This window comes from Blastopirellula retiformator, assembly GCF_007859755.1.
Lineage (GTDB): Bacteria > Planctomycetota > Planctomycetia > Pirellulales > Pirellulaceae > Blastopirellula > Blastopirellula retiformator.
Genome location: NZ_SJPF01000004.1, coordinates 966,569 through 1,024,239, shown reverse-complemented (window position 1 = coordinate 1,024,239; position 57,671 = coordinate 966,569). Strand labels below are relative to the sequence as shown.

Here is a 57,671-nt window from a genome sequence, read left to right as displayed (position 1 = left end):
CCGAAAACACCAGATTCGCCTCCAGCTAGCCAGCCGCGGCGCGGCAATCCTGGGAGACCGTAAATATGGGGCGACCGACCGTTTCGCCCCCGGGATTGCGCTGCACGCGCGACGTCTCGTTTTTACGCATCCTACGCTGAAAAAACGACTTACGATTGAGGCGCCGTTGCCCGATTCTTGGCAAGATTATTTGTAAGAAAGTCCTTAACCAACCCTCAAAAAGGACCAATTTCGCCCGTCCGCCTCTTGAAGATCGGTGGAACCGAGTAAAATCAACTCAACTACTTTTCTTTCTGGCTAGACCGCCGTGCCTACTGAGTCCGCGAAATCATTTCGAGAAACCGCATTGGTCAGCGGGCTCGTCTCCTCCGAGCAGATCGAAGAGACGATCCAAAAGCTGCAGGCGGCGTCGATCCGTCGCAACGTCAGCGACGAAGATCTAGCTGCCGCTCTGGTCGATCGGAAGATGCTAACCCAGTATCAAGCCGACCAGTTGCGTAAAGGCCTGACCAAGTTAACCCTGGGCCCCTATGTCATCACCGACTGGATCGGGCAGGGGGGCATGGGGCAGGTCTTCAAAGCCGAACACAACTTCATGGGTCGTCAGGTGGCGATTAAAGTGCTGCCGCTGCAGCGGAGCACGCCTGAGGCGATCAACCGGTTCATGCGCGAAATTCGCATGCAGGCCCAGTTGGATCATCCTTGCCTGGTGCGAGCGTACGACGCCGGCCAAGACGGCAACGTCCATTACCTGGTGACCGAGTATGTGCCGGGAACCGACTTGCGGCGGCTGATCCGAGCCAAGCGTCATCTGACGCAGTATCACGCGGCGACGATCGTCTCGCATGCGGCCCGCGGTTTGGAATACGCCCATCAACAAGACTTGTGCCATCGCGACGTAAAGCCGGGCAACATTCTGGTGACGCCCGACGGCAAGGCGAAGGTCTCGGACCTGGGGCTGGCCGACTTCATGAACGAGGCGAATAGCAGCGGCGCCTCGGGCAAGATCGTCGGCACGATCGACTACCTGGCGCCAGAGCAGATTCGCGATCCGCTGGATGTGTCGCCGCTGTGGGATATCTACTCGCTCGGCTGCACCTTTTATTACGCGCTGACCGGCAAAGTGCCGTTCCCCGGCGGATCGGTTCAAGACAAAGCCCGCCGCCATCGCGACGAACCGCCGCTGCACCCGCATCGGTTCAATCCCGATATCGATCGCGACCTGGTCGACGTCATCGCCGAGATGATGGAGAAGAACCCAGAGAAGCGGATTCAATCGGCGGCCGAAATCGCCGCTCGGCTCGAGCCGTGGGTTTCGGACACGCGGCAGTTTGAATTGAATCAAACGATTCAGCCTGCCTGGCAACCTCCGCCGCCGGTTTACGCCAGCGGGGGTCACATGAACGACACCGAAGCAGGCTCGAACGCTTACGAAGTGAGCCCGGACGATAGCGAAAGTCATAGCCAGACGTCGCAGTCGACCGAGCAGTCGTTGTTCGCGTCGCAAGATACGGCGGCGATTCAGCCCAGCTCTTCGCGGCTCATCTTTCAGCCGCGTCAAACCCGCCGCGAACGCCAGCTAACGATCGCGTTGTTGGTCGGCTTGCCATTGTCGGCGATCATGGGCGCACTGGTCACCTACTTGGCGCTCGCGGCGCGATAGCCGCTACTTGCCGAAATCGTCCGAAGAGGTCGGCGCCGCGGCGTCTCCCCCAAAGCTGTCAGACGCCTTCCGCATCTTTTGCACTTCGTCGGCGAGATCGCGCTCGAGATTGCGGTTGTAGCTCTTGCTGGCCAATTGCTGCGCCTTGTCAAACAACTGCGTGATCTGGGCGCTGGTCCGTTGGTCCGACGCGTCGCCCCCTTCCAAGAAGTCGTTCTTCGCCTGGCGGAATTGATAGAGCAGGTCATTGATCTTCGTCATCTCTTGCATCTCGACAAGCCACTTCTCGGCGCCTTCGACGTCTCCTTCTTCAATCCGGCGACGAATCCGGTCGGCGATCAGCTCGCGACGAGCGATCACGTCGAGCATCTTCCGCCGCCAGCCGAGGACGAATCCTTCCGCTTCGACCTGCCGCGCGTTGTCGGTGACGGTCGCGGTCAGCTCTGACTCAAGTCCCGGCACCAGGGGCAATCGGGCGAGCAAGCTGCCGCCGCTGCGCACGTACAACAGGCGGAATGGATGCTGCGGATCTTGGGGCAAGCCGACCACGCCATGATCGTCGGTCGCGGCCAGCCGTTCGCTTTCGCCCGACTGCGTGTCTTTGGCGTAGATTTCGTAACCAGGCAGTGGGCTTCCCTCGCGACTCCTCACGTGCAGTTCGGTTTGCTGGTAGGCGGGCTTCACGGCGACCGCCAAACGTTCGACGCGAATGCTCTTGCGCCCCGACAGCGGACGCCGAAAGCCCGAGAGGATTTCGCACTTTTTGAAGTTGAATTGATCCGCCAGCACTTCCAGCACGGTCCAATCAATCATCTGCACGCCGTTCTTTTCGAGCTGACCGGTCCGGTTCAGCCGACGCATCGCAACCGTCAGGGCCGAACCGTTGGGAACGATCGCCGGCGAATCGGGCGTATCGGCCAGACCTTGGGCTTTCATCACGACCAGCGCTTCCGACTCATCGATGCGTTCGATCTTGCCGATCGGCTCAAAGCAGCGCCGCAGTAGATCAACCGCCGTGATGCTGACCAGCCGCAAGCTGCCAATTTGCTCGCGATGAACGCCACTCCACCGCTGCGTGCGAACGTCGAACTGCCGCGCCGCCATTTGTAGCTGCGGCGATTGCGATTGAATCGTGACCAAGATGATCTTGTCGACTGGGGCATCGGCCGTTTGCGGATTGACCGGCTGCGTCATTTCGCCCAGCTTGTGAAACGCGTCCCAACGCAGCGGTGCAGGGCAGGGGAGCACATCGACCTGCCAGACCGCTTTGGCGGCAATCCAGCTTCGCTGCTCGATCTTCTCACGCACTTGTTGTTGCGCCGAGTCGCTCAGCAATCGCGGATCGTCAGCGGCAATCCAAACTTCGACGCGATACGGATCAAATTCCCACGGTGCGGCCAGCGCTGTTTGCGATAGCGACAAGCAGAAACCGACGATCAACCAGGTCCAAGCGGTACGCATTATTTATTCCCCTTTCCGGAAGTCAGGGAAATGGCGGACCAACGTTCGACGTCTTGGAACAGCGTCATCGGCTGCCGCGAAACGCCGCCGAACTCGGCCGAGCGAACGAAATAGTCGCGCATCTGCCAGAGTGGAAGTACGATCGTTTCGTCATAGGCGACGCGATGCAAAGTCCAGAACCGCTCGCGAACCTGCGTCCAGTTGGTCGCTTCGTTCAACCGACGAACGGCGGCTTGCAGGTAGCGGCTTTGATGTTCGGCGGGAATCATCTGCGAGACCAACAGCGGGATGTCGACCAGCGACTCTTGCACGCAGGCTTCGACGTACAACAGGTCAACGCCGACGTCGGCAGCGCGAATCGCCTCGGGAGGCGTGACGACCAGTTCGACTTCAAAGCCAACTCGCTTCAGGTACCTGGCGATGGCGGTGGTCGCCTCGCGCGAGATTTCGCTATCGGGATGACCGATCTTCAGCTGTTTGATCATCTGCGGCGCGTCGGTCTCGGCCGCTTCGGCTTGTTGCTCTAGTTCGAGCAACGCCAGGCGGAACAAAGTAACGCTCATCTCCGGTTCGTAGGGGCGGGGATCGATCGAGTTGTCGTACCCATAGCCGGCCGAATCGTCCGCTTCGAGTCCCGCCGGAATTGGGGCGCTAATCAGGTGGCTGCCGCGAATCTCGGCGCCTGCCAAGAGGCGGCCATCCAGGATCGAGCTGCGATTGATCGCGTACAGCAGCCCGCGACGGAACGTGGGGGACTGCATCAGCGGATGATCGTAGTTCGGCGCCAGAAAGTGAATCGAGGGGGTCCGATAGTAGTCGACCACCAGCGAGCTGTCGGCCTTCGCTTCGTCAACTTGCGTCGGGAACAGACGATCGATGATGTCGATTTGCCCCGAGCGAAGCGCCAGCAGGGCGCGACTCGAATATCCGAAATTTTCCATCTCGATCGCTTGCGGCTGCTGCGGGCTGCGCATCGCGTAGTCGGGATTGACCACAAACCGCCGCATATCGCCGCTCGTCTTTTCCTGATACGGAACCGCTTCGGGAAGCTGCTGCATGACGTCCAAGCGAGCGAGCGCCTCGGGACGCACATGCGGCGTCTTCAGCTGCACGCGAAGTTCGCGGCCGTTTTCCAGATCGACATAGGCGAGCGACTCTTGCAGCAGCGCCAGTCGCGGCGAAGAGGGGGGCTGGCTAAGCAGTTGAGCTGAGCACGGATAGGCTTCGGCCGGATTGCGAAACAAAAGACTGAACTCGACGCCGCCGACCGCGCGTCCCAAGGTACCGAACGGCGACGCATACTGGCTGCCGTCGGCGCCAAAGCCGATCAATTCGGTCAGGTTCCGCTGCAGCAGCCGCCGATCGCGGGTTGCGGCGAAGGTCATGCTGGCCGAATTGGCCACGACGGTCGGCACGGTGACGCCGACGCGGATAAACGGAAAGCGGCGGGCGATTTCTTCCGACAGCTCGGGGCCGCCGCTTACTTTGCCATCGATAAAACGCATCTGTTTGGCGGCGACGAAAGCGGCGTTCAAGTCGCCGGCGGCCAGATAGCGTTTCGCTTCGTCCCGCTTTTTGCCCGCTTCGGTTTGCAGGTACTGTTTCCACTTGGTGACCGACGCGACGTCGCGAATGCGGAGCTTCGACAACCGCGCGATCAGTTCTCGGGCCGACGCGTACTGCTGCTGCGCCACGTAGTCGCCAATCAGCTTATCGGCCGCGGCGTTGATCGCCGTGTCGAGATTGTCGACCGGCGGGCGGTACGAGTTCGCCTCTTCCAGGAACCCGAGCGCTTCTCCATATTGATTGTTGCGAAACGCTCCTTTGGCGTTCTCGTACAAGTAGGCGGAAAGCGCCGTCGACAGGCCCTCATGCTGCGGATAGTCGAGCAACAGCCGATCATAGAACTTGAAGGCGGCGTCCAGCTGACCCGCCCGGGTCAGGCGATTCGCTTCGTTGAGCAGCAACTGCGGAAACTTGATGTACGAGGTCACGTACTTCCGTTTCGTTTCGAGCGTCCGGCCATCTTCCGACACGAAGCGGACCGTATCATTCCCCTTTATGTTCTCCCAAAACGTGCCGCGCGGCAGCGTCAGGGGGCGGATATTGATCTCGAACGTATCGGCCTTGTCCTTCATCGTGATCCGCTCGAACGGCACGTCGTCCGAACGCACGGCGCGGGCTGGCGGCGGCTCGTCTTGCGCAAGTAGCGGCGCCGCCGTCAGGCAAAAGCCGCACAGCAGGATCACTCGAATTGTCCAGAAATTTCGATTCACGTTGCTTCGCTACTGCCAGTTCAAAAGGTGCACGACGCCGCCATATCCATTGATCCACAGCTGACCTCCTGCGAGCGTCAGCCCGCCGGTCAGCGGCTCGTCGAGTTGAATCTCGCGCGCGATCTCGCCCGTGGCGGCGTTGATCTGCAAGATTCGTCCATCGTCGCAGGCGACGACAATCTGTTCGCCTTCGACCAGCGGCTCGCCCACGACCACCGAAGTGTCGGTCGGAACTCGCCACTGCTCTTGTTGATCGGCGCCGTAAGCGACCAGCGCGCCGAGCGACGTCTGGACGATGGCTCGATCTCCCGCAGAGAACGGTCCGGCGATCACGCGGCCGTCGATAGGCTGCTCTTGCGTCGATTGCAAATCGGGAAGCGAAACGAAGACCAACGTGTCGGCGGTCTCGCCAATCTGTTTGGCGACCAAGGTCGGCCCCATCACCGCCATTAGCGGTCCCAACTTGCCGTCGATCACGCATTCGGCGACCGCCGTCAGTTGCGGCGCCGCGGGATCTAGCACTTGCAGCCGGTACAACGTTCTCCGCCCGTCAAACACGATCGCCGCATCGCCATCGGCGACCGGTTGGGTCCAGTCAAGCCGTTCGCCCAGCGCTAACCGAGGTTGGAACGGCAGAGCGGCCGCAGCGCCGGCGCCAGGATCGAGGAAGAAGACTTGCCCCTCGGAACTGGGGACGACCACGCCGGTTCCCGCGACGACCGCGCCCGAAGTGACGCTTTCGCTGGGGATCTCCAGGGTGACTTGCTTCAACACGCTGCCGGTCCGGGCAGGATTAAAAGAGACCGCTCGATTCTCGGGCGACTGGGCCATAAACAAGAGCTGCGATGGGGGAACGTCGACCTGGCTATTCAGTAGCGGCGGCGCGACATAGTTGGCCGAATCGGAGGGAGCGTCGGTAACGCCGTTTTGCACCACGGCGCCGGTCAGCTCAAACAAGTCGCCGCGCGAAGTCATCACCAGCGGCGGGTTCTGCGCCGACATCGCAAACGCTGGTCCGGTCAGCGGAGCGGCCAACGTGGTCGACCACCGCGGCTTCGCGCCGTTGTCATTCAGGTCGGCGGCCGAGACGATCACGCCGCCTCCTTGCGCCGGGCGGCGAACATGCAGTAGCAGGTCCCCTTCGATCCGCAACGAGACGAAGTTGTCGCGATCGTATTCGACCACCCGCGGCACAATCGACTGTTGCGACAGTTGCAATGCGTAGCGTGAAAGTCGGTTGTCGCCGACCCACAGATAGCCGTTCTCCAGGGCAATCAGCGAGTAGAGCCGTTCGCCCCGTTCGGCCTTCGTTTGGGCGAGCAGGCGAACCGGGTTCTCTTTCGACATGCCCCCTTCAAAGACGAAGATGGCGCCCCGATCATTGGCCGCCGCTACCCGCGACTGGAACGTCAGCGCCGGCGCCAAGACCAAGCCTGGCAACCGCGTCGGCGACTGCAACTGCGTCAGTTTCTCCTCTTCTTCGCCCAGCACGTGCAGCAGCGAATAGTCGGGGCCGGCGTTCTCGAACAGGCAGAGATGCCCCAGCGCCGTCATGACCGGCGGTGAGACGATGGCGCCTGCCTCGTGACCGAGAAAAATCGCTTGATCGCAGTTCAGCGTCTTGGCGTCCAGCACATACAGCGTCGAATGCAATCCGACCACCAACAGCCGACCTTGCGACTTGCCGATCGTCGACGCGACTGAGACCTGTTGCGGCAGTTGCACGCTTTGCGTCTGTTCGCCCGAGGTTTGATTCAGCCGCAGCAGTTTCCCTTCGCGGGTCACCACCAGCAGGTCGCCTCCCTGGCCGAGCAACTGCACCACTTCTTCGGTTAGCGGAAAACGCCAGGCCAGTTCGCCGGTGAGCGAGTTGAGGCGAATCAGCTCTTGGCGAAGCGGGCTATAGGCGATGACGGCCGAGTGATCACCGGTGAGCACCGGTTCGACCGTATCCGGGAAACCGACAAAGCGGCGCCACAGCGGCGTGCCCGCGCGACGGTCGAGCCCAAACAGGGCGCCGTCGAGCATCACCGTAACGGCGTCTTTGGCCGCTTGCGACGCGACCGAGCCGTTACGAGCGGCGATCACTACCGTACGGGCCGGGCCCAGCGGATGATCTTGTCGCTCGGCCGCCACCTTTTCGTCCGACACGGCGACCTTCGCTTCCAGGGCGGCGACCACTTCCCAGACCGCGCCTTGCAAGTCGGCGTTGGCGCTGAGGCTCGGATAAACTCGGAGCAGGTCGAGCCGTCGCTTATAAACCGCTTCGAAGTCGCCGGCTTGGGCGGCGGCTTGAATGTCGGCGACCGCGGCGGCCAGCTCTTCGTCGCGTGAGATTCCTCGTTCGACCCGCTGAATGTCGGCGACGATGCCGTCGATGCGCGTTTGCTGTCCGCTCCGCAGCGACGTCGGCAGATAGTTGCTGTCGTCGACCAGCGTCATCGCCTGCTTCGCCTTGGCGACCAGGTCGCGGCGCCGGTCGATCGTCTGCTCGCCAACCGCCGTTTGCGCCAAACCATTGGCCAAATCGGGCAGCAGCGAGGCGAGCTCGGGCCGGGCGATGGCGAACTCTTCTTCGTCTTTGATCTCGCCCAGAATCTCTTCGGTCCGCACGAGCGAGGTTTCGTAGTTGTTCGTCCCTTCGATCACCAGGCGAAGATTCGCCAAGCCTCGCCGAACCCTAGCAGTCGGCGCTTGCGAGTGCGTTGGGAATGAGCCGAGGAACTTGTCGTACTTCGAGACCGCCTGAGCGTACTTGCGTCCTTCGTAATCGGCCTCGGCCAACTGGAAGACCGAATCGCCGCTGTCCCACGACAGCCAGGCGAACAGCAAACCGCCCGCCAACAGCAACATCACCAGTCCGGCGCCGCCGAAGATCAACAGCGGCGAGTCCCAGCGATTCTTCCGCTGCTCTTTCTTGACGTATTGGCCTTTCCCTTTCTCTTTGCCCGGCTTCGTCTCTTCGAGCGGAGCGAAGGAGTCGTCTTCGACCAGGGCGTCTTCGCCCAGCACGTCGTCAAACGCCGAGCCGACGTCTTCGTCGAGCGGCACTAAATCGCCGTCGCCAAGATCAACGATTTCTTCTTCGACCGGCGTCGAGCTAAGCCATTTTTCCTGGGCCCGGCGTCGTCCGTTGCTGACGCTTTGCTTGCGGCGGGACGTGCCGGTCATCGACTCGGCGATCAGGCGTTTGGCCTGGTACTTGGTCAGATGTCCGCGCTGCAGCAAGCCGTTGACGATTTGCTCGGGCGTCGGTTCCTCTTCCATCTGCGTCAGTTGACGGCGCAAGGCCGCAATCTGGTTTTCGGCCAGATACTCGTACGTATCAAGCAGATCGAGAAACTCGGCGACGTTCATCATAGCGGACAGCGTTTCGTTCAGCGGATTGGCGGATGGCTTCTAGGGGACGATCCGAAAAGACTATTCTTCCTCGGTCGTCAACAACTTCACTTGGTTCATGCCGACGGTATTGCCGGCGTCCAGCGCTGCGACCACCTTGTCATGCATCGCGTTGACATGGGCGTTGACCAGCAACGTGCCCGGCGGCGCGGCGGGGTTGGAGTCGCGGGCCTCTTGAATCTGGATCAGCAACTCTTGGCGACTAGGCGCCTCGCGTTCGTCGCCCCACGCGGCGCAGGTGACGAAAAACGTGTTGTACGAGTCGATCCGCACCACGACGTAATCGGGATCGTCCAGCAGCTCTTCCATTGTGCGGGAAGAGGAACTGGCCGAGTCGTCGCGGGGGGCCGGGGTTTCGAGCGTTTTCTGCAGGGCAAACGAAGCGGTCACCATGAAGAAAATCAGCAGCAAGAACGTGACGTCGACCATCGGCGTCAGGTCCAACTCGTCTTCTTCCAGCGGGCCCTTGTTGCCGAACGTAACGGGAGTTTCGTCGGCGATCGTATCGTCGATGCGGCGGCCGCCGGTTGCGTCGTCGTCTTCGCCAATCGGCGCTGTGCGAGCCTTGGCGGGGGCCGGCACTTCGAGCCGGGTCGCACAGTTGGCGCATTTGATCTCGGCGCCGATCATATCCATGCTCGCCGACAGCACATCTCCGCAAGCGGAGCAGCGGAATCGAAAGAGTTGTTCGCTCATGCTCCTTCCTTGACTCCGATATAGGCCTTCGAGACTTCGGCGCCTTCGATGTTGGCCGCGGCCCGCATCACGCGGACGACGTCGCCGGCGCGCACCGTTTTCTCCGCTTTCACCAGTACCGAGCGGGCAGGGCGGGTCGCCATTTCTCGTTCGACGTAGTCCATGATCTCCGCCTCTTGGGCGTCGAGGCCGTCGGACGTACGGGTGTCGTCCAGCGGACCATCCCCCAGGTAGACGACCGCAGCGCCATCGGCGCCGCCGGCGGTCACCGTCAGGACAACCGTATTGGAGGCCGAGATGCTGACTCCCTGCTTGGCGTTGGGCAGATTTTTGACCGAGTCGGAATCGAGCCGCGACGCCACCAGAAAGAAGATCAGCAGCAGGAAGGTGATGTCGATCATCGGCGTGATGTCGAGATCGGCCTCATCCTTCTTGGCTTGCGGACGACGAAACGTGATCGCTTCCGGTTCGACCTGCAGCGCCCCATCTTTCGTCTTGTGCTGACTTCCGTCGGACATGATTACGCTTCCCGGCTTAGACGTTCACGCAGGGCGCCCAGAAATCGCGTAACGCCGACGCCGACCAGGTCTTCCATCTTGCGGATGCGGACGTTGATGCTGGCCGTGCAAAAGACGAGCGGAATCGCGATCGCCAAACCGCTGGCCGTCGTGATCAGCGCCAAGCTGATGTCTTCGGCCATTTGCGTGGCGATATCGGTGCCGCCGCTTTCGCCAGCGGCCAGCTTGCCAAACGCCCCCATCATGCCGACCACCGTACCGAGAAGCCCAACCATCGGGGCGCCTTTGATGACCGTATAAACCCAGCTCAGGCGATACTCCAGGTCGGACAACACGTCGCGCTGAAACCGATCGAGCATCATCTGCTTGATCTGGGCGTAGCTGTTGTCTCGCATGTGCAAGGCCAGCAGAGCCAACTGCGGCACTGCCCGCGGGTCGTCTTCGCACAGCTCTTCCGCCGCGTCGTAGTTGCCGCGGGCGAGCGGCTCTTCGACCGCGTCGAGAAATTCATCCTGTTCCGCTTCGTTGCGAAAACGCTTTTCGGCGACGCGCATCCAAACCACGATGACGCAGAAAGCGCCCCACAGCGCGATCAGACCGAGCACGCCGTAGATGATGTAACCGAAAATTTCCGTGAGACCGCTGATATCCATCGAGTTGCTGAAACCTTGTTGAAGGGATAGCGAGCGACGCCGGCGGCGTCGGCTCCGTTAGCGAACGCTGCGATATTCCTGACGGAGAACGTAAAACTCAAACTCGTTTCCCTTCTTGCGAACGCCGAAGTAGGTGCGACGAATTTGACCAATCGTATGATCCTTGGCGTATGTTTTTTCGAGATACGCCAGGAGGTTTTCTGTTTCGGGATCGTAGAACTGCATCACGACCGGACCTGGGGTTACGCCCGCCTTGGACAAGAGTTCGCTGTCGGCTTCTTTGAACGAACCGTCGCGCCACGTCATGTACAGTCGCTCTTCTTTGGCGGTCGAGCCTTCATGGCGCTCGGGCGCGCCTGACAGGTTTTTGGCGTAGGCGACCTTGTCGCCGCCGGCCAAGGTGCCAAGTTCGATCTTGAAGAAGTCGAGCTGCCGGGCGTAGGTCTTCAGGTCGGACGACTCAAACTGAATTTCCCACCGCTCGTAGCGGGGGATCGTATCTTCGCCATCGCCGGGCGGTCCGACCGGCCGACTGTCGCCCAAGCCGCCGCCGCCGCTGGAGACGCTCATCGCCCCTTCCAGATTGGCCAGCGCCGTCGATTGCGAAGAGATCGCTTCGCTGATCGTGTCGGGCGACATGTTCAATTCCGGCTCGATCTCTTCGTTCAGTTCGTCCAGGCCGGGGGCTTCGAGATCGCGGGCGACGCCGGCGGCATGGTCGCCGCGGCCCGAGACTTCTTCCAGGATGACCGGCACCGCCGTTTGCGTCGGATAGGTGCGCGTCGTCAGGAAGATCAAAAACAAAATCAACACCGCTAGGCCGACCAGCACCAGCAGCGCCACCAAAATGCTGGCGACGCGGTCGTACGACGAGACCTTCATCGGCCGCGTCAAGCGAGACGGTCGGGATCCAGCGGAAGAAGTTGACGTCGCAGACGAGGCCATCTAGTCCAAAAACTCAGCATCGGGACGAACGGAGCGATACCACTGTTTCCATTGGTTCGCGTAAAGAGACCGCTGCGTGACGTCGGCGCCGCGCGGCATCCCGAAGCCGTTGAACTTGCGGGTGATAAAGCGGAGGGCGTCGCGGGCTTCGATCGCCACGCGGCCGTCCGGGTCGGTCAATGCATAAATCAAAACCGGAATGCTGTCGAAGTCTTTCGACTGCCGAATGGCGCGGATCGCCAACAGGCGAGCGCCGTACGAACCGTCGCGGATCTTCCTTCGCAACTGGATGATCTGTTCCGAGCGTCCCCGTTCGTCTTCGCTGAGCTCGAACGGAACGTCCTGGTTGAGGTAGCGTTCTAGTTCCGCGTCGTCCGCTTCCATCATCGACAGAAACTTTTCCGACTCCAGCAGTTCAGCCTTGTTGACGACCTGGCCGTTTTTCACGGTGACGTCCTCCGCCACTTTCGGCAGTCCCCGTCCGCCGACCAAACGTCCTTCGTCAAAGACGCGGCTCCGCTTTTTGATCGACTGCGCGGTACTGCGGCGGAGGAAGAGGATGGCGAAAGCCGTGGCGACCGACGCTTCTTCGTTGCTTCCGCCCCATTGACCGGCGGCGCCTTGCGTCGACTTCAATCGCTCGAAGCCTGCCTGGTACCAATTCGGGTTCTTGTCTTTGCGTCCGACGTCCAGTTCGCGAAAACTCTCATACCGCTCTAGGGCGTAAAGATAGTAATAGTCCCACTGGCCGGCGGTAATCGAGAAATGGGCCGCCAGATAGTTGCGGCCGGCGTTTTTCGAGGCGGTCACACGTCCGGCGTCGACCGCTTTGGTTAACGCCTTTTTCCGCTCGATCGCCTCCGGCGTCTGCACTTCGCGCAGAAAGCCCGGCAGGTTGCTCTCGTTCTCTTCTGCGGCACGGCGGCGATCGTTGATGTTCAGCAGGTCGGTCCCCATGTAGAGACTCCCCAGCGCCGCGCAAACCATGGTCAAGCGAATGTTCGATTGCGGTAAACGCTGAAAATTGCCGGGGCCTGGGTCATTCCCCTGGTAACCCCAAGCTCCCGACGGGTCTTGGCAGCGAAGCACCCAATTGCAGAGCTTTTCGACAACCGGCAGGGGAACGTTAAACCCGCTTCGCTGGGCGAGCCACAGCCCGAGCGCGCCATACTGCGTCATCGAGTTGTCGCCGGTATCTCTTCCTTTGTAACCCCAGCCGCCGCCCGCTTTTTGCGTCTCGACGAAGTACTGGACCATGTTCTGGATCGGCGCTTCGTTCCCTTCGGGATCGAGTTCGCAGAGCAAGATCAGGCAGAGCCCCACGTCGTACGCGTTGTCATGCACGTGCGAGGGAACCCCGGCGCCCATTTTTCTGGCGGCGCTAATGCCGCTTTGCACCCGCGGATGATCGACCGGTTTGCCTGCCTTGAGCAAGGCCAAGGCAATCAGCGACGCCCCGCCGGCACGCGTATGCGGGGACGCACCTTCCAGGTAAGTCACCCCTTTATTTACCAGGGCGACTACCTCAGGACTATCGGGTCCCAAGGCGCACGCCACCGTGGGGAACAGCGTCCATAGACAGACGCTCCACGCCAGGTGGCTCCATAAATATCGACGGCAAGTAGTGCGCATGGCCTAGCGGAAAACCAATAGGATACGCGAACCCTGATACGAATCGACGGGTCGATACGTACGGCGTCAGGCGTTTCGCGATGTGTAGCAAATGTTCCGTGGGAAGAGGTTCTGGTCAAACTAGAAGTTTCGCCGCAAACTGTCAAGCAAACTGCGGCGATCTCGATGACGTAAGTCACGACTGGTTCTTTATCTCGGACAACGGCGCCCCCAATTGACAACCGGCGGCGGCTGACCTAGATTTGGTCTTTCTCCCACTGGTCAGATAGCTCAGTTGGTAGAGCATTGGACTGAAAATCCAAGTGTCGCCGGTTCGATTCCGGCTCTGACCACTTTCAAAAAACGCCGCAAGTCTTGCTTAGTTAAGACCTTCGGCGTTTCTTTTTTCGCTGATTGCAGCGCCCTGACGCGAATCTGCCGTTTGCCCCTAATAGGAATTCGCCGGAAAAGGGCAATTTCAGCCTCTCCTATCCAATGGGTGGAGAGCAACCAAGCGCGGCGTCATCGAATCTTCCCAGTTCGCACAGCGGAGATTGTCGAAAATATCTTTCGCTTTTTCGCGGGGCCAATATGCTAGGCGACGTCTACTAGTTTTCTAGAGCGTTTTTCTGATAGCTGTAACGTTTCTGGCGTTGGCAGTCCGTTGATTTTCTCGATGGACTGCGTGATCGCAGGGATGCGATCCCAAAATAGCGACGTAAGTCGTTATTTTGGGAGCCGCGAAGAGCTATGCTCTGAGCCTGGCGAGGTTGAAAAATGCCACGAGGGCATTTTTCAACAGGCAGTTAGTGAGGCAAGCTGGTCAAGGCGACCGAAGCAGGCGAATCCTCAAGATTCGTCGATGCAGGTCAACGCCGACCAGCGCGGCCGCAACCAGCCACAACGCTAAAGATTGAAGAAAACCGCTCTAGCAAGCCCGCCTATCCCTCACGGTAACCGAACGACATGCAAGTCCTTGAATTCATCGCCCGCAAATTTTCCGAGCTAGGAGACCAGACTTATGGCGAGCAGGTCACCCAGCGGCAGCACGCGCTGCAGTCGGCGTACTTTGCCGAACAGGCGGGCGCCGGCGACGCAATGATCGCGGCCTGCTTTCTGCATGACTTCGGCCATCTCATCACCGGCAAAGAGGAGTCGATCGCCGAGCAAGGGATCGACGCGCAGCACGAAGAGCTGGGCGCCCGCTTTCTGGCGCGGCACTTTCCGCCCGAGATTGTCGAGCCCGGTCGGTTACATGTCGCGGCCAAGCGCTACCTGTGCGCCACCGACGCGGCGTATTACGAAGATCTATCGCCGGCGTCGCTGCAGAGCCTGCAGCTGCAAGGAGGCGCCATGTCGACCGCCGAGATCGCCGACTTCGAAAGCGGCCCTTTTTTCCAAGCGGCGATCGAGCTGCGACGCTTTGACGATCTCGGCAAAGAACCCGATCTAGAGACCCCGCCGGTCGAATACTACCTGGCCAAATTACCGCCGTTTCTGCGGGAAAAAGCTTAGGTTGCCGGCTTCTTCGTCTGGTCCTTGGCGCCAACAATGCGTTGCCCACGCAGAAGGTGGGATTGCGCAAGCGAGCGATGACGATTTACGTGGGAGACGTTTTGGCGCTTGCTCCACCCACCCTACGAATCTTCTCTACCACCAAGAACGGCGTAAGGCCGCATGATGGAAGGGCGCGGGTGGTGCGCCCTTCGGATCTTGCAGCCTTACGCTCGTGACGTGCGTCTTTAACGCGGCAAGCGAAAATTCGCCTGGCGACTAGACCATGTCTTTCAGGTTCTTCAACGGGCGAACCTTGACTTTGACCGACGCCGGCTTGGCCGGAACGTCCATCAATTCGCCCGGCTTGAACGGGTTCGGAACGCCCTTCTTGGCAGGACGAGCCGGAACCTTCTTCTTTTCGATCTTGATCAGGCCCGGAATCGAGATGGCGCCGGCGCCCGAGCGACCCAGCGACTTCTTGACTTCGTTCGAGAGCGAGTCGAGGACCAGCGCCACGTCCTTCTTGGCGATGCCCGTTTCTTCGGCGATGTTGTTCAACAGTTCGGTCTTCGTCAGCGGCTTCTTGACGGTAGCGGCCGCAGCGGCTTTTTTCGCCATTTTTTCCCTCCTTGCGAGGCTGTGCAGTGTGGAATGGATTGTCCGTCCGTTGAGCGGAACGCGTTGATTAAAAGATTTCAGTCGAGTTTTTCAAGCCTGACATCGCGGCTAAAGGCCTAAAAAGGCCGAAAAACCGGGAAATACCGCCTTTTCGGAACTTTTCGACCCGTTTTTTTAGGCTTCCTAACGCCTACACTTGCGCCAAACGATCGCTTCGGTGCTGAACCAATCGCTTGCCGAAACGACTAACCTGTGACGATTCAATTGGTCATTTTCGTCCGGTTGTCGTAAATTGAGGAAGTAAGTTCCTATTCAAAACCGCTGGAGCCTCCGCGCGTGAAACATCGCATCCTCCCCTCTCTCCCTGCCAGTGGATCGCCGCTTCGTCGCTCCCCCCTGACGGCCTTTTTGTTGATCGCCGCCTGCGCGGCCGCCGCTTCCGCCCAGGTAGACGCCAACGAAGACGCCGTCTTTCTGGCGCCCCCGCGTGAGATCCGGCTGCAGACCGAGCGAGCCCGCGAAGCGATCGCCGACAAGCGGTGGACCGCCGCCGCCGAGGAGCTTGGCCTGCTGCTCAACGATCCGGAGCTGGAAGACTTCTTCCTGCCGGGCCAAGTGGCCGGGCCGGTCGACCTTAGCGTCAAGAAAGAGGCCCGCGAGCTGCTCAACTCGTTGCCAAAAGAGGGGCAAGAGGCGTTCGAGCTGCTTTATGGCGCCGACGCCAAGGCGATGCTGAAGCAGGCCATCACCTCGCGCGACCTCAGCATGCTGGCCGAAATCTCGCGGCGCTACGCCCATACCGACGGCGGCTATCAGGCGACCATCTTGCTGGCTCGCTCGCAGCTAGACCAAGGTTTGCCGATGTCGGCGGTCCTGGCCTTGCAGCCGCTGCTGAACAGCCGCTTGGCGATGGAGAAGTACGAACCGGAAGTCTCGCTGCTGATGGCGATCGGCTATTACGCCGCCGGCGAAGAAGACCTGGCGATCGAAACGTTGGAGAATCTCCGCTCCGTTCAGAAGAACTTGAACTTCAAAGTTCCCCCGTCCCTGGCCCCGCTGTTTGAAGAATCGGCCCAACCGGGCGAGTGGCTTGCGCAGCAGTTCCAAGACCTGTCGTCCCCCAGCTCCAAGATTCCGCAATCGTGGGTCGTCTTTGGGGGCGACGCATCACGGAATGCGCCGACCAAGGGAAGCGCGCCGCTGCGCAACCTCAACTGGCATGTCCGGATGGCCCGCAGCAGCAATGACGAAGAACAGACCGAGGACGCCGCCCAAGGCTTTACCGAAAATGGCGTCGCGGCGCTTCCCGCCGCTCAGCCGCTCGTCGTGCGAGACCAAGTGCTGGTCCGCACTCCGTGGCACTTACTGGGGGTCGATCTGACGACCGGCAAGGTGAAATGGAACTATCCCTGGGACGCCTCCGACGTTAGCCGCATCGACTCGCGGTTTAGCGCCATGTCGAACGATCCCGGCTCCAGCTATCTCGATCAAATCAAACGCCGCACTTGGCTCGACGGCTGTTATGGGCAGATTTCGTCCGATGGCGAGCGGGTCTACATCATCGAGGAATCGACCCCGACTGAGCCCGAACAACGTCGTCCCGGCATCGCCCTGTTTAACGTGGCCCGCGCGCCGACTCCCAATCGCCTCCGCTGCTTCGGCTTGCGGGGAGAAGGGGAGACGCTGTGGATCGCCGGCAGCGAAATGAGCGACGAGCCGGCCTTGGCCGAAGCGCAGTTCCTGGGCGTTCCGCTCCCCGTGGAAGATTCGCTCTACACGATCGCCGAGGTCAACGGCGAAATCCGCCTGCTCGTCTTCCATTCGGCCGACGGCAAGCTGCTGTGGTCGCAACAGTTGGCGCAGCTGGACGGCCTGTGGATGTCGGTCGATCAGCCGGCCCATCGCCAGTTTGGCGCCTCACCGTCGTTCTCGGACGGCGTGTTGATCTGCCCGACCAATATCGGCGTCGTGGCGGCGATCGACGTTCGCCAACGTTCGCTGCTGTGGGGTTACCAATACCAAACGGTCGAACGCCAGCCGCGGCAAGGTTTTATCCGGCGCCGCCGGGCCGAAACGCGTCCTGGTTATGGTGATCGCTGGTCGGATGGCCGCGTCGTGATCTCCGGCAACCGCGTCTTTCTGACGCCGCCCGAAACGGACGAAATCTACTGTCTCGATCGAATGACCGGCCAGCTGCTGTGGGAACGTCCACGAGAAGATGGCGTCTACCTGGCGACCGTTGCCGACGACATCGCGTTGATCATTGGCGCCAACACCATCTACGGCTTGAAGGTCGATACCGGCGACGCCGCGTGGGAAAACCAGGCCATCCCCGATGGCGGTCTGCCGAGCGGTCGCGGCTTCTTAAGCGGCGACTACTACTACCTGCCGACCACCCAAGACGAGATCGTGCGGATCAACATTCGCAACGGAAAACTCGACAAGTCGATCCCGACCGAAGGGACGCTCGGCAACCTGGTTTGCCATGGCCGCTACGTGATCTCCCAAGGAGTCAACTTCGTCGCTTCGTTCAAGCAAATTGACGCCCTCCGCGACGAAGTCCGCGTTCGTTTGGCGAAAAACCCAAACGACGCCGAGGCGCTTCGCAACCAGGGCGAACTGCTGGTCCACGACGGCAAAGTCCAAGAAGCGCTGGCGACCCTGCATCGCTCGCTGGAGCTGGTCGACTCGCCCGAAACGCAACAGGCGTACGTCTCCACGGCGCTTGAAGCGCTACGGGAAGACTTCGCCGCCAACCGCAAAACGGCCGACATCCTGCAATCGATCGTCGAAAGCAACGATGATCGGCTCGAGCTGGTCCGCGTGACCGCGATCGGCTTGCATCAGGCCGGCGAACACCAGGCGGCCTTCGACGACTACATCCGTTACGTCGATCTACTCGACGAAATCCTCGACCAGGGGAAGACCGAACGCCCGCTGCAAAACATCGGCCCAAACCTGCGGGTGCAGCGAGATCGCTGGATCGGCGGGCAACTGGCTCAGCTGCGCGATGCGGCTGACGAAACGGTGATCGCCGCCATGAACGAAGCGATCGCCGAGCGTTGGCAGACGACGCAAGAGTCGTCCGATACCGACGCCTACGCCAATAAGCTGTTACATTTCGCTCGTCGCTTTGGCGCTTTCCCACTGGCCCGTCAGGCCGAGTTGGAACTGGCCAGCGTCGCCAAGCGGGAAGGAAACGAACTGACCGCCGAAACGATCTGGCAACAACTCGCCTTCTGCGAAGATGCGCAGGTCGCCGCCCAAGCGACCGCCGAATTGGCGGGACTGCTGGAAGCTCGCGGGCACACCGCCGACGCGTCGATCGTCTATCGCCGCCTGGCCGAGCGTTTCCGTAACGAGAAATTGGCCGATGGCCAGACCGCTCGCCAGTTGGCGATGAAGCAGGCGATCAACGTCGCCAATCCGTATTGGAACTACGGCGCGGTGAATCTCGACCGCCGCCGCGAAGATCTGGCTGCGGCCGTGCGTCTTCTGCATCCGATTCGGGTCGACGAACGATTTGGCTTCGACATTCCTCGCGAAGCGCTCAAGCTCGACAACGAAGAACGCCATGTCGTGGCGATCGACGAGTATGGCAACCAGCGGCTGCACTTGCCGTTTACCATGCTGAACGAAACGCAGATCTACAACTCGCAGACCGCCCAAATCCATGCCGATCGCCTGGGGCATTTGGTGGTCGTGTCGTTCGGCAACGAGGTCCACGCGTTCGACACGCTGGAGCGCGGGGGAGACGATGAGCTGCGAGAGCGGGCGCTGTGGCAAGAGAATCTTTCCCCAGAAGGAAGCAACAGCCGCACCCGGCCGAAGGTGAACGTCGTCGAGGTCAATGACAATCCGTTTGGCGACTATGCCTACGACGGTCATGACTCACTGAACGAACGACCGATCGGCTACATGAGCCCGCTGCGGTATGACTCGCTCTGCTTGCAGCGCGGCAACAAGCTGATCTGCATCGATCCGCTGACTGGTGCGTCGAACTGGGAACGGGACAACGTTCCGCCTGGCTGCTACTTGCTGTCGAGCGATTCGGTCTTGGCGGCAATTCCGCCTCGCAAGGACGACACCCAAACCGAGACCGAGGCGCTGCTATTCGACTTGCGGAGCGGCGCGCAGCTTGGTCAAGTCAAGTCGCCGGTCCGCGAGCAGATCTGGGCGACCAACGGCACGAATTATCTGACCTGGGAAAAAGGGACCGAGCAAACGGCGATCATGGTCGACCTGCTGACCGGCGAAGAGCTGTGGCGGTATGCCGCGGAACTTGGCTCACGCGGCAAGATCATGGGTTCGCAGGTGGCGATCATGGAGCCCAATGGCAAGTTCCACTTGTTTGACCTGGCGGACGGCAAGACCGTGATCGATGCCCAACTGCAAGCCGAGCCCGAGCTGGACCAGCGCGATTCGCAACTCAAGATTGTCGAAGGCGCCGACGACTTCCAAGTGATCGTCACCACCAGCCGCAAAGAGAGCCGCTTTACCTCCAAGAGCATCCCGTACAACTCCAAAGAGCCGGTCGGTCCGGTTTCGCGGGTCTACAGTTTCTCGCGCAGCGACGGCCAGCTGCAGTGGCAAACGCCGGAACCGATTCGCGACTTCCACCTGATCGAAGCCGAGCAATCGCCGCGGCTGCCGGTGTTGGCGTTCGCCTCGCGGCAGAACCGGATCGACAAAAAGGTGCACGAAGCGATCGTACTGCTGGTCGACCGCCGCGACGGCCGGGTACTGCTGCGTGACGGACAATCGGAGCACACCGCCACCTTCCAGTTGTTTGGGGATCCCGAGACCCAGACGCTCCGCGTGCTGCTGACCAAGTCGGCCTTCGCGCTCAACTTTACGGCGGCGCCTGCTCCGCCGGCGCCCAGCGGCTCGGCCCTTCCCCGCACGACCTACCCCCCGAAGGAAGAGAAGTGACCGACCGCAGCGACCAAAGCTGGCGGTCCTCTTCCAGAAAGCCTTTTCGCACAAACACTTAGCGCAATTCCTACAATCGTCACAATCCCGCCGACAGGGCTGCGGGACCGCCAATTGTTAATTTGCGAGCTACCTTTTGAGGTCGAAATTCGACTTCGATGAACTAATTGTGAACATTGCGACACGAAGTCTACGAAACGCCGTTTTAATGGCTGGCAGGTTCGCCCTACGAACCGCCGCCCGCCAACCTATTCTGCCGCTCGATTGAAGGAACCGCTCATGTCCGACTCTCCCCTTCAGGCAGACGCCGCTGCGGTCGAGAGAATTGCCGCCGCTCGTCGTCAGATTCATGAGCAGCTTTCGCAAATCATCGTCGGGCAGACCGACGTGATCGAAGAATTGCTGATCTCGCTGATCAGCCGAGGTCACTGCCTGTTGGAAGGGGTGCCGGGGCTGGCCAAGACGTTGATGATCAGCTCGCTGGCCAAGACGCTGAATCTCAGCTTCAGCCGCATCCAATTTACGCCTGACTTGATGCCGGCCGACATCACCGGCACCGAGATCATCGAAGAGAACCGTTCGACCGGCCATCGCGAATTCCGCTTCCTGGAAGGCCCGCTCTTCTCGAACATTATTCTCGCCGACGAAATCAACCGTACGCCTCCCAAGACGCAAGCGGCGCTACTCGAAGCGATGCAGGAGCGTCAGGTCACCGTCGGCCGCGTTCGCCACGAACTGTCCGACCCGTTCTTCGTGTTGGCGACGCAAAACCCGATCGAACAGGAAGGTACTTACCCGCTGCCGGAAGCGCAGCAAGACCGCTTCATGTTCAAGGTCTTTGTGAAGTACCCGAACTTTGACGATGAGTTTGAAATCGCCCGCCGCACCACCGGCGGCGCCAAAGGCGAAATCGCCCCGGTGCTGACCGGCGAAGAGCTGATCGAACTGCAAAAAATCGTCCGCGAAGTTCCGATTACCGACCATGTGATCCGGTTCGCCTTGTCGCTGGTCCGTCAGACCCGCATCGGCGGCGCCGGCACGCCTGACTTTGTGCAAGACCTGGTCAGCTGGGGCGCTGGTCCCCGCGCCGTTCAGTTTTTGATTCTCGGCGGCAAGGCTCGCGCGTTGCTGCATGGTCGCACCCACGTCTCGACCGAAGATATTCAGGCCCTGGCCAAACCGGTGTTGCGTCATCGCATCTCGGTGAACTTCGCCGCCGAAAGCGACGGAATCAGCCCGGACGACATTATCGATCGAATTCTGGAGTCGACCCCCACCAAGGAAGATGAGCTAACGAGCGATGCCCGATTCCAAAAGATTTTTGCATCCTGAGGCGATCAAGACGATCGCTCGGCTGGAGTTACGGGCACGGCATATCGTCGAAGGTTTTCTTTCGGGAATGCATCGCAGCCCTTACTTTGGTCAATCGATCGAGTTCTTGCAGCATCGCGAATACGCGACTGGGGACGATCTACGTCATATCGACTGGAAAGTCTGGGCCAAGCAGGACCGCTTCTACATCAAGCAGTTTGAAGAAGAGACCAACTTGCGTTGTACGCTGTTGGTCGACGCTTCCAAAAGCATGCAGTATGGCGCCGGTCCGCTCAACAAGTACGAGTACGCCTGCACGGCGGCGGCCAGCCTGGCGTATCTGGTGCTCAAGCAGCAAGACGCCATCGGCTGTGCGATCTATGACGAGAAGATCCGGGCTCGCGTTCCGATGATGAGCAAGCGCAACCACTTGCTCTCAGTCATCAAAGCCTTTGACGAAAACCAACCCCGCGAGAAGACCAGCTTCTTGCGGATCTGCCGCGAAGCGGCCGAAGCGTATCCGCGCCGCGGCATGATGGTGGTCGTCTCCGATTTGTTTGGCGACGTCGAAGAAACGATCAAAGGGCTGAAGCTGCTGCGGCAGCGGGGCCACGACGTCCTGGTATTGCACCTCCTGGATGACGACGAACTCGATTTTCCCTTCGCCGGCCCGACCCGTTTTGAAGGCATGGAGACCGACGACCAGTTGGACTGTAATCCGCGAGCGCTGCGCGAAGGCTATTTGAAATCGCTACAAGCGTTCCTCGACGACGTGCGTCGCGGCTGCGCCAAGAACACGGTCGACTACGAGCTGGTCCGCACCAGCGATTCGCTCGGCGCCGTGCTATCGACCTTTTTAAGCAGCCGCTTGGGCATGCATCACCGCAACTAACCCCCAATTTGTTTCCGCTATGCAGTTTGTCCATCCAGCGTTGACCTGGGGCTTTTTGCTCCTGCTCGTCCCCGTGTTGATCCATCTGATCAACATGATGCGACGTCGGCGCGTCCAATGGGCTGCGATGCAGTTTCTGCTGGAAAGCCAAAAGCGGAATCAACGCTCGGTCTGGTTCAAGCAACTGCTGCTGCTCTTGGCTCGGATGGCCGCGGTCGCCTTATTGGTGGCGTTGCTGGCCGGTCTGACCACGTCCGATCAATGGTCCAATCTGTTTGGCGGCGGGGGAACGCACCATTACGTGATCCTGGACGACAGCCTCTCGATGTCGGACCGCACCGGCGGCGTCGAGGTAATGGATCGCGGCCGCGAAGTAATCAAACAAATCGCCGCAGCCGCCGCCGAAAAGCGGACCCCGCAGCGGCTGACCTTGCTGCGAACCTCCAGAGCCGCCGCCGGCGATGGCGGAGTCGCCCGCGTCGATATCAGCGGCGACGACGTCGACTCGACCTTCCGCGATTCGCTCGAAGAGGCGCTCCGCAGCGTCGACTCCAGCGAACTGGCGATCGGCCCCGGCGAAGCGATCGCCGCCGTCAATCGCTTTATCACCGACAACGTCGAAAGCGAAAACTCCCTCGTTTACCTGGTCGGCGATTTCCGCCGCCGCGACTGGTCCAATTCGCAAGATGTAAAGCAGCGGCTGCAAGAGCTTTCCAATCGCGCGGCCGAAATCCACGTCGTCAACTGCTCGCGCCGTAACCCAATTAACCTCGGCATTTCCCGCTTGGCGCCCGAGTCGGCGACTTTGGCCGCCGGGGTGCCGACCTTCCTGGAAGTGACGGTTCGCAACTACAGCGAATCGCCCGCGACCGGCGTGCAGGTCAAACTGTCGACCTACCACGACGACGAAGTCGATCGCAAGTTCACTAGCGCCGGCGAAGCGTTTGGCGCCCCGCATGGCGAGCCGACCGTCTACTTTGAAGAGATCCCGCCGGGCGAAGAAGTGACCCGCCGGGCGCAAGTTTACTTCCCGACCGCCGGTCAACATGTCGCCGTCGCCGAACTGCCGGAAGACGCCGTCGCCGCCGACAATCGCCGCTTCCAGATCTTGAACGCTCCGCCCGCCATTCCGGTCTTGCTGGTCGATGGCGACGTCCAGCAGCGCAACGCTTACTTCATGAACGCCGTCTTCCAACCGGGCGAAGCGGTCAACACCGGCATCCAGCCGATGGTCGTCGGTCCGCAGTACCTGCGTGACGCGTCGCTCGAAACGCTGAAGGGCTTCGACGCGATCTACCTGATGGACGTCCCCCGCTTTGACGGCGACGCGGTCAAGAAGCTCAAAGAGTATGCCTCCGCCGGTCATGGCGTGGCGGTCTTCGCCGGACCTGGTTCGACGACCGACGCGCTGAACGCACTGCACGAAGAAGGTCTGTTGCCGGCCAAGGTGATCGGCACGAAGGAACTGGCCCCGCCGCTCGACGGCGAGGAAACGGTCGACTTCGTCCCGTCAGATCACGCGATCTTTTCGGTCTTCCGCGGCGAAAAGAACCGCTTTCGCAACGACCTGAAATTCTATCGGTACTACGATCTTGACGCGACGTGGAAGCCAGAAGAGCAGGGCGCCATCCTCGGCAAACTGCGCGACGGACGTCCGCTGATCGTCGAGCAAACCGTGGGGGACGGCAGCGTCGTCACCTTCCTGACCAGCTTGACGCCTGACTGGAACAACTGGTCAATCACGCCTGGTTTTATCGTCACGGCGCTCGAACTGCAGGCCTATCTCGCCGCCGGCGCCCGCAAATCGTCGGAACGCCTGGTTGGTGGCCCATTGCGGCTGGAAGTCGACGCCGCCAGCTTCCGCCCCGACGCGCAAGTTTTCGCCCCCGGCGCGGACCGGATGCCGACCGTCAAACGAGACCTGGTCATGCTCGGCAAGGCCAATGGCGGCGCGGCGTATGAACTTGATTATGTCGGCGTCAATCCCGTCACCGGCGATTCGCTGACCGGACTCTCGGGCGTCTATGACGCCTGGCTGACGCAAAGCGACGGGCATCCCAACTTGCGGCGGTTCGCCCTGAACGTCGATCCGCTGGAAGGGGACCTGACGACGACTGATCGCAACGAGCTGCAAGCGGCGCTCGCGCCGGTCGCGTTTACCTATCACACCGTCGAGTCGGTCGACTACAGCTGGAGCGCCAGCGAAGGTTTCGCCTGGCAAGATTATCTGCTGTACGCCCTGTTAGGATTGCTGGTCGTGGAACAGCTGCTGGCCTATTTGACGAGTTACCATCCTCCCGCCATGGGAGGCGCCCGCTAATGTTGTTGCTCGCCCAAAACGACGCCGCCACCCGCACGACTTACGAGTTCTCGCGATTGGCCGAGATGACGCAATGGAGTCACTGGGCGCTGCTGGTCGCGATCGTCGTGTTGTTTATCAGCTTCGTCGGTTGGCTCTATCGCCGCGACACGGCCGAACTGTCGCGGCCGATTCGCTGGACATTGACCGGGCTTCGCCTGGCCGCTTTGGTAGGCCTGCTGCTGTTCTTTTTCAATCTCGAAAAGAAGACCGAAAGCGAACTGCACGAGAACTCACGCGTCGTCGTGCTGGTCGACACCAGCCAAAGCATGGCGTTGGCCAACAGCATCGAAAGCGGTTCGTCGCCGCGATACGAACAAATCGTCAGCAAGTTCGCCGAAGGAGAACTGCTCGAACAACTTCGCCAACAGCATGACGTACTGGTCTACCAGTTCGATCAAACCGCTCAACCGACCGAACTGGCCGTCTTCCGCCGTCCGCAGACCGAAACGATCTCCGACACCGAAGACTCGGCCGAAACGCAGGCCCGCTTCCGCTCGGCTCGGATGCTGCTACTCATCAGCTTTGGCGTGGTGGCGATCAGTTTGCTCGCCTACCTGATCGCGTTAGCGACCCGCAACATGGCGCCCAGTTGGCGCGAGACCGCCGCCGCGTGGGCGATGGTCGGCGCGTTTGCGTTGGTCGTCGGCGCTTCGCTCGCCGCGACCGCTAATCTGCGAGCCCCGGAACTGAGCCTACGTCAATTGGCGATGGGAGATCTATCAATCGACGCCAAACAAGCGGCCGAACCAGAAACCAGCGAAGACGAACAACAAGCGGCGCCCACCTACGCCGACATCGATTGGCTCGAGAAACTGCGTCCCCGCGGGATCGAAACTCGCATCGGCGACGCCATCGCCCAGATCGTGCAGCAAGAGCGCGGTCGCCCGATTGCCGGCATCTTGCTGCTGTCGGACGGGGTGAGCAACGGCGGTCTCGAAATTCGCGAAGCGATCCAGATCGCCGCCGATTCCGAAACGCCCGTCTTCCCGATTGGGCTTGGTCCGTCCGAGCGGCCGATCAACCTGCGGGTGGTCGACCTGGAGGCCCCGTCGCGTGTCTTCCCCAACGACGCCTTCCAGATCACCGGCTACATTCAGGCCTTCGCCTCCAAAACCGATTTCATCAACGTCCAGCTCGCCTCCGGTACGACCGACTCGGACGGCACGTTCCGCGAAGAGGCGCTCGAAGGCGAAGCCCGACGCGTGCAACTGGGCGCCGATGGCGCGGTGGTCGCCACGACGTTTGACGTCACGCCGGAGTCGCTGGGGGAACGAACCTATCAGCTGCGGATCCTCTCGCCGGCCGGTTCGGACCAAGACACCAGCGACGACCAGAAAGACGTCAAGGTGCAAGTCATTCAGCGGAAGAACCGCATCCTGCTGATGGCCGGCGGTCCGTCCCGCGACTTCCGCTTTTTGCGGAACCAGCTGTACCGCGACAAAGATGTCGAACTGCACGTATACCTGCAGAGCGGCAAGCCGGGCATCTCGCAAGAGTCGGATGAGTTGCTGTTTGAATTTCCCAACGACGCCGCCGACCTGTTTGAAAACTACGACTGCATCGTGGCGTTCGATCCCGATTGGTCGCAGCTGACCTTGCCGCAAGCCGAACTGCTCGAGCGGTGGGTCGCCGAAAAGGCAGGCGGTTTGATCGTCACCACCGGTCCAGTCTTCACCGCCGAGTGGGCCAGCCAACGTCGCGGCGATCCGGTGGTCGACGTCGTCAAGCAACTCTACCCGGTCTCGTTCCACAGCCGCGGCACTTCGGCCGGCTTGGATCGCTTCGGTTCGGAGAAAGCCTGGCCGCTGGTCTTTACGCCGGAAGGTCAGTCGCGATCGTTCCTGTGGCTCGGCAACGACGGTTCGACCAGCGCCTCGCGGTGGGAAGAGTTTCCTGGCGTCTACGGCTACTATGCGGTTCGCGACAAGAAAGAAGGCGCCTCGATCCTGGCTCGCTACAACGATCCCGACGCTTCCCTCGGCGATGATCCGCCGATTTACATGGCGTCGCAGTTCTACGGCGCCGGCCGCGTCTTCTTCATGGCCAGCTCTGAGATGTGGCGTATCCGGGCGCTGCACGAAGGCTACTTTGAGCAGTTCTATACCAAGCTGATCCGCTACGTCTCGCAGGGGCGGTTGCTGCGCGATTCGAGCCGCGGCGTTTTGCTGACCAACAAAGATCGCCTGCTGATTGGCGAAACGGTTGAAGTCCGGGCTCACCTGACCGACGCCAAGCATGAGCCGCTGACCGATCCGATCGTCAAAGCGATGGTGAGCCGGCCTGACGGTCGTCGCGACGAGCTGACGCTGACTCAGGCCGAGCAGGGAGGAAAAGGGCAATATCATGGCCAGTTCACCCCGCTGATCGAAGGGGACTTCCATATCGAACTGCAATTGGCGGGCGGCGGCGACGACTCGCTGCTGACGCGGGACATCCGCGTTCGCCTGCCCGACAAAGAGATTGAACGCCCGGAACGTGACGATGTTGCGATGCGACAAATCGCGGAAGGGACCGGCGGCGTCTACTACGTAGGGATGGACGCCGCGCTTGGCAAATCGCCGCTGCCGGCGGTCTATTTGCCGGCGACGCTCCCCCCGCAAGACATGTACACGGCGCTGCCTGACCTGGTCGACCGCAATTTTGACCGGTTACTGCGCACCTGGCTGCTAGGCTTGATCTGCGGCGTGTTGGCCCTGGAATGGCTGACGCGGCGGCTGTTGAAACTCGCGTAAACCTTTACAAGCGCTCGAAGATGACGACGCCCAAACCGAAATCCGAAATCCCCGCCGATCTGCGCGAGCTGCTTGGCTCACTGCGGCGGCGCATTCGGCTCTACGTGTTTCTGGAAGGTCTGGCGCTGCTGATCGTCTGGCTGGCGGCGACCTACTGGGTCGGCCTGGCGGTCGATTACCTGCCGGTCACCTTTGGCGCCTCGGAAATGCCTCGCGGCGCCCGGATCGTCTGCCTAGCGGCGATTTACGGCGTCAGCACGTACATCTTCTATCGCTGGATTTTGATTCGCCTGTTGGCTCGGCTCTCCGACACCAGCATGGCGATTTTGATCGAGCGTCGTTATCCCGAATTCCGCGAAAGCCTGCTGACGACGATCGAAAGCCCGGTCGAAGAAGAACTGACCGAAGCGGCGTTCCGCGAAGGGATGATTCGCCGCTCGCTCAGTCAGGCGGTCGAAAGCAGCCGCCAGGTAAAGCTGAACGAAATCTTCAATCCGTGGCCGCTGACGCGGAACGCGGTGCTGGCGGTTTTGCTGCTGATCAGCATTGGCGCGTTCGCGATCATGTCGTTCGACTCGTTCCAGATCTGGGGACGCCGGTTGTACTTGCTGTCGGACGAAGCCTGGCCGCGGTTGGCTCGCATCGAAGTGGTTGGCGTCGAAGTGACGCGTCCCGCTGGCGCCGAAGATGGCGTCACCAGCACCGAAGTGGTCGAGGTGATCCCGTTCAAAGAGGGCGTCGCCACCGTCGCCCGCGGCTCTTCGCCGAAGCTGCTGGTTCGCGCCAAAGCGGATGCCGAGGTCGTGCCAACCTACTGCACAGTCGTTTACGAAACCGCCGACGGCGCTCGCGGCAGCGTCGCGATGCAACGGATCGGCACGGCGCGTAACGACTACCAGCGATACGTCTTTCAGCGAAAACCGCTTAAGAGCATCATCTCGTCAATCTCGTTCGACGTGATCGGCTACGACCATCGCCTGCGCGACTTGCGGATCGAAGCGGTCGACAGTCCCGCGATTCTTTCGATGCAATTCGACGCCGCTCCGCCGGCCTATACCAATCTGTTGCCGCGCGTCGAAGAACTGACCGCTTCGTCCGAGTTGCCGGTTGGGTCGCAGTACAAACTGCTGGCCAAGACCAACAAGCCGATCACCCGGGTCGAAATCGCCAACCTCCGCCAACAAACCAACCGCCAGCTGACCTTGGCCGAACCGTCGACCGAGTTTGAGCTCGATTTTCCGCCCCTGACCGATGACCTCGCGCTGGAGCTGACGCTGATCGACAGCGACGGCATCTACAGCGAAGCGCCTTATCGCGTGCAGATCGCCGCCAAGGTCGATCAGCCGCCAAGCGTCAGTCTGCAGTTGGCCGGCATCGGCGCCGCGATCACACCCGACGCCCGCATTCCGCTGGAAGGTACCGTCAGCGACGACTACGAAACGAAAGACTCCTGGCTCGATGTGCAGCCGGGCGACGGCGACATTACGCCCTTCGCCGTTAAGCCGACCGCCAAAGGCGAGGTCAGCTATGTGCTGGACCTGAAAGAGACCGAAGGCGCCCCGAAGCTGGAAGCCGGGTCGCAAGTCTCGCTGCTGCTCAAAGCGACCGACCTGCACGACCTGACCGGCGGCCCGAACATTGGCGCCAGCACGCGGTATCCGCTCGACGTGGTGACTCCCAGCAGGCTGTTGTCGCTGCTGGAAGCCCGCGAACTGGGCCTGCGTCGCCGGTTTGAGCAGATCCTGCAAGAGACCCAACAGCTGCGGGAAGAGTTCGTCCGGGTGCAGTTAGACGCGAAGCGAATCGCCACGGGCCCCAGCTCGTTTTCTTCCAGCGACCTGGAGGCCGATGACGAGTCGGACCCGGTCGCCAAGCTGCAGCAAGCGGTCGAATTGCAGCTGCTCCGCGTGCAGCGAACCCCGCAAGCCAGCCGCAAGGCGGAGGAAGAACTGCGGGGGGTCGCGTTCGGTTTTGAAGAAATTCGTCAAGAAATAATCAACAATCGCGTCGATACCGAGAAACGGAAGGAACGTCTCGAAAATGACGTGATCGCCCCGATCAACAACATCGCCGACGTCCAAGAGCCCGAGCTACGCGAGGTAATCGAGCGACTCGAAGCGGCGCTTAACGACCCAACCCGATCGGTGGAAGAAGCGACCGCGGCGATCGCCAAGACCGACGAAATCATTCTGGCGATGCAGCAGGTTCTAGACAAAATGCTGGATCTGGAGACTTTCAACGAACTGGTCGATCAGATCCGCGAAATCATTCAATTGCAAGATGAGCTCCAAAAAGACACCGAAACGGAGCAGAAAAAGCTATTCAGAGATCTCTTTAATTTAGAGTCGTCGGATTCTGACAATCCGCTTAAACTGGAGTAACGGCGGGCTATGCCGCCCAGGAGGGACCGTACGATGATCAAGGTACGCATTTTTTCGCTTACGGCGTCTGCGGTCACCGTCTTTCTATCTCTCGCCGCTTGTGTGTCGGCTCAGGACGCTGGTGACGCCGCCGCGGCCAAGCCCGAATCGGCCTTGGCCGAACGTCAGGCCCGTCTGGCCCAGGGATACTCGCGCCTCGAAGATCTGATGATCAAAATGGCCGAGATTGATGAGATCGAAAACCCGGAGCGAGCCAAGCTCCTTCGCGAAGCGGCCCACTCTAGCAAAGACAAGCTGATCAAGTCGCAGCTCGAATCGCTGGTTGCCATTCTGGGGGACGGCAAACTGAAACGGGCGGTCGACGGCCAGAAGGACGTCGCCAAAGACCTCAACAACCTGCTGCAGCTGCTGCAAAGCGAAAACCGCGACGACGAACTGAAGTCGGAACAAGAGCGGATCCGCCAATACATCAAAGACACCAAGAAGCTTCTCAACCGCCAGCGCAGCCTGCAGGGTCGGACCGAAGGGGGCGATAACACGGAGCGTCTTGCCGACGGGCAAGATCAGCTGTCGCAAGACGCCGCCAAGCTCGCCCAGCGGATGAAAGAAAACGAAGAGCCGGAATCGGGTGACGGCCAGTCGCCCGAGGGCGAACCTTCCGAAGGCGAAGGAGAGCAGCAGCCTGGCGAGCAAAAGCCAGGCGAAGAAGGGGACTCGAAACCGAGCGAAGGCGAGATGGAACCTTCCGAAGGTTCCGATTCGAAACCGGGCGAGAATCAATCAGGCGAAAACAAGCCGGGTGAAGATGGGGAGCCGAAAGAGTCCGGCGAACCGAAACCTGGTGAGCAAAAACCGGGTGAGCCACAGTCGGGCGAACCGATGCCCGGTCAGCCGCAAGAAGGCAAACCTCAGCAAGGCCAGCCCCAACAGGGTCAGCCGCAGCAGGGCCAACCCCAACAAGGCGAGCCGCAAGAAGGACAACAACAAGACCAACAACAGCAGCAACAGCCTGACTTCCCGGCTCGCAAGCGAGTCGAAGAAGCGCAGCGTCGCATGCAAGAGGCGAAGAAGAAGCTCGACGAGAAAAAGACGCCTGAGGCGATCGAAGAGCAGAAAGAGGCCGAACGCGAATTAGCCAAGGCGATCGCCGAGCTCGAAGAAGTGCTGCGTCAGCTGCGGGAAGAAGAAATCGAACGCGTGCTGGCTCGCCTGGAAGCCCGCTTCACCAAGATGCTAGAAATGCAGCTGAAGGTGTACGACGATTCAGAGCGACTGTCGCAAGTTCCCGAAGAACAACGCGGCGCCGCCGAAGACATTCAGGCCGGCAAGCTCGCCTTCGCCGAAAAGCAGATCGTGCTCGAAGCGGACAAGGCGCTGACCTTGCTGCAGGAAGAAGGCTCGTCGATCGCCTTCCCCGAAGCTCTGCAGCAGATGCGCGACGATATGGAAAACATCGCCGGTCGGCTGAGCCAGTCGAAGGTTGATCCGCTGACGTTGACGCTGGAACAAGACGTGATCGACAGCCTGGAAGAAATGCTGGAAGCCTTGAAGCAGGCCCAGAAAGAACAGGAAGAACGTCAGCAGCAACAACAACAGCAACAGCAGCAACAAGGCTCGCCGCAAGACGAAGCCCTGGTCAACCAGATTCAAGAGCTGAAGCTGATCAAATCGATGCAGGTCCGCATCAACAAACGGACCGAACGTTACGCCAAGCTGCTTCGCAACATCGATGACGAAGTCGGTCAGGCGACCAGCGAGGAAGTCCTCGACGCGCTGCGCGAACTCGCCCAGCGGCAACAACGGGTCTACAAAATCACGCAAGACAACGTTCTGGGGAAAAACCAATGAAGCCCCGAGTAATGCTCGCAATCGCGATCTGCCTGCTGGCGGCCGGATCGGCCCCTGCGGCCGACGCGCTGAAGAAACAGGCCGAGTGGAACAACCCGCAATATCCGGTCATGCGGCAGAAGCTGATCGACTGGATGACCGAGGCCGATCCGCCCGAGGCCCAGAAGAGCGCGATCTCGCAGCTGTGGCCTGAAGAAGCCCCAAACGAGGCGTCTGCCGAGTTGGGCCTGCGAATCTTGGAAACGGTCGCGGTGGTCGACGCCGACGCTCGAGAGCTGGCCGTGACGACCCTGGCGACGACCAGTGTCGCAGAGACGCCGCAGTTCCCCTGGCTGGCCGATTCGTCGAAGCCGTTTCCCCAGTGGATTGGCGATAACCTACGCTTCCAGTATGGCCGGTGGCTCGCCGAACAGCGTCTGCTGGACGAAGCCCACCAACAACTGAAAGACTTGCCCATCGACACGGCGGCCGACCCCGCGGCGCTGCTGTTTCACCGAGCCGTTTGCGAACATTACCTGCTGCAGAAAAAGGAGTGCGTCGCCACGCTCGGGACGCTCCTGTCGAACCAGGAAGAGATCGCCCCGCGTTATCTGGCGGTCGCCAAACTGATGCTGGCCGACATCCAACCGCTCGAAACCGATTCGCTCGACGAAGTCGCTCGCTTGATGCGAGACATCGAACGTCGGCTCGATCTGGGTCGCGCCGGCAAACGGGTCCGCACCCAGGAAGACGACGTCGTCGCCAAGCTCGACAAGATGATCGAAGACCTCGAAAAACAGATGCAGCAGCAACAACAGCAGTCGCAAGGAGGACAACAAGGGGGCAACAGCACCCAGCCCAGCAGTCCGCTGAACGACAGCATGCCGGCCGGCGGCGGCGGCCCCGGCAACATCGACCCCAAGAAGATGAACCCCGGCGACAACTGGGGCAACCTGCCGCCGAAAGAACGGCAGGAAGCGCTGCAACAGATTTCCAACGAGTTCCCGTCTCACTATCGTCGGGTGATTGAAGAATACTTCCGCAAGCTCGCCCGCGAAGAGGATTCGAAGTGAACTGCACCGCGTTGCTCTTAATCGCCGCCTCCACGCTTTCCGCCGCAGTGACCGTCGACGTCGAAACGCTCGACGGTCGCACGCTGTCAGGCGAACTGCGCGAGCTATCGGCCGACCAGATCGGCCTCCGCACCAGCGTCGGTGACGAGAAACTTCCCTACGACGCGTTGATGCGGGTCGATATCGAAGGGGAAGAAACACCGCCGGCCGAAGGTGGCGCCCAATTGTTATTGGCCGACGGCACCCAACTGGACGTCAAAAAGTTCAAGCTCGAAAACCGCATGTTCGTCGTCGATTCGACTGGATTCTCGATGTTCGAGGTCCCCGCCGCGGCGCTCCGGCTATTGCGGTTCAACGCCGATCAGCGTTCGTTCGATACCCGCTGGGACGAACTGTTGGGCGAAAAGATCTTGGGCGACGCGGTGGTCATTCGCCGCCAAGACGACCTTTCGTACCAGGAAGCGATCATCCAATCGATCGCCGACGGCAAAGCGGCGATTCAGCTCGACGAATTGGAAGCGAAGATTCCGCTCGACAAACTGGCCGGGCTTCTCTTTTATCAACGCAATAACCGCAAACTGGGCGCGCCCCTCTGCAAGATCGAACTGCGGGACGGCGGCGTAATCTTCGCCGGTAAGATGATGCTGGAGGAAGACCTGCTCAAAATTGACTCAAGCGCCGGCGGCAAGTTTGAACTGCCGCTCGACTCGGTCGAAGCGATCGACTTTGCAGCCGGCAACATCGTCTCGCTGGCCGATTTGACGCCCGACCAGGACGCTTGGGCGACGTTCATTCCTTCCAGCCTGCCGCGTGATCAGCTGTCGCTGATTTACGCTCCCGATGTCCGCACCGGTTCGGCGGCAGAGCCGCTAGAGCTATCGATCGGCGGCGAGTCGAAGTCGTTCGCCAGCGGCATCGCGTTGCATGCCCGGACCGAACTGACTTACCTGCTGCCGGACGACGTCCGTCAGTTCCACGCGTTCGCCGGTCTGCCCGACGGGGCGAGCGGTCCTTTGAAACTAACGATCACCGCCGACAAGACGACGTTGATCGATAAAGTGCTCGACCAGAACGAGCCGACGCTCGATATTCACGGCGACGTCCGGGGCGCTCGCCGCCTGAAGGTGGTCGTCGACTTCGCCGGCAATGGCGATCTGGGAGACCGCGTCTATTTGTGCCAACCACGGTTGATTAAATAATGCGTACGCTCGCTTGTTTCTTGGTTTGTATCGCCGCGATGTCCTGGGTGACGTCATCTCCCGTTATGGCTGCGCCCCCGCAGGAGGTTTTGGAGGCCGAGAACGCTCGGATCGCCGCGATCGAGAAGGCGACCCGGTCGTCGGTTTGCGTCTTCGCCGGCGCGGCCGGCGGCGGTAGCGGCGTCTTGATCTCGAAAGATGGCTACGCAATCACCAACTATCACGTCGCCGATCCGGCCGGCTCGTTCATGAAATGCAGCCTTTCCGACGGCAAGCTGTACGATGCGGTCATCGTCGGCATCGATCCGGTGGGCGACGTCGCTTTGATCAAGCTGCAAGGTCGCGACGACTTTCCGGCCGCCGACATCGGCGACAGCGACAAGGTGCAAGTCGGCGATTGGTGCTTCGCCATCGGCAATCCCTTTCTGCTGGCGACCGACATGCAGCCGACCGTCACCTGGGGCATGGTCTCCGGAGTCGGCCGCTATCAGTATCCCAGCGGCACGTTGATCGAATACACCGACTGCATCCAGACCGACGCTTCGATCAACCCCGGCAACTCCGGCGGCCCGCTCTTCAACAAAGATGGTCAGGTGATCGGCATCAATGGCCGGATCTCGATCGAAAAGCGAGGTCGCGTCAACGTCGGCGTCGGCTACGCGATTTCGATGAATCAGGTGATGAACTTCCTCGGCTACCTCAAGAGCGGCCGCGTAGTCGATCATGCGACGCTTGGCGCCACCGTCACGACCGATTCGGAAGGTGAGGTGATCGTCACCAACATCCTCGACACCTCCGACGCCTATCGCCGCGGACTGCGTTACGGGGACGAGCTGGTCTCGTTTGGCTCGAAACCGGTCACCACCGTCAACGGCTTTAAGAATGCCCTGGGCATTTATCCTCGCGGCTGGCGCGTGCCGGTCAGTTTCTTCCGGGGTGGAGAGCGACACGATATCGTCGTTCGCCTGGCGGGGGTTCACTCGCGAGAAGAGTTGCTCGCCAAGATTCAAAAGTCGGTCGCCCCGCCGAGCCCCGATGGCTCGAAGCCGGAAGACCATCCCGGCGAAGAGAAAAAGCAAGTCTCCGAAGAGCTGCAGAAGCTGTTTGAAGCGCGCTCCGGCTATGCCAACTACTATTTCAACCTGCAGCAGCGCACCCGCACCTGGGAAGCCTGGAACCGCGGAGACGCCGGCGAGCTGAACGACTGGAAAGTTGCCGGTCAACTGGCCGACGGCGACGTCGTGCAGATTGACCTGGCGCCCAAAAAGGCGACCGCCACGGTTGCCGGACGCGACTCGGCGATCGAGATCGATGGCGATCTATCGCAAAAGCTGGAACCGCTCGGCAGCGGCGGGCTATTGCTCGCCCTGCATGCTTGGCAACGCTTCCAGATTCTCGGTCCCGAAAAGTTCGGCGAAGTCTCGTACCTGGGGACGGCGCCGCTCGACACGATCGACCAACGCTTCGACGTGCTGGTCGGCCTCTACGACGCGATCGAGACCCGCTTTTACTTTGAACCGAAGTCAGGCGACCTGATCGCCATGGAGATGTTCCCGGAAGCTGACTCCGATCCGTGTGAGTTGCGGTTCCAGGAGTACGACGACTTCGAGGGAGTTCGCCTGCCGACAAAGATCATCATCCGTCGCGGCGATCAGATCTACAACATTCTGCATGGTCTGAAATGGACCTTGTCGTCGACCGAACCGAAGGACGCCGCATGAACCGTAAGGCGCTAGTCATCGCGCTCGCCGTAGCGCTCCCTTGGCTCACGATGGGCCTTGCCGCGCAGCCAGCGCGGGCCGAGTCATCCCTGTCGCAAACCATTCGCGGCGTGCAGCCCCGCATCGTCAAGATTTTTGGCGCCGGCGGCCTGCGCGGTCTCGAGTCGTACCAGAGCGGCTTTGTGATTTCTCCGGAAGGGCATATCCTGACCGTTTGGAGCTACGTCCTCGACTCGAGCGTGATCACGATCGTCGCCAACGACGGCCGCCGCTTTTCCGCCGAGTTGGTCGGCGCCGATCCCGAACTGGAAGTCGCCGTGCTGAAGGTCGACGCCGACGACTTGCCTTACTTCAACCTGGACGAGTCGGTCGAACTGACCGCCGGCGAGCGGGTGCTGACCTTTAGCAACTTGTATGGCATCGCCACTGGCGACGAACCGGCCAGCGTGCTGCATGGCTACATCACGGCCATCACGCCGCTGCAAGGTCGTCGCAGCGCCTCGGAAGTTCGCTACAAAGGGAAGGTCTACGTCGTCGACGCGATGACCAACAATCCTGGCGCCGCCGGCGGAGCCCTGACCGATCAACAAGGCCGCATCGCCGGCGTGCTCGGCAAAGAGATTCGCAATTCGTCCAACAACGTTTGGCTCAACTACTCGATTCCGGTCGCCGAAATGCGAACCTCGGTCGAAGACATCCTCAGCGGTCGCTTCCGCCCTCGCTCGCGCGACGAAAACGAAAACCGCCCGACCGAGCCGGTCACGCTGGCTCAGCTCGGCCTGATCCTGCTTCCCGATGTGCTGCCGAAGACGCCCCCGTTTGTCGAACGCGTGGCGCCTGATTCTCCGGCCGCGACCGCCGGTCTCCAGCCGAACGACCTGGTCATGTTCGTCGAGCGACGGCTGATTTCGTCGCAGCGCGTCCTGCGGGAAGAGCTAACCTTTATCGACCGGGACGATCCGGTCCGCCTGACGCTGCTTCGCGGCGATGAACTGATTGAAGTCGTGCTCAATGAATAAGAAATCCTCGTTCGCCTGGCTGCTGCTGACCCTTGGTCTTTGCGGATCGCTGACGACGGTCGGTCAAGCGGCGGACGATCTCAATTCGCTCGAACAACAAGCGCTGCGCGACGCCGTCGCTGCAGCCGCGCCTTCGGTTCTGCAGATCGAAACGGTCGGCGGGCTCGAGAAAGTCGGCGATCAACTCGCCGGCGGCGGTCCCTGCAGCGCGCTGGTCGTCACCGAAGATGGCTACCTGCTGTCGAGCAGCTACAACTTCGTCCACAAGCCAACCTCGATCCTGGCGTCGCTCCCCAGCGGCAAACGAACCGCGGCTAAGATTGTCGCCCAAGACCATAGCCGCAACTTGGTGCTGCTGAAGGTGACCGCCGACGAGCCGCTGCCGGTTCCGACGTTTGTGCCGCGTGAAGAGCTGCGTGTCGGGCAGTGGGCGATCGCGGTCGGCAAGTCGTTCTCGCCCGAGCATCCGAACGCTTCGATCGGCGTCGTCAGCGCCTTAAACCGCGTCTGGGGCAAAGCGATTCAGTCCGACGCCAAGATCTCTCCCAACAACTACGGCGGCGCCCTGGTCGACATTCAAGGCCGGGTCATCGGCGTGATCACCTCGCTGTCGCCGCAAGCGACCGGTCCCCAAGCCGGCGCCGACTGGTACGACTCGGGCATTGGCTTCGCCGTTCCGGTGACCGAGATGCTGCCGCGACTCGAAAAGCTGCAAGCAGGCGATGACCTGCGTCAGGGCTTGCTTGGCATCAGCCTGAAAGGGAACGACGTGATGGCCGACATGCCGGCAATCGGCGCCGTTCGCTACAACTCGCCCGCCCAAGAGGCCGGCATCGAAGCTGGCGACCTGATCACCGCAGTCGGGGGCAAGCCGGTCGTCAACCAAGCCCAACTGAAACACCTGCTCGAGCCGATGTACGCCGGCGATGTGGTCGCATTGACGCTGAAGCGCGGCGAAGAGACCGTCGAGCTAAAAGCGACCCTCACCGACCTGCTGGTGCCGTACGCCCATCCGTTTCTCGGCATCTTGCCGATCCGCGATGCCGAGGGAGTCGTCGTTCGCGATGTGTTTGAGGGCAGTCCCGCCGCCAAAGCGGGCCTGGCCGCTGGCGACGTGATCGTAAAGGTGAATGACAAACCAGCCGCTTCGGCCGCCGAACTGCGTACGCAAATCGCCACGCAAGATCCCGACGCCGCGATTCAGTTGGTCTATCGCCGCGGCGAAGAAGAAAAAGAGGCCGAGATCATGCTCGGCACGCTGCCGACCGCCATCCCAGGCGAGTTGCCGCTGGCCTGGACGAAAGAGCCGGAGCAACCAGCCCAGCCCCCCAAGACCGGCGAAATCGAAGTTCGCCTGGCCGAAGAGCCGAATGCGGCGTTCGCCTGGATTCCGGACGACTATTCCGGCGACCGCCGATACAACCTGGTCGTGCTGGTGCAAGAGCCGGGCGAAGTCGACAAGCAAGCGACGATCGACGCCTGGAAAGAAGCCTGCCAGAAGACCGGCACGATTTTGCTGTCGGTCTCGCCAGCGTCGAAAGAACGTTGGACTCCTTCGGAGACCGGCGTCATCCGCAAATGCATCGAACAACTGGCCGGCAAGTACAGCATCGCTCCGCTGCGGACGACGCTGGTCGGCATTTCCAGCGGCGGCGCTATGGCCTACATGACCGCCTTTGAAAACCGCGAAGCGATCGCTGGCGTCGTGACGATGACCGCCCCAGTGCCGCGCGGCGTTCAGCCGCCGAACAATGATCCGCTGCATCGGTTGGCGATCTTCACCCTGTACGACGACAAGTCGCCGCAAGCGGGTCAGCTGAAGAAGCTGGACGAGGCGCTCGCCAAGATGAAGTTCCCTGTCACCCACCGCGGCGTCGGCAGCGGCGCTGACAAGCTAACCGCCGAAGATCGCACCGCCATCACCCGCTGGCTCGACTCGCTCGATCGGATCTGACGTCGAGCGTCACTTCAACACCCACCACCTGGCGCCATGCTCTTACGACGTCTTCGGCGGAAGAGCATGTCTTTGTCCTGTTAGATCGGCTATGAAGACATGCTCTTCTCGCGAAGACGCGATAAGAACATGGCACCATGAATCTTAGATCAACTCCCCCAACCGCCCCGCCTGTCCCTGTGAATGCTCGAACCAAAATCGGCCTAGTCGCCATCATTTGTTGCGTAATTGGCGCTGCGCTGTTTCTGGTCGACGATCCGACCAGTTCGCTGGAGCATTTTCAGGGGGCGCTGATCAAGGTTGGCGGCGTCTTTGCGCTACTGTGGCTCGCCTATCCGCAGATTACGAAGCTGCCGGTCTGGCTCTCGCTGGCGATCGTGCTGATCGCGATCACGACGGCGGTCGCTTCGTCGGTTTGGAAGAAGGCGGCCCTGGTGGCGATCCCGGTGCTGATCGTCCTCTGGATGCTGAGACCTCGCCCAGCATCCAGTTCGCCGCCGCCAAAGAAAAAGAAGAAGTCGGCGTCTAGCCAATCTTCGTCCGCAGAGCCGTAAGCAGCTCGAGCGCGGCGCCGATCTCGGCCTTTTGACGCTCCGGCTCTTGCGGGATTTCGCGTTCGATCGTCAGCGGACCGGTGTAGCCGATCTCTTTGACCGTCCGCAGGAACTCTTCCATGCCGACGTCCCCTTCGCCCAGCGGCATTTCGGTTCCCCAGGTGACGCCTGGCTCGTCCGACCATTTGGCGTCTTTGCAGTGGACGCTACCGACATGCTTACCAACCTTTTTGAGCGCTTCGATCGGTTTGCCGGTCCCGTACAGGACCATGTTGGCTGGGTCAAAGTTGACCTTCAGATTCGGGCGATCGACGGCGGCGATAAAGCCGAGCAAGCCGTCAGCCGATTCCTGGCCCGTTTCCAGGTGCAGGGCCTGTTCGTTGCCGGCGCAGTGATCGCACAGCTCTTGGGTAACCGCGACCACTTCGGCGAACATCGGATCGGCCGGATCGTGCGGGATGAAACCGACGTGCAAACCAACCACATCGCAGTCGAGCACGCGAGCGAAGTCGGCGATCTCTTTCATCTCTTCCAGACGCTCGGCGCGGGTGGCCGGGGGGACGAGACCAACCGTCTCTTTCGTGGTCGGAATATCGGCGTAGCTTTCCCCTTCAAAACCGCCAAAGACGCAGGTCAGCGTGACGTCGATCGATTCGAGCTTGGCCAGAAACTTGGCGGCGTTCTCCGCCGTCCGCGATTCCTTAGCCGGAGCATGCAACTGGATCGTCGGCACTCCCAGTTCTTCGACGACCGACAACTGTACGCCCAGTCCGGCATCAATGCTGGCGAAGACGCCCAAGGGCCATTTTGCCACGTTGCAACTCCATAAAGAGAATTCGAGAGGTAGGAGACGACGACCAATCTTTGGCCAGTCGCCCAAGGTGAATGGTTACCGCAATTTAAGCCTCTGATAGCACTTACGCAACGTACAACTGGGGCAGAGCGCAAAAAAATGACCGCAGCGGTTAAGCTGCGGTCAATGAGTCAACATTTTCAGCAATGATCCGCCAACTAGGCGAGATCAGCTTCCGGCGTGGCGTCGCTGTTCAGATCGAACCATTCTGGCTTGAACTGGACGAAACCACCCTTGCCGGCGATCGAACGTTGGATCGCCAAGCGAGCGGTCAGCGCGATCACCGCATCGCCCATCGCCACTTCCGGATGGCACTTCGGCTTGTTTTCCGGAGCAGGATTGCGGATACAGTAAGCCCAGTGCTCGATTTCTTCGGTGTAACCGCGGCTGACCGGGCCCGAAGTGGCTGCGCTGGCGATGTTGGCCGCCTGCGTCGGAGCGCCGCTGGCCTGGGTGTCCATCGTCGGGCCGCCATCTTTGTCTTTGGCGACTTTGACGTTGGAGGTCGGGCCGGCGCCGTTCTTGTACAGCATCACCTCTTTTTCGGTTTCCAGAACCAAGGTCCCCTTCGATCCCATCACCACTTCGCCGTAACCGCCGAAGCCGTTGCCGTTGATCGAAGAGTAGGTGACGACGACCTTCTTGTTGGGGTCCTGCTGGTACGACGGCACGCCTTCCTTGGGGGCCGGGTAGTTGCGGTACGGGTCGTAGTAGCCGACTTCGTCGGCGTCGTAGCCCGGTCCGGGGAACTCGAACATGCAGTAAACGTGATCGTCCGCGTCACGGTCGTACGGGAAGGTGTGGCGACCGCCGGTGGCGTGAACCGTCAGCGGGTGAACCTTCTTGCCATCCTTCTGCTTCCGCAGGGCGCTGATGAAGATCGACGCGGCGTCCAACTGGTGGCTGCCGAGTTCGGCCATCAAACCGCCGCCGGTGCGATCCCACAACCGCCAACGGCACAGCTCTTCCATCGCCGAGACCTTGCGACCGTCCGCCAGCTCGAAGTCGTTATAGCCGTAGTTCTGAGCGTTAACGTTGCGGTCTTCGTTCCAGGCTTTGTACTGTTCGTACATCGCCCAGTTCTTGGCCAACTCGGCCGGGTCGCCCCCTTTGCCTTTCTCGGCGGCGTTCTTGAAACTGTTCATCCGGTTGAGGATCGTGTCGACGACTTTCCCCTCTTTGATGTTGTATTCGCCGCCTGGCAGCGGTTGGCACCAGCTGTCGCGACCCGGCAGGTTGCCGCGGTGCCACTGAGCGCGAATGTGATGCACTTCGCCAAGCAAGCCCCATTGCAGCAGGTTGACGGCGTTGTCGTACAGCACGCTGTAGTGACGTTGGTGACCGGTCGCCAGGTGTAGGCCGGCGTCATTGGCGGTGCGGCCCATCTCTTTGCACTGCGCGATGTTGTGGGCCATCAGCTTTTCGGTCAGCACGTGCTTGCCGGCGTTCAGCGAGTCCATCACGACCGGATGGTGCATGAACAGCGGCGTGGCGCAGATGACCCCTTCGATCGAGTCGTCAGCCAGCAGATCGTGATAGTCTTCGTAGACCTTCACGTGCTGACGCGCTTCTTCTTCGGTCTTCCAACCGTAGACGTTCATCAAACCGCGGCGAGCCGAGTAGGCCGCGTCGCTGGAGTGGTCGCCATGGAAGGCGCGATGGACGTTGTAGGGGCGAATGTCGGAGATCGCGACGACCTGGACATAGTCCGGATTCAGCGCGCCGATCAGCACGCTTCCTTCGTCGCCGGTACCGATCACGCCGATGCGGACCGGGTTCTCGACCTTGCTGTAGCCGAAGTACATGGCGCCCAAACCACCGCCCGAAACGGCGCCAGCGGCGATCACGCCCTTCAGGAAGTCACGGCGATTCACGCCGACCGCTTCCGCGAAATTTTCTTTCCCCGCCTTTTTGGCGTCAGGCTTCAAATTCATATTTACTCCCCTTTATTTGGAGATGTGGACGGAGCGCAACACCGGCGGAACATCGCGCCGAGGATAAAATCGAGACCGGCGAATCGACCTGCGCCGATGGCCGCCAGCAGTAGGAGGGAGGTGAATTCCACCGATTGATAATAGACCGGTTCGGCCCCGTAGGAGCCGGGGAATTGAGCGGCCATCACTTGCAGCAGGAAGCCGGCCGCGGCCAAAGCCGCAATCCGGGTGAACAAGCCGAGGATGAGCAGAACGCCGCTACCGAACACGACATAAGTCACTACGACGTCAATCGTTGATTGGTTCGGATCGGGCGCCGAAAAGGTCGACGTTGCGCCAGCGGCGCGGCCGAGCCGATTTAGGTCTTCGACGTATTCGTCCTGCAACTTCTTAACGTCCTTGGTCCACTTCTGCAGCTTCCCAAACAGTTCTTTGTCTTTCTCATCCAAGCGATCCAGCTCGTATTGCAGGTCATCGCTATCGGCTCGCGAACGGGCCTTCGTCAAACGGTCGACTTCCAGGAAGTACTCCGCCTTGTCTTCGGCGATATCGCTCATATAGGAAGTGAGCCGCTGGCTGTAAATCTTGTACAGATTTTTCACCTTTTTTTCGCCCGCCGCATCCAGGCCGAACTGCTTGCTCGCCTGTTGACCGTAGTAGTGCCACCACGCGAGCACCGAATCGCGGTCGAGCCGCTTGTGCCCATGCGGGTCGTCACTCAGGTTGCGGAAGTAGTCGGCGAAGGGGCCCTTCGCATTGCGGAGAAATCCGGCCGACGAAAAATCGCCTGACTTGATCTTCTTCGACCCTTCCATGAAGAAGTGCCAACCGATAACCAAGCGAAGCGCGACGATAATGACAATCGTCAGCATGCCAATTTGGGTCTTTGACGTAGTTATTGCTCTGACTCCCCTGGGAGGCGTAGTAGGCGGGATGGGCTAGATGGAGGAATGTCGCGATTTGCCTGCGGCGCCACACTAGAGGTGCATCGTGAGCGGTCGCCCAGAATCTAGGACAATGCGATAGCTACTCATTATGACCAGAAGAGGACATTTCGCCAAGAACACGCGTCTAATTGCGCCTATTTCACCATTTCGAGCGCAGAGCGAACCGAAACTCGTACTCTCTGAGAACCGTAGCAACTGGCCTGGCATTAACCGAAAATTCTGGCTGGGGAGGGTGGATCCTGTCGCGTCTGGGTCGAGGCCGATTTCCGTCTGGCGCGTTGAAACGCACCCCAAGAATACGCGCAAACCAATACAAAGTTACAACTTACGCTGATATCAACTCCGGCTCGATCACCTTCATGCTTCGCCAGCGGCCGTATAAGAACCGGACGAAATGGGTCGCGCCCATCGCAAACACCCACAGTGTCAGAACCACCCAGCAGGCGTAAATCCCGCCTCCCGACAGCAGCACCGCCGCGCCCACTCCCACGGGGAGCACCGAAATTACGCAAGTTGCAATCATCACGAACTTTACGTCGCCGGCGCCCTTCAGTGCGCTGACGAAGACAACGTTGGTCGCATCGAGCAAACAGAAAAACGCCACAAATCGCAATAAAATGGTCGTCGTCGCCAGGACACCTTCCGCATCGCTCGACTGATGAAACGCCAGAAACAGCTCGGGTAGCGTCCAGTAGATGACGCACATCACGCCGCTGTAGACGAGCGCGATGACGAACCCCGACCAGGTAGCGTCGCTGGCGACGTTCGGCTGCCCGGCGCCGATCTCGCGTCCCACCAAAGTCGAGACCGCGATCCCCAACCCGACCAGCGGCACGAACGCAAAACCATTGATCGAAAACGCCAGGTTGGTCGCGGTCATCGCTTCCGACCCCAAGCGTCCCATCATCAACAGAAAAAAGGTGAGGGCCGAGACTTCTAGCGAGAGCTGCACGCCGCTGGCCGAACCGAAGCGCATCAGCCGCTTCATCACCTCCCTGTCCCAGAGCCGGGCCAGGCCAAAGCCATACTCGTGCCAATTGCGCGGCATCAAGATCAAACCGCCGTATAAGGCGACCTTGTACCACTGGCTCAGCACGGTCGCCCACGCGGCGCCAGCAATCCCATCCGGCACAAACGAGACGTACCCGAAGATGAAAAAGTAGTCGAGCACCATGTTTACCAGGCACGAACTGCTGTCAACCGCCATGACAATGCCGTTGTGCTGCCGGCCCGAATAAAACGCCGACATCGCATTGGCGACAATCGACGCTCCGCCGCCATACGCCAACACCCAGAAATAAACCTGCTCGAGCCGGGCCACTTCGGGATCGACGGTACTGATCTGAAAGGCGTAGTTGGCCGGGATTGCGGCTAAAAAGAAGAAGGGAGCGATGACGCAGCCCCACAAGATTCCTTGCACGACAATCGGCCCAATCCGCTCCTTTTCGCCCGCGCCATTGTATTGCGATACGAAGGTATTAACATACGACGCCACGCCGATCGGAAAGCAAAGGAGCGAGAAGTGCAGCATGCCTGCAGGCAGCGACGCCGCCATCGCTTCTTGGGAGTGCCAGAAGAGGAACATCCGATCGACGAAGTTCGATAAGGACCAGGAAGCGGTCGAGATCACCAGCGGCAATGCGACGATCAAGACCTCCCGAAGTCCACAGCGTCTGCGCCACCAAGAGGCGTTTTCCGAAAGCAGTTGGGGCGTAGCGTCCATCGAAGCTTCTAGTGAGGGATTGGTGCGAATCGGTTCCCCCAGGACATCGCGGTCGCCGATAGGTTCGCCAATCCCACGAATTATATCCGAAGCCTCGATAAACCGGTCTCACGCCGATGGGCGGCGGCGGGTACGATAGAAAAATTACGAAGAAGTTTCTAAGAAATCGACTATGAACATCGTTCTTTGTTATCAAACCGTCCCCGCCCATGTGGAGCAGATTCGGGCCGCTGCTGGCAATGACTTCAACGTCATCGACGCCGGTCAGGAAGGGATCGCCGCAGCGCTGCCAACCGCCGACATCTATTGCGGTCACGCCAAGGTTCCGGTCCCCTGGGCCGAGACCGTCGACGCGGGTCGACTGAAGTGGATTCAATCGTCGGCCGCCGGCATGGATCATTGCCTAGTGCCGGAGGTGATCGCTTCGGACATTCCGGTCACCAGCGCCTCGGGGCTGTTCGCCAACCAGGTGGCCGAGCAAACGATGGCGCTGCTGTTGGGCGTTGTTCGTTCGCTCCCTACCTTCTTCCGGGCGCAGGTCAAGAAGGAATACATCCGCCGTCCGACGGGGGATCTGCATGGAAAGACGGTAGGGATTGTCGGGCTTGGAGGTAATGGCCGCCGGTTGGCCGAGATCCTGGCCCCGTTTCAAGTTCGCATCCTGGCGACCGACCTTTGCCCGTACGACAAGCCTGATTGCGTCGAACAGCTCTGGCCGGCTGACCGTCTAAATGACCTGTTGGCCGAATCAGACGTTGTAATCCTCGCATTACCCCTTAACGCAGATACTCGCTATCTATTTGATACCGATCAATTTGCAGCGATGAAAACGGGCGCTATCTTTATTAATGTGGCCCGCGGGCAAGTCGTTCGCGAGTCAGCACTTATCCACGCCCTCGAGACGAACCATTTGTCGGCGGCAGGGGTCGATGTCGCAGAGCTCGAGCCCTTACCCCCCGAGAGTCCGCTCTGGGATTTTGAGAACGTAATTATTACGCCCCATGTCGGCGCTCAAGGCCGCACGCGGAACGACGACGTGACCGATTTGTTTTGCGAAAACCTCCGGCGGTTTCGCGCCGGAGAACCGCTGATCAACGTCGTCGACAAGCGACTTGGATTTCCGCTTCGGCCCGCTCCCCAATGAATTGCCCCATGACGAGGGATGATTCCTGCAACCTGGCGCCCCACCCAGTCGCGGGAAATTCATCTAGACGCTTTTCCATCATGCTTCTTAAGATGATTCGGTCCGAGTAATGGTAGACATCGATTCCCCATTCGGTGACGACAAGGCGCAGCCGATGCTCACCACGACACGCCATGACCTGCACCCGACGCTGACCTTCAGCGAGGGGAAGACGTTCAAGTGTCCCGAGGACCTGCTTCGTCGCTATGACGAACTGGTTCACGCCAAACGCTCGAGCTGGACCGAACATTACAAACTGCGCCGCCTACTGGGCTGCGGCGGTCAGGGAATGGTCTTTTTGACCGAACGACGCGGGGCGGACGACTTCACGATTCCGCTCGCCGTGAAGGTCTTCTCGCCCGAACGTTACGAGGGGATCCACACCTACGAGATCGCGATGAACCGCATCGCGCAGATCGCATCGCGGGTCGCCCAGATTCAGCAGCATAACCTGCTGGAAGTCCACAACTTCCTCGATCGCCGCCGCATCCGCGTGATGGTGATGGAATGGGTCGACGGCTACGACTTGCAAGAGCTGCTCACCCCCGGCATGGTCGAACGAATCCGCGACCGCGTTTCGCAAAAGCGGTGGGATTACATCAACCAGGTGATCGTCTCGAAGGGGCCCGAACAACCGCGGTTCAAGCCGGGCGTCGCCGTCGCGATCGTACGCGATTGCCTGGCCGCACTCGCCGCGCTGCATCGCGAAGGGATCGTCCATGGCGACGTCAAACCGTCGAACTTGATGCTCAAGCGAACCGGTACCGCCAAGCTGATCGACATCGGCTCGGCCTTTATGATTGACGCGCCGCCGAAAGAACGGACCTGCACGCCGTCGTACGCCGCGCCGGAAGTGCTGGAAGGAAACGAAGCCTCGCCGCGCAGCGACTTGGCCAGCCTCGGCTACGTGCTGATCGAAATGCTGGCCGGGCGATCGCTCTTCGCCGGGCTGAACAACTATCGCGACCTGCTGGAAGCGAAGCGATTTCTCGCCCAGCGACTGACCGACATTCTGCCGGAAGAGATCGCGTGTAACGAACTGCTGATGACCTTCTGCCGCGGGCTGATCGCCCCCGACCCCATGCGCCGCTTCCCGACGGCCGAAGATGCCGAACATCGCAAGGGAGGCGCCGCCATGTTCCATCGCCAATTGGTCAAAGGAGACCTGGCGAGCGAATACGAAAACGAAATCCGTCTCTGGGTCGAAGAACTCCGCAGCCTGGACGAAGAGCTACAAGAACCGGAAACGGAGTAGGGCAGGGCGATCCCTTTAGGTTAGCCGCGGTAGCTCCGCTACCGCGGCCGACATCTTCGGCAAGAGGCGTCAGTCCGAGGTCGGAATTCTATCGGCCGCGCGTGTACCGTTTGAGCGTGCGCCCCGCCTATTTGCTGCATACCAAGGCTTGATGCCTCTTGCGGCTGCGCCGCCCAGGTAGCAAGATCTACCTGGGCTAACCATCGATCCGTCCGCAGCGCATTGCCCGCGTTACGTCTTCGCTTCGTCCCACAACTCGGGCGCCAGCTCTTTCAAGTTGCTGGGCGGGGTCCATTGATAGAGCCAGGTCTCGCTTAGCGTGTGATCTTCGCTCTGGAGATAAAGCCGGATGTTGATCGGCTCGAGACTGGTGTCGGTCGGCTTCAGATCGAACATCGCTCGATAGCCGCTGACGCCGTCGCCGTTCAGGTCGAACAGCGGTCGCGCCGAGGTGATCTCAACCTTGCCGCGCGACGCTTCGATCACCGGTTCGACCTTGGCGTCTTTGGGCAACTTATCGAGCGTGCCGCGGGCGAAGTCGATCGCAAACCGCCACGAGAAATACTTCCGCGGTTGTCCGACTACGCCGCCAATGCCAGTTCGGGTCGCCCGGACGATCGCGCCGGTCGGCTTCGCCGGCGTCGTCGCGCCCCAGGTCAACTTGTAACCAAATTCGACCTCTTGGCCGGGCTGCGGTTTCTCGGTCGGGTTCCAGAAGGCGACGATGTTATCAAACGTTTCGTCGACGGTCGGAATCTCGACCAGCATCACGGAGCCTTTCCCCCAGCCTTTGCCATCGGCGCCCAGTTTCGGTTCGACCCAGACGCTGGGCCGCAGGTCGTAGAAGACGCCGTCATCTTGATAGTGGTCAAAGTCATGATCGCGCTGCAGCAAACCAAAGCCGCGCGGGTTGTCGTCCATGAACGAATTGATTCGCACCCCTTCTGGATTGACCAACGGCCGCCAGATCCATTCGCCGCGGCCGGTCCACATTTGCAGTCCGTCGGTGTCATGAATCTCGGGACGCCAATCGTTCGCCATCCGCTGATCGTTTTCGCCATACTGGTACATGCTGGTCAGCGGCGCGATCCCGAGCCGCGCGATCTCTTTACGCGGGTAAAGCGCTGCGTCGATGTCCATCACAAACGATTCGCCCGGCGTCATCAAGAAACGATAGGCGCCGCTGACGCTGGGAGAATCCAGTAAGCCGTAAACCGTCACGGTCTTTGAGCCCTCGGCCGGCTGCTCAAGATAGTAGGCGATGAAGTTGGGGAACTCTTCTGGGTATCCCATGCCGCAGTCGATCGCCAGACCGCGGGCCGATTGACCATACTGCTTGTCGCCGCCGACGGCGCGAAAGTAACTGGCGCCTTGGAACGCCGCGACGTCGCGCATCCAGTCGCTCTCAAAATTCAAGCGGAAGCCGGCAAAGCCAAGATCGGGCGGCAGCGTTTCGGGACTGACGCCGCTCTTGTCGTAGTCGAACATCTCGGCGTCGTAAGCCAACTCTTGCGCTTGACCGTCCTTCACTTCAAACATGCGGACCGGCGTCTTGATCGTGAAGCCGAGATGAAAGAAGCGGGCCTGGAACGCTAGGTCGTCTTCTCGCCACAACGATTGCTCGTCATCAAAGCGGATCGACTGCCACTGGTCCCAATCGAGCTTGGCGATCGGCTCGGGCAGTGTATCGCGGGGGGCGACATATTCTTGGCTCGCCAACTGGCGGGCTTGCTTCTTCAAGGCGTCAAAGCTGAACGCTTGCGGCTTGCCAAGCGGCTTGAGTCCCGCATGGGCGGCGGCGTCCAACAGCGATGTCCAAGGGAGCGCGGTAGCGGCAAGGGCGGCCGCAGCTTTTTTTAACAGTTCTCGTCGTTGCATGTTCCAAAGATCCGTACAAAGCGGAAGTTGAGCGGGGAAGGATTTGAGCTGACCAGATTTTGGCGATGGCGATTTTCAGACGTTCGGCAATTTGCTGAATCGGTCGTGGGTTCGGCCCAAGAATGCCCACGACGAAAATCGCCAGATGTATTGTTAGAGCGTTTTTCTGATAGCTGTCGCGTTTCTGGCGTTAGCGAGGCAAGCTGGTCAAGGCGACCGAAGCAGGCGAATCCTCAAGATTCGTCGATGCAGGTCAACGCCGACCAGCGCGGCCGCAACCAGCCAGAACGCTAAAGATTGAAGAAAACCGCTCTAGCGTTTACGAACGCCAAAAAGAAAAGGGTTACTCGTTAGCAAATTTTTGCGAAAAAAACGGCCCGCACTTTTCGGGGAGAGAATCCCCCTTTCGCGATGCTAGCAGTCCGTTGATTTTCTCAACGGGCTGCTGGATCGCAGGGATGCGATCCCAAAATAGCGACGGAAGTCGTTATTTTGCGAGCCGCGAAGAGCTATGCTCTGAGCCTGGCGAGGTTGGAAAATGCCACGAGGGCATTTTTCAACAGGCAGCTAGAAGGGAGAGCAGCGGATCCAATGACCTGCCCAATGGTGCCCATTAGGCGGAGGCGATCGCTACCCGGGTCCGCAGTTCGTTGCTTTCGTCGGCGGCCCGCATGACTCGCAGCGCACAGTCGACGTCGTTCAGACAGCTGGTGTTGCGGAGCAAGCTGGTGACGCTGCGGTGAAAGAGGCTGAGCATCTGTTCGCCGACGGGTCTTTCGTGATCGAGCGACTCCATGTGCCGCCCGGCCTCGTCGAACCAGATCAACGTCGAGGGGAGGTCGACAAACGCGACGCCATTGGCGCAGCAAACCTGCAGTGCGGCGGGAGGTCGAAACGACGACGCCTCGGGCCAGCGATGTTGCAAGTAACTGCCGGCGCTGATTTGAGCGATGACCGGAGCGTCGCCGCCGGGCGAATCGAACTCCACGCTCAGCATCTCGTAGTCGAGATTGTTATCGACGTCTTTGCGATGCTGCACGCCGAAGACCGATTGCGGTTCGGTACCGACGACATAACGGCACCAATCGACCAATTCGGCGACGTGCCGTTTGACGGGGCGCTGGCCAAAGCGATCGGCGGCGCCATTCTCGGGCTTGCGGATCCGCTCGTGGCAGAAAATCAGCTGCGGGGCGCCCAATCGCGTGGCGATCAGCTCTTTCAGACGAATCGTCGCTGGGCTATGACGTCGCGGAAACTCGGCCATGAAGGCGATGCCGGCCTGATCGACCGAGTCGCGAAGGGTCGCCGAGTTGGCGCCTGCAATCTCCAGAATAGAGGTGCAGTAAAAGGCTTTTCCTTCGTTGCAGGCGGCGATCAAAGGCTCGACGCCATGCCACTGCGGTCCCAGCATTAAAACTGCTTCGATTTCGGGCGCCGCGACCAGCTTGCGGAAACCGTTAACCGCCCGCGCGCCGATCTGGCGAGCGGCATTTTCTGCTCGTAGCGACACTTCATCGCAAATCGATTCGACATGAAATCGATCGCCAAGAGCCAGCAGAGCAGGGCGGTGACGAGAATCCCATTCTGGCCCTAGCCCGATTACACCCACTCGCAGACGCATGTATCGGCCGTTAAGAATAAAACTAAAATGTTCCGCTGCTTAAGGATAGCGATTTCGCGCAGCCAAGCAATGGTTGCGCTGTGGCAGCACCCCAAAAGTGCGAATACGGGAAATACGCACTTTTTTCTAAAGAGTGGGGTAAGGAAGTCCTTGCAGGTTGTAGAGTCTTGGTTAAACTGTCCCGTTAATCGTGACTTTGGATGACCCAAACCCCTGTCGCAGGAGCGCAGCACGGTTTCCCCTACCTTGGGCATGGGAAAGATAGTTCGTTCGCTACCGATTCTGACCGACCGCTCCTGGGCGACGTTAAGCGATTCGCAGCATCTTTTTCTCCCCGCCGGTACACTGCCTCGATACCGTTGCGCCATGCGGACCACCCACAAAGGACTTTCCTATGCATGGCGTCGTTCTCGCCGTTCTTTTGCAGGCCACCATGGCTGGTGGCAAACATGACTACAACGCTGCTTTCAAGTCGGCGGACGAATCGGGCAAGCCCCTTCTGATCCTCGTTGGAACCAACTGGTGCCCTGGCTGCGTGACGATGAAGCGTTCGGTCATGCCGTCGCTGCTTCGCAAGGGCAAGCTCTCGGAAGTCGCCTACGCCGAAGTTGACGCCGACTCGCAATCGGGTCTGGCCGGCAAGCTGATGCAAGGCGGATCGATTCCGCAGCTGATTCTGTACCGCAAGACCAGCACCGGCTGGCGTCGCAAGCTGTTGATTGGCGCCCAGTCGGAAATGACAGTGACGACCTTGGTCGATCGCGCCGTCGAGCAACAGGCCGCTCTCCAGGCCGAATCTGCCGAGCAATCGGTCGTGACCGCTTCGCACGTCGAAGCCGCCGAGTAGGCGAAACGAAAGAAACGCGTAATGCGCGTTTCCGTCATCATCGCGGCTTTGAACGAACAAGCCAACATTCGAGCCGCGATTGACTCCGCCCAGCAAGCCGGCGCCGACGAGATCCTCGTTGCTGACGGCGGAAGCGCCGATGACACGGTTCGCTTAGCGACCTCTTCCGGAGCCAGCGTCGTCACCTCTCTCCCAGGGCGCGCGATTCAACAAAACGCAGGCGTCGCCGCATCCAGTGGCGACGTTTTGCTGTTCTTGCATGCCGATTGCCGGCTTTCGCTCAGATGCATCCCCCAGATCCGCGAGCTGGATTGCCGTTTCACGTTCGGCGCGTTTCGCCAGAAGATTGACGCAACGCCGCTGATCTATCGCCTGGTCGAACGGGGCAATGATCTCCGCGTCCGTTGGCTTGGCATGCCCTACGGTGATCAAGCGATCGCCGTCCGTCGCGACACGTTTGAGGCCGCCGGTCGCTTTGCCGAAGTGCCATTCTTAGAAGACTACCTGTTGTCGCAAACCTTGAAGCGGCGACACTGGCCAACGCTCTTAAGAGGCCCGGTCTACACATCGGCTCGCCGCTGGCAACAGCGGGGAGTGGTGCGGCAAACGCTGCTCAACTGGCGTCTGATCGCAGCATATCGTCGCGGAGTCCCCATCGAAGAACTGGCGAAACAATATCGTCGGCACGATCAGAAGTAGGCCAACCTCAACAAGTCTAGCCGCGAAAGCTCCGCTTTCGCGGCCGACAAAGTCGGCAGGAAGCATCACGCCGCAGTTGGAATATTGCCGGCGGAATACTGGTCGTTTGATCTAGCTGCCTGTTGAAAAATGCCATCGTGGCATTTTCCAACCTCGCCAGGCTCAAAGCGTAGCTCTTCGCGGCTAACCCAGGTGGGAAAGCGTTGCCGAATTTACAGACGCAAGAACGACATGCTGACGCTCATCAGGCGATCTTCCAGCATCACCGCGTCGGGGTCGTTGTGTTCAAACGTGGCGCTGACGAACTCGAGCCCGCGGGCGAACGCCATTTGGTAACCTTCGCCGACGATCACCGACGGCACCGTGATTCCCTGGAACGCCCAAACCGTCTTGGCCAGCTTCGACTTAATGCCGCCGCAGATGATGTTGGTGATTTCGCCGGCGCCGTCGACCACTTGCGAAGTCAGCCTGCCAAACTCGTCCTGCAACAGTCCTTCGACCGCTTTGATGACCATGCGCTCTGACATGTTGATCGTGATAAAGCCGGAGACCTTTCCGTGGACGCCGATGATGCCGGTGACCAGTCCTTTTTCACCCATCGGCACCGCGGCGACGCCGACGCAACGGGCGGTTGTGTCGCACATCGTCAGTGCTGCGCCGACCGAATCGACAACCGCTTGCGTCAAAACCGGATCGGTACAAGTGAAGCCGGACGAGGTCATAATTTCCGCTGTCGCCATAATGGTTCGCCGCTATCGTGGTCCATTGGTATGTCACCCAAGGGCGACCAGCGTAGTCGCCCGATTCCAGAGAAATTATTCGCCACAATTTTGCGCCATTCGCGAGAAATAACGTTCCGCGTCTCTTTTTTGAAACGTTGCCGCCTCACCAACGCGACGAACCTGCCTAACCGGTACAACCGGAACGCAACTGCCTCTATCAGCCGACCAAGCGGTTTAAGCCGACGCGTTGCGATTTACCGCTTACCGCCGTCAGGGACGCAGCGCCGCTGCTTATCGCTGCACGGTATTGGGTCGCAATTGATAGCGGCGAATCTTGCGATCGAGCGTCGATCGTTCGATTCCGAGAATGCCGGCCGTCCGGCTCTTGTTCCAACCGGTCGACTCCAACGTCAGCTGAATGTGCCGGCGTTCGACTTCGGCCAGCGAGGCCGGTTCGTATTCGTCCGAGAGGGAGATATTGTCAGCGGTATCGCCGGACGTGGCTAGGTTCGAGAGGGCCAGGTCTTCGACGTCGATCCGTTCTCCCTGCGCCAACACGACCGCCCGCTCGATCACGTTCTTTAGTTCGCGGACGTTGCCGGGCCAGCGATACTGTTTCATGTGCTCGTAGGCGGCCTGCGTAAAACCAAGCAACTTGCGGCCGGTCTCGGCGTTGTATTTCTCGAGGAAGTGGCTCGCTAGTTCGACGATATCTTCGGGACGTTTGCGGAGCGGCGGTGCAATGATCTCTACCACGCGGAGCCGGAAGTAAAGGTCGCGGCGGAAACGTCCCCGCTCTACTTCTTTCTCCAGATCGCGGTTGGTCGCGGCGATCACGCGTACGTCCACTTGTACCGGTTCGCTGCCGCCGACGCGTTCGAACGGATGCCCTTCGAGCACGCGGAGAAACTTGGCCTGGATCGCCTCGCTCATTTCGCCGACTTCGTCCAACATCAACGTGCCGTTGTGCGACGCCTCGAACTTGCCCATCTTGCGATCGGTCGCGCCCGTAAACGCGCCGCGCTCGTGGCCGAACAATTCGCTCTCGAGCAACGATTCGGATAGAGCGGCGCAGTTCAAGCAGACGAATGGTCCCTTTTTCCGCGGACTGGCGTAATGAACCGCGCGGCCGACCAGTTCTTTACCGACGCCGCTTTCGCCGCAGATCAGTACCGTTGCGCGACTTGGCGCCGCCCGGGCAATCTGTTGTTGCAGCGACATGATCAGCGGACTGCGGCCAACAATCTGACTTTCGGCGCCCAGCTTCTTGCGCAGCTCGTCGATCTCGACCTGCGTTTGCGAGATCGTCTCGGTCAGCTCCAATTGCCGGCCAAGATTCTTCAGCGCCAGCGCCACGTTGTCGGCGACCGCCAAGGTGAATTCGAGATCATCCGGATCCGGTATTCGGCCGGCGTCGGTCGAATAGAGATGGACCACGCCAATCGTGCGGCCATCTTGGCGAATCGGAGCGCACAGCACGCTGGTCGCGTGGATATCTCCCTTGCTGTCGCGAATGCCGAACCGGCTGTCATCCATCACATTGCGAGCCAGCACCGCTTCTCCTTCGCGAAGCACGGTGTTGGCGAGAAACCGCGAGACGCGATGATACGACGGACCTTTGTCAGCCCGCGAGGCGATCAGTTCCAGGTCTTTTTCGGTGGCGATCCCGCGATGATTGCGAGGCAACAGCAGCAACGCGCCGGCGTTGATGCTGGTGCACTCGAACAACCCTTCCAGCGCCAAGTTGGCGACGGCGGTAATGTCGGTCTGGTTGGCCAGATCAAAGGCCAACTTGCAAAGCAATGTCGCCGCTTTGCCAACCTTCGGAATCGTCGAGGCGTCGACGCTCTTGTTGGACTCGGCCTTCAGAAACTTCGTTTCGCCGCGGCGATGGGTGATCGTGGTCGGTTCGACGATGTCCAGAACATGCTCTTCGTCGAGCGTCTGAAAGATCGAAGGATCGCTCTCCGGCATGTCGTTGAACAGGTGCGAGCTGCTGCCGGAATGGTCGGGGAAGGCGGTGTTGAGGTCTTCGACGAACGCCAATTGCATGCTGGCGATTCGGATGACCTGGCCAAAATCGAGCTTCCAATCCCCACGAATGGGGTTCTCGCCAACGACGGTTCCGTTGCGGGAATCAAGATCCCGCAGGATCCATTCCCCCTCGGAGAGGAAGATTTCGGCGTGATAGCGGCTGCAACGATCATCCTTGATCACAATTTGGTTGGTCGGCGCACGCCCAATTGTGACGGTGTGCCCCGGTACAAGCCGGAAAACATCGGTCCAATTGGAACCTTCTCGGATAATTAGAAAGGCGACCATTAGCGTTTAAAACGGCGTCCCTTGTCGTTCTTTTTGTCGTAAACTGCTATCAATATTAAACTTAAGCCCTCTCACGAGGTCCCCGTCGGCACTGAAAGCACTGGCATATTAAATTATAGGTAACATCCGCGTCCAAGGACGAGGCGGTAATTTCGATTCGATTAATTCAAATCCGTAGAACTTGGGCAAGTTGGTGGACGTTTTCTTGCAAACTTGGTAGACCGGAACTATCGTAAGTTTGTGTAGTTTCTTGCCATCACGCTGTTTACGGCGTTGCGGGCGACACGCTCTTCCGCTTCCTATCTGGGGTTTCTCCCGGAACCAATACGCAAGTCAGACGCTTTGGGTGCACGTCATTTTCGCCAGCATCCCTCAGGAGTTTCGCAATGATTCGGACCGTGAGCCACTTTTCCACTAAGTCTCTGCTATTGCTCGTCGTTGCGGCGTTGACCTTGCCGACGACCACATTCGCAGGGCATCAGACCTTCCGCTCGAACTCGGTCGGCGGTATTTCGATTGACGCCCAAGGGGTTGTCAGTCTCGCTAGCGTCGATTCGCAGCGGATGCTGCGAGCCGAGATGATGAAAGCGCTGGAGAAGGCTCCCGGCGAACTGAACGCTCCTGTCCCGATGCGAAAGGTTTCGCTCCGCGGACTGAATGCGGCCATCAAAGACGCTCAAGAGAATAATTTAGGCGTTTTGCCCGACGAAGTGAAATACCTCGCCGGATTGCAGCGAATTGAGTATGTCTTCGTCTATCCCGAAGAGAACGACATCGTCCTGGCCGGACCGGGCGAAGGCTGGACCGTCGACGAGTACGGCACCGTCGTCGGCGTCACTACCGGTCGCCCGGTGTTGCTGCTGGAAGATCTGGTCGTCGCGCTGCAGACGGTCGAAAACGCTCGCACCGGCGGCATCACCTGCTCGATTGACCCGACCCAACAGGGCCGCGTCAACTTCCAACAATACATGAAGAACGTCCGCCAGTTCTCGCCGCAAGCGGTCCGGGGAATTGAAGCCGCGATGGGCATGCAGGACGTCACCGTCCACGGCGTGCCGCAAACCAGCCACTTCGCTCGCGTGTTGGTCGGCGCCGACTATCGCATGAAGCGGATCGCCATGGGTCACGACAAGTCAGGCGTCCGCGGTCTGCCGAGCTTTGTCGACATCGCCTCGGTTGGCGCGTTGCAAGCCAATGCCGCTCCCCGTTGGTGGTTGGCCTGCAACTACGAGCCGCTCGCCAAGAGCGAAGACGGTCTGGCTTGGCATCTGCGTGGCCCGGGCGTCAAAGCGATGACCGAAGACGAAATCATCACCGAAGACGGCAAGGTCGTGCAGACCGGTAAGGAAGGCGCCGTCGCCAAGAAGTGGGCTGACCTGATGACCACTCAGTACGAAGAGCTGTCGGGCGAAGACAAGATCTTCGGCGAACTCCGCAACATCATGGACATGTGCGTCGTCGCCGCGTTGATCTCGAAAGAGAACATGCTGAAAAAGGCCGACCTCGAACTGCCGATGATGGGCGAATCGACCAACTCGATGACGCAGCAAGAGTACTACGCTCCCAAGAACGTCCCCAGCATCGTCAGTGCCCTGAAAAAGGGTCGCAACTGGGTCATCACTGTCTCGGGCGGCGTCGACATCAACTCGTGGGCGGTCGCCGACAACAACGAAGCGGTCGCCACCATGCAGCCGCTGCGTGAGCAAAACGCCAAGACCGGCGGCGCCACCTGGTGGTGGAACTAACGCAGGTCGCTGCGAAACGACTTACGAAAAAGGCCGCGTGCAGACGCGGCCTTTTTTCATGCGCGGTGGTCGTCGTATTCCGGCGCTCGCAGGTTTACCCAGCTAACGTCTAAACTTGCCGACAGTTTGGCGAACTGGGCGTCGACAATTCCATCCCCGGACCATTCCCATTTGGGCTTGGCAGGCTGATCGCGTGACTTCGCCAGGACAAACGAATCGGCGTGCCATTTACGAGCCAAGACCGCGGCGATCGAATCGCTGGTTAATGTCCAATCGAGCGTCGCCTCCGTCAGACCCGGCTCGATCTTGCGCACCCAATAGTCAATCGCATCCCAGACGCCAACGTAAGTCGAAGAGCACTCGTCACTGGCTACTATCGCCAACTTAGACCGGACAGCGTCAAACCCGCTGACGAACGCGGCGTTCGGCATAAGGAGCGAAAGAGCGTAAGCCGAAAGCGACATGCTATGCATCGCCAGACGATGAGAATCGATCGAGTCGAGCTGGTGCCAACAATCAAACTTGCGTACCCCATCGGTGAACATCCCGCCGCCGGCGATCAGCACCGTCGGCTTCGGCGGCTGCTGCGATAGCCACAGATTGAGCCGACGCCCCAGGTCGGGCAAGTCAAACAGACTCCCCCCCAGT

The 57,671-nt window shown here is 60.3% G+C and carries 39 protein-coding genes and 1 tRNA gene (2 of these 40 running past the window's edge); 22 read left to right on the top strand and 18 right to left on the bottom strand.

Annotation, left to right across the window (positions count from 1 at the left end):
• Nucleotides 1-196 carry the end of an RluA family pseudouridine synthase gene (locus Enr8_RS20045; protein WP_146434907.1) on the top strand. The gene continues 476 nt to the left of window position 1, outside the view, so the window shows 196 of its 672 coding nt (coding positions 477-672); its start codon lies off the left edge, out of view; its stop codon occupies nt 194-196.
• 111 nt (nt 197-307) lie between these two features.
• Entirely contained in the window at nt 308-1,663 is a 1,356-nt protein-coding gene (locus Enr8_RS20040) for a serine/threonine protein kinase (protein ID WP_146434905.1), read from the top strand.
• Nucleotides 1,664-1,666: 3 nt separating this feature from the next.
• Here the strand turns inward: Enr8_RS20040 and Enr8_RS20035 are convergent, their stop codons facing one another.
• The 8 genes from Enr8_RS20035 to Enr8_RS20000 all read right to left on the bottom strand — a co-directional run bounded on the left by Enr8_RS20035 (nt 1,667) and on the right by Enr8_RS20000 (nt 13,156).
• Nucleotides 1,667-3,124, bottom strand: a complete 1,458-nt coding sequence (locus Enr8_RS20035; RefSeq protein ID WP_146434903.1) for a hypothetical protein — start codon at nt 3,122-3,124, stop codon at nt 1,667-1,669.
• Nucleotides 3,124-5,400: an ABC transporter substrate-binding protein gene (locus Enr8_RS20030; protein WP_146434900.1), complete on the bottom strand. Its 2,277-nt coding sequence runs from the start codon at nt 5,398-5,400 to the stop codon at nt 3,124-3,126. The genes Enr8_RS20035 and Enr8_RS20030 overlap by 1 nt, the downstream gene beginning before the upstream one ends.
• Nucleotides 5,401-5,409: 9 nt before the next feature.
• Complete coding sequence (locus Enr8_RS20025; protein ID WP_146434898.1) at nt 5,410-8,760, bottom strand: outer membrane protein assembly factor BamB family protein; 3,351 nt, start codon at nt 8,758-8,760, stop codon at nt 5,410-5,412.
• A gap of 60 nt (nt 8,761-8,820) precedes the next feature.
• Nucleotides 8,821-9,495 carry an ExbD/TolR family protein gene (locus tag Enr8_RS20020; protein ID WP_146434896.1) on the bottom strand — a complete coding sequence of 225 codons (675 nt, stop codon included), beginning with the start codon at nt 9,493-9,495 and terminating at the stop codon, nt 8,821-8,823.
• Nucleotides 9,492-10,013, bottom strand: coding sequence for an ExbD/TolR family protein (locus Enr8_RS20015; protein WP_146434894.1), 522 nt, complete (start codon nt 10,011-10,013; stop codon nt 9,492-9,494). The genes Enr8_RS20020 and Enr8_RS20015 overlap by 4 nt, the downstream gene beginning before the upstream one ends.
• A 2-nt stretch (nt 10,014-10,015) precedes the next feature.
• Complete coding sequence (locus Enr8_RS20010; protein ID WP_146434892.1) at nt 10,016-10,666, bottom strand: MotA/TolQ/ExbB proton channel family protein; 651 nt, start codon at nt 10,664-10,666, stop codon at nt 10,016-10,018.
• A 57-nt stretch (nt 10,667-10,723) separates the two neighbouring features.
• Nucleotides 10,724-11,548 carry a hypothetical protein gene (locus Enr8_RS20005; RefSeq protein ID WP_146434890.1) on the bottom strand — a complete coding sequence of 275 codons (825 nt, stop codon included), beginning with the start codon at nt 11,546-11,548 and terminating at the stop codon, nt 10,724-10,726.
• Between the two features lie 63 nt (nt 11,549-11,611).
• Nucleotides 11,612-13,156: a prenyltransferase/squalene oxidase repeat-containing protein gene (locus Enr8_RS20000; RefSeq protein ID WP_222434913.1), complete on the bottom strand. Its 1,545-nt coding sequence runs from the start codon at nt 13,154-13,156 to the stop codon at nt 11,612-11,614.
• Nucleotides 13,157-13,502: 346 nt separating this feature from the next.
• On the opposite strand from Enr8_RS20000, the gene Enr8_RS19995 reads away from it, so the two are divergent.
• A tRNA-Phe gene (locus Enr8_RS19995) sits at nt 13,503-13,575 on the top strand.
• Nucleotides 13,576-14,188: 613 nt separating this feature from the next.
• Nucleotides 14,189-14,737 carry an HD domain-containing protein gene (locus tag Enr8_RS19990; RefSeq protein ID WP_146434886.1) on the top strand — a complete coding sequence of 183 codons (549 nt, stop codon included), beginning with the start codon at nt 14,189-14,191 and terminating at the stop codon, nt 14,735-14,737.
• Nucleotides 14,738-14,995: 258 nt separating this feature from the next.
• Here the strand turns inward: Enr8_RS19990 and Enr8_RS19985 are convergent, their stop codons facing one another.
• Nucleotides 14,996-15,337 (bottom strand): HU family DNA-binding protein, encoded by a 342-nt coding sequence (locus Enr8_RS19985; protein WP_146434884.1) that lies wholly within the window; start codon nt 15,335-15,337, stop codon nt 14,996-14,998.
• 336 nt (nt 15,338-15,673) lie between these two features.
• On the opposite strand from Enr8_RS19985, the gene Enr8_RS19980 reads away from it, so the two are divergent.
• From Enr8_RS19980 to Enr8_RS19920, 13 genes are all read left to right on the top strand, one after another.
• Entirely contained in the window at nt 15,674-20,269 is a 4,596-nt protein-coding gene (locus tag Enr8_RS19980) for an outer membrane protein assembly factor BamB family protein (protein WP_146434882.1), read from the top strand.
• 279 nt (nt 20,270-20,548) lie between these two features.
• Entirely contained in the window at nt 20,549-21,601 is a 1,053-nt protein-coding gene (locus Enr8_RS19975) for an AAA family ATPase (RefSeq protein ID WP_146434880.1), read from the top strand.
• Entirely contained in the window at nt 21,570-22,472 is a 903-nt protein-coding gene (locus tag Enr8_RS19970) for a DUF58 domain-containing protein (RefSeq protein ID WP_146434878.1), read from the top strand. The genes Enr8_RS19975 and Enr8_RS19970 overlap by 32 nt, the downstream gene beginning before the upstream one ends.
• A gap of 19 nt (nt 22,473-22,491) precedes the next feature.
• Complete coding sequence (locus Enr8_RS19965) at nt 22,492-24,792, top strand: BatA domain-containing protein (RefSeq protein WP_146434876.1); 2,301 nt, start codon at nt 22,492-22,494, stop codon at nt 24,790-24,792.
• On the top strand, nt 24,792-27,566 hold the full coding sequence (locus Enr8_RS19960; RefSeq protein ID WP_146434874.1) for a vWA domain-containing protein: 2,775 nt from the start codon (nt 24,792-24,794) through the stop codon (nt 27,564-27,566). Before Enr8_RS19965 ends, Enr8_RS19960 begins: the two co-directional genes overlap by 1 nt.
• A 20-nt stretch (nt 27,567-27,586) precedes the next feature.
• Nucleotides 27,587-29,947, top strand: a complete 2,361-nt coding sequence (locus tag Enr8_RS19955; RefSeq protein WP_146434872.1) for a hypothetical protein — start codon at nt 27,587-27,589, stop codon at nt 29,945-29,947.
• 33 nt (nt 29,948-29,980) lie between these two features.
• Entirely contained in the window at nt 29,981-31,795 is a 1,815-nt protein-coding gene (locus Enr8_RS19950) for a coiled-coil domain-containing protein (protein ID WP_146434870.1), read from the top strand.
• Nucleotides 31,792-32,847, top strand: coding sequence for a hypothetical protein (locus tag Enr8_RS19945; protein ID WP_146434868.1), 1,056 nt, complete (start codon nt 31,792-31,794; stop codon nt 32,845-32,847). The genes Enr8_RS19950 and Enr8_RS19945 overlap by 4 nt, the downstream gene beginning before the upstream one ends.
• Nucleotides 32,844-34,046, top strand: coding sequence for an NPCBM/NEW2 domain-containing protein (locus tag Enr8_RS19940; RefSeq protein WP_146434866.1), 1,203 nt, complete (start codon nt 32,844-32,846; stop codon nt 34,044-34,046). The genes Enr8_RS19945 and Enr8_RS19940 overlap by 4 nt, the downstream gene beginning before the upstream one ends.
• A 65-nt stretch (nt 34,047-34,111) precedes the next feature.
• Complete coding sequence (locus Enr8_RS19935; RefSeq protein ID WP_246120162.1) at nt 34,112-35,767, top strand: S1C family serine protease; 1,656 nt, start codon at nt 34,112-34,114, stop codon at nt 35,765-35,767.
• The gene (locus tag Enr8_RS19930) at nt 35,764-36,786 is read left to right on the top strand and encodes a S1C family serine protease (RefSeq protein WP_246120161.1); all 1,023 of its coding nucleotides are present in this window, start codon (nt 35,764-35,766) and stop codon (nt 36,784-36,786) included. The genes Enr8_RS19935 and Enr8_RS19930 overlap by 4 nt, the downstream gene beginning before the upstream one ends.
• Nucleotides 36,779-38,740 carry a PDZ domain-containing protein gene (locus Enr8_RS19925; protein ID WP_146434860.1) on the top strand — a complete coding sequence of 654 codons (1,962 nt, stop codon included), beginning with the start codon at nt 36,779-36,781 and terminating at the stop codon, nt 38,738-38,740. The genes Enr8_RS19930 and Enr8_RS19925 overlap by 8 nt, the downstream gene beginning before the upstream one ends.
• Before the next feature lie 179 nt (nt 38,741-38,919).
• Nucleotides 38,920-39,294: a hypothetical protein gene (locus Enr8_RS19920; RefSeq protein ID WP_146434858.1), complete on the top strand. Its 375-nt coding sequence runs from the start codon at nt 38,920-38,922 to the stop codon at nt 39,292-39,294.
• On the opposite strand, the gene Enr8_RS19915 is transcribed toward Enr8_RS19920, so the two are convergent.
• From Enr8_RS19915 to Enr8_RS19900, 4 genes are all read right to left on the bottom strand, one after another.
• A complete protein-coding gene (locus Enr8_RS19915) occupies nt 39,266-40,108 on the bottom strand; it encodes a sugar phosphate isomerase/epimerase family protein (protein WP_146434856.1) in 843 nt (280 codons plus the stop codon). The genes Enr8_RS19920 and Enr8_RS19915 overlap by 29 nt on opposite strands.
• Before the next feature lie 197 nt (nt 40,109-40,305).
• Nucleotides 40,306-42,081, bottom strand: a complete 1,776-nt coding sequence (locus Enr8_RS19910; protein ID WP_146434854.1) for a Gfo/Idh/MocA family protein — start codon at nt 42,079-42,081, stop codon at nt 40,306-40,308.
• A 2-nt stretch (nt 42,082-42,083) separates the two neighbouring features.
• The gene (locus Enr8_RS19905; RefSeq protein ID WP_146434852.1) at nt 42,084-42,953 is read right to left on the bottom strand and encodes a DoxX family membrane protein; all 870 of its coding nucleotides are present in this window, start codon (nt 42,951-42,953) and stop codon (nt 42,084-42,086) included.
• 400 nt (nt 42,954-43,353) lie between these two features.
• Nucleotides 43,354-44,751, bottom strand: a complete 1,398-nt coding sequence (locus tag Enr8_RS19900; protein ID WP_146434849.1) for an MATE family efflux transporter — start codon at nt 44,749-44,751, stop codon at nt 43,354-43,356.
• Between the two features lie 172 nt (nt 44,752-44,923).
• On the opposite strand from Enr8_RS19900, the gene Enr8_RS19895 reads away from it, so the two are divergent.
• Nucleotides 44,924-45,895: a D-2-hydroxyacid dehydrogenase gene (locus Enr8_RS19895; protein WP_146434847.1), complete on the top strand. Its 972-nt coding sequence runs from the start codon at nt 44,924-44,926 to the stop codon at nt 45,893-45,895.
• A gap of 154 nt (nt 45,896-46,049) precedes the next feature.
• Nucleotides 46,050-47,189, top strand: coding sequence for a serine/threonine protein kinase (locus Enr8_RS19890; RefSeq protein WP_146434845.1), 1,140 nt, complete (start codon nt 46,050-46,052; stop codon nt 47,187-47,189).
• A gap of 231 nt (nt 47,190-47,420) precedes the next feature.
• Here Enr8_RS19890 and Enr8_RS19885 read toward each other — a convergent pair whose 3' ends face one another.
• Both Enr8_RS19885 and Enr8_RS19880 read right to left on the bottom strand, forming a co-directional pair.
• Nucleotides 47,421-49,067 carry a glucan biosynthesis protein gene (locus Enr8_RS19885; protein ID WP_146434843.1) on the bottom strand — a complete coding sequence of 549 codons (1,647 nt, stop codon included), beginning with the start codon at nt 49,065-49,067 and terminating at the stop codon, nt 47,421-47,423.
• Nucleotides 49,068-49,680: 613 nt separating this feature from the next.
• Nucleotides 49,681-50,688, bottom strand: coding sequence for a Gfo/Idh/MocA family protein (locus Enr8_RS19880; RefSeq protein ID WP_146434841.1), 1,008 nt, complete (start codon nt 50,686-50,688; stop codon nt 49,681-49,683).
• A 394-nt stretch (nt 50,689-51,082) separates the two neighbouring features.
• Here Enr8_RS19880 and Enr8_RS19875 point away from each other — a divergent pair, with 394 nt between their 5' ends.
• Together Enr8_RS19875 and Enr8_RS19870 are read left to right on the top strand one after the other, a co-directional pair.
• Nucleotides 51,083-51,535: a thioredoxin family protein gene (locus tag Enr8_RS19875; RefSeq protein WP_146434839.1), complete on the top strand. Its 453-nt coding sequence runs from the start codon at nt 51,083-51,085 to the stop codon at nt 51,533-51,535.
• A 21-nt stretch (nt 51,536-51,556) separates the two neighbouring features.
• Nucleotides 51,557-52,234 carry a TIGR04283 family arsenosugar biosynthesis glycosyltransferase gene (locus Enr8_RS19870; protein ID WP_146434837.1) on the top strand — a complete coding sequence of 226 codons (678 nt, stop codon included), beginning with the start codon at nt 51,557-51,559 and terminating at the stop codon, nt 52,232-52,234.
• A 212-nt stretch (nt 52,235-52,446) separates the two neighbouring features.
• Here Enr8_RS19870 and Enr8_RS19865 read toward each other — a convergent pair whose 3' ends face one another.
• Nucleotides 52,447-52,974, bottom strand: a complete 528-nt coding sequence (locus Enr8_RS19865; RefSeq protein WP_146434835.1) for a chemotaxis protein CheX — start codon at nt 52,972-52,974, stop codon at nt 52,447-52,449.
• A gap of 273 nt (nt 52,975-53,247) precedes the next feature.
• Nucleotides 53,248-55,278 (bottom strand): sigma 54-interacting transcriptional regulator, encoded by a 2,031-nt coding sequence (locus Enr8_RS19860; RefSeq protein WP_146434833.1) that lies wholly within the window; start codon nt 55,276-55,278, stop codon nt 53,248-53,250.
• 386 nt (nt 55,279-55,664) lie between these two features.
• On the opposite strand from Enr8_RS19860, the gene Enr8_RS19855 reads away from it, so the two are divergent.
• A complete protein-coding gene (locus Enr8_RS19855) occupies nt 55,665-57,023 on the top strand; it encodes a DUF1598 domain-containing protein (RefSeq protein ID WP_146434831.1) in 1,359 nt (452 codons plus the stop codon).
• A gap of 56 nt (nt 57,024-57,079) precedes the next feature.
• Here the strand turns inward: Enr8_RS19855 and Enr8_RS19850 are convergent, their stop codons facing one another.
• Nucleotides 57,080-57,671, bottom strand: partial view of an amino acid kinase family protein gene (locus Enr8_RS19850; protein ID WP_146434828.1) — the 3' portion only. Its footprint extends 20 nt past the window's final position; 592 of the gene's 612 nt are visible here — the last part of the coding sequence; the start codon falls outside the window, past its right edge; the stop codon is at nt 57,080-57,082.

Bases quoted from the DNA above. Each gene is read 5' to 3' on its own strand.
- Enr8_RS20035 (WP_146434903.1), bottom strand. From the start codon at position 3,124: ATGCGTACCGCTTGGACCTGGTTGATCGTCGGTTTCTGCTTGTCGCTA.
- Enr8_RS20025 (WP_146434898.1), bottom strand. From the start codon at position 8,760: ATGATGAACGTCGCCGAGTTTCTCGATCTGCTTGATACGTACGAGTAT.
- Enr8_RS20020 (WP_146434896.1), bottom strand. From the start codon at position 9,495: ATGAGCGAACAACTCTTTCGATTCCGCTGCTCCGCTTGCGGAGATGTG.
- Enr8_RS20015 (WP_146434894.1), bottom strand. From the start codon at position 10,013: ATGTCCGACGGAAGTCAGCACAAGACGAAAGATGGGGCGCTGCAGGTC.
- Enr8_RS20010 (WP_146434892.1), bottom strand. From the start codon at position 10,666: ATGGATATCAGCGGTCTCACGGAAATTTTCGGTTACATCATCTACGGC.
- Enr8_RS20005 (WP_146434890.1), bottom strand. From the start codon at position 11,548: ATGAAGGTCTCGTCGTACGACCGCGTCGCCAGCATTTTGGTGGCGCTG.
- Enr8_RS19990 (WP_146434886.1), top strand. From the start codon at position 14,189: ATGCAAGTCCTTGAATTCATCGCCCGCAAATTTTCCGAGCTAGGAGAC.
- Enr8_RS19985 (WP_146434884.1), bottom strand. From the start codon at position 15,337: ATGGCGAAAAAAGCCGCTGCGGCCGCTACCGTCAAGAAGCCGCTGACG.
- Enr8_RS19975 (WP_146434880.1), top strand. From the start codon at position 20,549: ATGTCCGACTCTCCCCTTCAGGCAGACGCCGCTGCGGTCGAGAGAATT.
- Enr8_RS19970 (WP_146434878.1), top strand. From the start codon at position 21,570: ATGCCCGATTCCAAAAGATTTTTGCATCCTGAGGCGATCAAGACGATC.
- Enr8_RS19965 (WP_146434876.1), top strand. From the start codon at position 22,492: ATGCAGTTTGTCCATCCAGCGTTGACCTGGGGCTTTTTGCTCCTGCTC.
- Enr8_RS19960 (WP_146434874.1), top strand. From the start codon at position 24,792: ATGTTGTTGCTCGCCCAAAACGACGCCGCCACCCGCACGACTTACGAG.
- Enr8_RS19955 (WP_146434872.1), top strand. From the start codon at position 27,587: ATGACGACGCCCAAACCGAAATCCGAAATCCCCGCCGATCTGCGCGAG.
- Enr8_RS19950 (WP_146434870.1), top strand. From the start codon at position 29,981: ATGATCAAGGTACGCATTTTTTCGCTTACGGCGTCTGCGGTCACCGTC.
- Enr8_RS19945 (WP_146434868.1), top strand. From the start codon at position 31,792: ATGAAGCCCCGAGTAATGCTCGCAATCGCGATCTGCCTGCTGGCGGCC.
- Enr8_RS19935 (WP_246120162.1), top strand. From the start codon at position 34,112: ATGGCTGCGCCCCCGCAGGAGGTTTTGGAGGCCGAGAACGCTCGGATC.
- Enr8_RS19930 (WP_246120161.1), top strand. From the start codon at position 35,764: ATGAACCGTAAGGCGCTAGTCATCGCGCTCGCCGTAGCGCTCCCTTGG.
- Enr8_RS19925 (WP_146434860.1), top strand. From the start codon at position 36,779: ATGAATAAGAAATCCTCGTTCGCCTGGCTGCTGCTGACCCTTGGTCTT.
- Enr8_RS19910 (WP_146434854.1), bottom strand. From the start codon at position 42,081: ATGAATTTGAAGCCTGACGCCAAAAAGGCGGGGAAAGAAAATTTCGCG.
- Enr8_RS19905 (WP_146434852.1), bottom strand. From the start codon at position 42,953: ATGCTGACGATTGTCATTATCGTCGCGCTTCGCTTGGTTATCGGTTGG.
- Enr8_RS19900 (WP_146434849.1), bottom strand. From the start codon at position 44,751: ATGGACGCTACGCCCCAACTGCTTTCGGAAAACGCCTCTTGGTGGCGC.
- Enr8_RS19895 (WP_146434847.1), top strand. From the start codon at position 44,924: ATGAACATCGTTCTTTGTTATCAAACCGTCCCCGCCCATGTGGAGCAG.
- Enr8_RS19890 (WP_146434845.1), top strand. From the start codon at position 46,050: ATGCTCACCACGACACGCCATGACCTGCACCCGACGCTGACCTTCAGC.
- Enr8_RS19885 (WP_146434843.1), bottom strand. From the start codon at position 49,067: ATGCAACGACGAGAACTGTTAAAAAAAGCTGCGGCCGCCCTTGCCGCT.
- Enr8_RS19880 (WP_146434841.1), bottom strand. From the start codon at position 50,688: ATGCGTCTGCGAGTGGGTGTAATCGGGCTAGGGCCAGAATGGGATTCT.
- Enr8_RS19875 (WP_146434839.1), top strand. From the start codon at position 51,083: ATGCATGGCGTCGTTCTCGCCGTTCTTTTGCAGGCCACCATGGCTGGT.
- Enr8_RS19870 (WP_146434837.1), top strand. From the start codon at position 51,557: ATGCGCGTTTCCGTCATCATCGCGGCTTTGAACGAACAAGCCAACATT.
- Enr8_RS19865 (WP_146434835.1), bottom strand. From the start codon at position 52,974: ATGGCGACAGCGGAAATTATGACCTCGTCCGGCTTCACTTGTACCGAT.
- Enr8_RS19860 (WP_146434833.1), bottom strand. From the start codon at position 55,278: ATGGTCGCCTTTCTAATTATCCGAGAAGGTTCCAATTGGACCGATGTT.
- Enr8_RS19855 (WP_146434831.1), top strand. From the start codon at position 55,665: ATGATTCGGACCGTGAGCCACTTTTCCACTAAGTCTCTGCTATTGCTC.